We start from the raw sequence: 57671 nt of genomic DNA, 5'->3' as shown, positions 1-57671 counted from the left end.
ATCCTGATGACCGCGATCCTCGCCCTCGTGATCCGCTGGCAATTCGCGCAGCGCCGCTACGTGCCTGCGGTCTACTGGTCGGCTGTGGTGCTGATCTCGATCGTGGGGACGCTGATCACCGACAACATGACCGACAATCTCGGGATTCCGCTGATCGACTCGACGATCGGGTTCACGATCCTGCTGGGCGCGACTTTCGCGGCGTGGTTCGCCTCCGAGCGCACGCTTTCGATCCACGAGGTCTACACGGCCCGGCGCGAAGGGTTCTACTGGCTCGCGATCCTGTTCACCTTCGCGCTCGGTACAGCGGTCGGTGATCTGATATCGGAGCAATTCGGCATCGGCTATCTCGCGACCGGCATCCTCTTCGGGCTGATCATCGCGTCGCTCGCTTCGGGATATGCCGCGCTCAAGCTCGATGGGCTCTGGGCGTTCTGGCTGTGCTATATCTTCACCCGCCCGCTGGGCGCGTCCTTCGGCGATCTTCTCTCGCAGCCCACCGAGTATGGCGGGCTGGGCTTCGGCACCATTCCCACCAGCCTCGGCTTCCTTGCCGTCATCGCGATCACCGTCGCCGCGATGACTGTGAAACGCAGGCGCGTCTGACTCCCTTTCCAGATCGTGTGCCGCGTGGCCCTCCGTCCCGACCGTCCGGGGCGGAGGGTTTTTCGTTCCGGCCAAGCCAGAAACCCGGCTTCTCACGGATTTGTAAGAAACGGGCGAATTCGATCCGGATCGCGGCAGGCAAGCTCCTCTCAACATCAAAAGGAGGTGCCCAGAGATGCAAACAGACACACCAGCCGTCAGCACGCGGGGGCTTACCCTGAGCTACGGCGATTTCACCGCGCTCCAGCCGCTCGACCTCGACATTGGCCGTGGCGAGATCTTCGGATTTCTCGGCCATAACGGTGCGGGCAAGACGACGACGATCCGGCTTCTGACGACGCTGATGGAGCCCAGCGGCGGCACGGCGAGCGTTGCCGGCTGCGACCTCGCGCATAACCGCATCGCGCTGCGCCGCGCCATCGGCTACCTGCCCGAGAACGTCCGCCTCTACGATACGCTCACCACGCGCGAGAACCTGCGCTTCTTCGCGGCGCTCTCGCGGATCGAGGACGCCCGCGACCGCGTCGAGGAGGTGATGGAGTTCCTCGGCATCACGGACCTCGCCGACCGCCGGATCGCGACCTTCTCCAAGGGGATGCGCCAGCGGGTCGGGCTCGCGCAGGCCATCGTCCACCGTCCGCAGGTCCTGTTCCTCGACGAGCCGACCTCGGGGCTCGATCCGATGGGGGTGCGCCAACTGCGCGAGGTGCTCGAGCGGTTGAACGGGCAGGGCATGACGATCTTCATGAACACCCACCTGCTGAGCGAGGTGGCGCGGTCCTGTTCCTCCATCGGCGTGCTGTCGCATGGCCAGCTGGTCTTCCACGACACGATCGAGACGGTAAACGCGCGCTACGGCTCGGAAGAGGCCCTCGAGGAGCTTTACCTCTCGGTGGTGCCGGATCGCGAGGTCGCGGCATGACACCCTCCACGATCCTACGCCGCCACGCGCTCGCCGCACTTGCGCGCGAGCGGACGATCGCGCTGGTGGCCGCTTTGTTCGCCGCGCTGGTGCTGGTTTCGGCCTATCTGGGCTGGTCCGCGACCTCGACGGTCGACGCGATCTACGCGAGCGCCACGCATTGGTTCGAAGCCAATGGCAAGCCGGTGCCGTCGAACCCGGTCACGCAAGGCTCGCCGCTGGCGCTGCTGCGCAATCTCACGATCTATATCAGCCTGATCGGCGCCTTCTCGGCCATCGTGATCGGCTACCGGATGGTCGAGACCGACCGTCGGGCCGGGGTGCTGCCGCTGATCGGCGCGCGCCCGCTGGAGCGGCTCGATTACGCGCGGGGCAAGGTCTCGGCGCTGGCGCTGGCCGTCGGCGGTCTCGCGGCGCTTGCGGGTGTGGTGGGGGCTGCAACCCTCGCCATCCTGCCTTCGGTGCATCTCGGCCCCGGGGATTGGGCGCGGCTCGCTGCGTTCTTCTCTCTGGGTTGGCTCTACATGATGACCTTCGGGCTGATCGCGATCGGCGCTTCGGCGCGGGCGCGCAGCGAAACCGTGGGGCTGATGGTGCCGACGGTCGTGTGGCTGGTGCTGACCTTCGTCTGGCCCGCGCTGACCGGGAACATCCTGCCCACCGCTGCGATCAACCCGATCTCGGCGCTCGCACCCGCGCCGCAATCCACGATCTTCGACCTCTCCGCGATGCTGCTCGGGCCGTTCTCTCTGGCCGAAGCCTACAAGTATCTCGGCGCGGAGCTGATGGGCTATCTGCCCGACGGGCTGCCGCCGCGCGGCGCGGTGCCCCCGCTGGTCGTGATGATGCTCTTCGCTGCGGGTTCCGGCCTCTATGCGCTGCGCGGATGCCTCAAGCTCGACATGACGAAGGGAGGCCCAGATGCCTGATCTCTCCGCTATTCCCACCATTGCGCTCAAGGACGCACGGATCGCGCTGCGCGACCGTTTCCTGCTGGCCGCGACCCTGGCGCTCGTCGCAGCCGCGCTGATCTCGCTGATCACCGGGACGGTCGCGATGCGCACCGATGTCGCCACCTACATGGCCGCGAAACAGCAGCTTCTGGCGCTCGGCAAAAGCCTCGGGTCGATCGCGGCGCCCGAATTCTACCCGCTCAAGCTGATGCGCGGCACGATCGAGCAGATCGAGATCATGGGCGCAGTGATCGCGCTGATCGCGGGCTACCGCGCCGCCGTCGAAGAGCGCGGGCGCCAGACGCTGGCGTTGATCCTGACGCGGCCTCTTTCGAACTGGCAGTTCCTCGCCGCGAAGCTGCTAGGCGGGGCCGGGTTGATGGCGACCGCGCTGGCCTTCGTCTTCGCGCTTTGCGCCGTAGTGCTCGCGCTTGGTTCGGGCATCGGCATCGGGGCGAATGACCTGTTGCGGCTCGCGATCACCTGGGGGGCTTCGACGCTCTATCTCAGCGCGATCTTCGCGGTGGGCTTCGGCCTCAGTCTCTGGCTCAAAAGCCCCGCTAGCGGGCTGCTCTACGCCTTCGCGCTGTGGCTTCTGGTGGTGCTGGTGGCGCCGCAGATCGGCGACACGATGGACCCCGACAATCAGGTCGCGGGCGGCGTCTTCGCGCAGCTTTCGATCCCGAAGGCTGAGCAGACCAGGATCAAGCAGGGCTTCGCCACCTACGAGACCATCCGCAACGGGATCGAGGTCTCGTCCGTGACCAAGCATTACGAGCGCTTCACCTTCGCGGTGCTCGGAATCAAGGACATCTACACCGGCAAAGCTCTCGGGCCGATCTGGGCCGACAAGAAGGGCGATGCCTGGTTCCTCATTCTCTTCACCCTCGGCCTCGGCGGGCTCGTCCTGCTGCGTCCGATCCGTGCCGATCGTCTGACCAAGGAGACCTGACGATGAACAAGACTCTTTCCACCCTCACCGTGCTGCTGATGCTCGCCGCTGGCGGCGCCCAAGCCGCGCAGACCGATACCGACAAGGATGGTGTGCCCGATATGGCCGAGCCGCTGCTGCACACCGATCCGCGGAACCCCGACACCGACGGCGACGGGCAGAACGATCTGGCCGACAAGGACCCGGTTGTGGCGCAAAGCCCGATCCAGCCCGGGGGCACCGCCGCGCCGTTCCATATCGGAGAACTGCTGGTCGAGAACAATGTCGACCCCGCGACCCATACGGATGCGCCCGATCACCTCGAAATCCAGCTGGTCAACGACAGCGCCAAACCGCTGAGCGGCTTCACCCTTTTCTACACGATCACCGATGCCGATAGCGGCGCGAAGGAGGCCTATATCCTGCATCCCGACGTGACGGTTCCCGCCAATGGCTCGGCCCGTATCCATGTCGATGACAGCGGCAAGCCGGGGCATCTGCGCGCGAACCCGAACTCGATCTACACTACCGCGCAATCGGCGAAACAGGTCGAGGTGAGCCTGCAGCTTCCGGGCTCTGCCGCGGTGACGCAGGGCGTCAAGAAAGACGCCGGTGGCGCCGAACAGGCGGATTGATCCCGAAACGATCGGATCGCGGCCCCGCTTCGCGGGGTCGCAGAGGGAGGCAGAGGCAATGAAACTCCGTAAAATCGCGCAGATCGTAGGCACCGTATTGCTCGGCACGCTCGCGGCGCTGGTGCTCTATTTCGGATATCTTCAGGTGACTGGAAATTTCCACACCGTGGTGGCTGGCGAATTCTATCGGTCGAACCAGCCGACGGCCGAGCGGCTGAAATCCTACAAGGAAAAGGACGGCATCCGGTCGGTTCTCAACCTGCGCGGAGCTCATCCGGGACAGGCGTGGTATGACGAAGAGAAAGCCGCAGCGCAGCGGCTGGGGCTGACGCTGATCGACTTTAAAATGTCCGATCACGAGGTCCTGAGCCCCGCGCGCATCGCCGCGTTAGAAGCCGCCATGGCCGACGCGCCGAAACCCTTGCTGGTCCACTGTAAAGCCGGTGCAGATCGCACAGGATTGGCCGCGGCCCTTTATCTCACGCATCAGAAAAAGCGCTCGCCGTCCGAGGCAGGCTGGCAGTTGTCTCTGCTCTACGGTCATGTCGGCGTGCCCCGGCTTTCCAGAGCTTGGCCGATGGACCAGACATGGATAGCGGCCAACAGTTGACGAATGTTCAACCTCTTGGTCGCAGGTCTTATGATGGTGGGAAAGTCTCGTTTTTCTCGTGAGCGGACTTTCGAGAGACGCGCAGCGAAGGTCGGCTCTCCGCCCAGGCCACCGAGCGGGTAGCGGTCGGCCCTAAGCTGACATCTGTTTTTGTGAGAACGCTGCGTGAGAACGGCGGAGCAATAGTCGGCCACGGTAGCGGCGGGATGCTCCGGCCGCGGGCGGCGTAGAAGCCGTCCACTTTTGCCACTTTCTGGCGACAGGGAGGGTTCGAAGGTTTTTCACCGTGGACTTGTATCGCAAGGTTCGACTTGCCTGCGCCGAGGAGATCGTCAAGCTTGCCACTGCAAGACTGCCGGTTCGGTAATCGAGGAGGAGCCGATGTCGGAGACAATGGAAGAGGAGCGTGCCAAGCCCCGGCCCGCCGATGACGTGGCGCGCGAGGTCGATCTGCCGTGGTGCCAGCCCAAGCCCGGCCACGAAGATGTCCGCGCCCCCGATCTGATCCGCGAGATCATGGCGCATCCGAACTACCTGCAGGCCGATGAGGATGTCGATTTCCTCAACCGCGACGAGATGCGCGGCCCGCGCCTGCAGCTCGATTACCAGAAGGCCGAGACGCTGCTGCGCGAACAGGGCATCGCCCATTCCATCGTGGTCTTCGGCGGCACCCGCATCCCCGAACCGCAGGCCGCGCGCGAGAAGCTGGCCGATATGGAGGCCCGCAGCGCGGCCGATCCGAGCAATGACGATCTGACCCGCCGCGTCGAGATCGCCAGGCGCATCGTCGCGAAAAGCCGCTATTACGACGTCGCCCGGGCTTTCGGACAGATCGTCGGCGCACGCGAGGGCACGCATGGCAACCGGCTGGTGATCGTCACCGGCGGCGGGCCGGGGATGATGGAGGCCGCCAATCGCGGCGCGCATGATGCGGGCGCGCGCACGGTGGGGCTCAATATCACGCTCCCGCACGAGCAATTCCCCAACCCCTATATCACGCCGGGCCTGTGTTTCCGCTTCCGCTATTTCGCCCTGCGCAAGCTGCATTTCCTGATGCGCGCGCGGGCGCTGGTGGTGTTTCCGGGCGGCTATGGCACGCTCGACGAGTTGTTCGAGACGCTCACGCTGATCCAGACCCGCAAGATCCGCCCGTTGCCGGTGATCCTTGTCGGGCGCGACTATTGGAGCCGGGTCTTCGATCCGGATTTTCTTGTGGAGGAGGGGGTGATCGACCCCGAGGATCGCGACCTGTTCTGGTATGCCGAAACTGCCGATGAGATCTGGGAGGATATCGGGCGTTGGTATGCGCAGTTCGGTCGCAATATCGACGAACCAATGGGAGGAGATGATGAAGATTTTATTTCACGGTGCCGCGCATGAGGTGACGGGGTCCTGCCATCTCGTCGAATGCGCGGGGCGCAAGATCCTGATCGATTGCGGCATGTTCCAGGGGCGCTCGGAACTGACTGAGGACAATGCCGCGAAATTCGGTTTCGAGCCCTCGGAGATCGACATGGTGCTGCTGACCCATGCCCATCTCGATCACTGCGGGCGGCTGCCGCTTCTGGTCAAGCGTGGCTTCAAGGGCGAGATCATCGCGACCTCGGCCACACGCGATCTGGCGCGGCTGGTGATGCTCGACGCGGCGCATCTGCAAGAGGAAGAGGCGCGCCGTCATCACCGCCACGGGCGGCGCGGCGGGTCGCGTGAGGCGCTTTACGACACAATGGACGCGCTCGACGCGGTTGATCGGTTCGGGCGCAATGCCACCTATCGCAAGACGCTCTCGCTGTTTGACGGGATCGAGGCGACCTTTTTCGACGCGGGCCATATCCTCGGCTCGGCCTCGATCCGGCTTGACCTGACCGAGCATGGACGCACCCGAAAGGTTCTGTTCTCGGGCGATCTGGGCCCCGACAATCGCCCGCTTCTCAACGATGCCGACCCGCCAGAGGATGCAGATGTCGTGGTTATGGAAACCACCTATGGCGAGCGCGACCATCGCGGGCTCGAAGCCTCGATCGCGGAATTCCTCGCCGCGATCCGCGCGACTACGGGACGGGGTGGCAATGTCATCATTCCGACCTTCGCGCTGGAGCGCGCGCAGGAGCTGCTGTGGTTCCTGCGCGAGGGGATGGCCTCGGACGAGATCGAGAAATCGCTGCGGGTGTTCCTCGACTCCCCGATGGCGATTTCCGCGACCCGGATCTTCGCGCGCCATGACGAGGCGCTGCGCCCGGAACTGGCCAAGATCATTCGCAAGGGGCGCGATCCGTTCCAGCTGCCCGAACTGCATTTCACCCGTGAGACGCAGGACTCGATCGCGCTCAACGAGATCCGCTCGGGCGCGGTGATCATGGCGGGCTCGGGGATGTGCACGGGCGGGCGGGTGCGCCATCACCTGCGCCACAACCTCGCGCGGCAAGAAAGTGCAGTGATCTTCGTGGGCTATGCCGCCGAAGGGACGCTGGCGCGGATCATCGTGGACGGGGCGAAACATGTGAAGCTCTTCGGCGAGGAGATCCCGGTGCGCGCGCAGATCCACACGATCAACGGCTTCTCCGCCCATGCCGACCAGAGCGATCTGAAGCGCTGGCTGGCTCGCACCCGCCACCCGGAAAAGATCTTCCTCGTGCATGGTGAGAAAAAGTCGATGGAGGCTTTCGCGAAAGGGCTCGACCCGGCGAAAGTCGTGATGCCCGAGCTGCACCAGAGCTGCGAGCTCTAGCCGCGCATCACAGCCCCGGCAGGTCGATCGCAACGGCCGCGTGATCGCTTGCATGGGGGCGGTGGCGGCCGATGCCGGGCAGGTGCTCACCTTGATAGCGGGCGGCCTCGGTGCCCAGCCCTTTGCGCAGGATGCGCGGCACCGCATCGGGGTAGCGCGCGGCCAGCGCAGGCGAGGCGAGCAGCACATCGGGGCAATGGTAGCGCCCCGAATGCGGGTCGTAATAGGTCCAGCGCTCGGGGCGCGACATCCGCGCCATCAGATCCACGCTGAACCCGTGTTCAAGCGGCGCGGTCGCGCGGGGCAGGGGGCGCTCGGGGTCGTCGGGTTCGTTGAGATCGCCAAGGATCAGCCAGAGCGCTTTGGCCGGATCGTCGAAGTGCCGCTCGATCAGCGCCCGCGTCGCCAGCGCCTCAAGGTGCCGGGTGCGCCAGGCGGCGGCCTCGTCGGGGTAGGGCGATTTGAAATGCGTCACGAACAGCGTCAGTGCGCCCGCTTCGACCATCAGGCAATCGCGCCGGAAGACCGGCATTTCGGGATCGACGCCCTCGGGCAACTCCAGCCCCAGATCGCCCGGCGTCAGAGCGGCATGGCTGCGCACCGCTCCCAGCGCGCGGCGCGACAGCACCGCCAAATCGAGCCCGCGCCCGTCATTGCCCGGAAGGCAGACCCGCTCGGGGTAAGGCCGCGTGCCGGTGGGCAGCAGGTAGCGCGCGTGGAAGTGCTCCAGCGTCGCGAGGTCGAACACCTCCTGCAGCGCGACCAGATCGGCGTCGATCCCGGCGAGCAGTTCCGCCGTCAGCCGCCGGTCGATCGGATCGAGGCGCGGGTCTTCGGGGTCGTCGCTGTCCCAAGCCCCATGCAGCCGCCCCAGCTCCCGGTTCGGCAGCAGGCGCATGTTTTGGGTATTGAGGCTCGCGATCCGCATCTCGGCGTCAGCATCGCATGGGCGGGGCGGTTTGGAACAGCGCGAATGCGTCCTTCGATCCTCCCCCAACCAAGGGATCCGCCGTTATGTTCAGGAAAACGGAGGATCAGAATGGCTGCGAAACGACACAAGTCGGAAGAGAGTGTCACGGTGTGAGGGGACCGTGGCCCCAGTGGGGCCGCGCACGCCCCGATCACGCGGCAAGTTGAGGTGCTTGACCGCGTCGCAGCCAGAAGAACGAGATGTCGCTGAACAGCAGAAAACCGACATTCGGCAGAAGCGCAGCGAATGTCAGCTTTCCGTCCTTCCCTTCAGGTGCTGCGAACGGCCCAAAGTGGCCGTTAATAATTCCTGCGGCAGAAGACCGATTGCTGCACGGTGAAAATGTTACCCTGAAATTTTCGATCTGCCGCGAAGACTCTGTCTGGTCGTCGGTGCGGTCTCGTGCGACTGTCGCTCGCGACCGCCTGAGCTTCAGAAGCGGGTGCCCCAATACGGGTGAAGATCGTCGATCACCAGCGGATGGCGATGCGTGCGTTGGCCCTGAAGATGCGGATGATCCGGCGAGAGATTGTCGTGACGATGCTCCAGCGTGACCGGATCGCCGGAGGGCCAGACCCGCAGCGCCACGATCAGCCCAAGCGCTGCCAGCCCCGCCAGCCCGAGCAGTGCCGGGACCGCGCCGAATTCGGTCATCAGCCAGCCCGACAGCGGGTAGGCCACCAGCCAGCAGGCATGGCTCAACGCGAACTGCGCGGCGAAGAGCGCGGGACGGTCCTCGGAATGGGACGAGCGTTTCAGCAAGCGGCCTGACGGTGTCAGCACCGCTGAATATCCGACGCCCGTCGCCAGCCATGCAGCGAGAAGCAAGGGCCAGCTCAGCCCGACCGCCGAGATCGCCACGGCAAGGCCGAGCAGGGCGGCGATCATCACGCCGGCGCCGGACAGCATCACCGGGCGATCCGGCACGCTTTCGAGCAGGCGCGGGAGCCCGAGAGCCGCCAGCATCGAGCCTGCCCCAAAGGCGAACATCGTCCAGGCCAGATCGCTGTCCGAGAGGTTGAGCCCGCCGCGCACCAGCACGACCGAGTTCACCAGCACCATCGCGCCTGCAGCCGCCGCGGCGAGGTTCACTGCCAGAAGCCCTCGCAGCCGGGGAGTCGCAAGGTAGATCCGGATGCCGCGTGTGGTCCGGTCGTAAATGCCGCGACGGGTTGCCGCCTGCGGGTTCGGCAGTACCACCGACACCACCAGCAGGGCCGAGCCCGCAAACCCCGCGACCGTGCCGAGAAACAGGCTGTTATAGCTCATCACCGCGAGCAGCAGCGCCGCGAGCGTGGGACTGACGATATTCTCAAGGTCATAGGCCAGTCGGGACAGGGAAAGCGCTCGAGTGTAGCGCTCTTCTTCCGGCAGCACATCCGGCAGCGTCGCCTGAAATGTCGGGGTGAAGGCGGCGGAGGCCGATTGCAGGAGGAAGATCAGCACATAGACTTGCCAGACCTCGGTCACGAAGGGCAGTGCCAGCGCCGCGCAGGCGCGGACAAGGTCGAGCGTGACCAGAAGCGCCCGTCGGTTCACCCTGTCGGCGAAGGCGCCTGCCACCGGCGCGATGCCGACATAGGCGACCATCTTGATCGTGAAGACCGTGCCCAGAACCATCCCCGCTTTGTCCCCGGCCAGATCATAGGCCAGCAGCCCCAGCGCCACCGTGGCGAGCCCGGTGCCGAGAAGCGCTACGATCTGCGCGGCGAAGAGATGGCGATAGGTTCTGTCTGCGAGGATAGCGAGCATGGGCTCATGAATAGCTTGAAATGGCCTTGCGGTCCAAGCGACCCATCTCGGTCTTCGGGTCGCGGCCCTCACCCAAGCGGTCATGGGAAGGGGCCAGCTTGGCGCCCGGTAGATCGCGCCCGACGACTCGCAACTGTTCGCCGAGGCTGATCTCCGAGCGCAGCCCGGTCATTCTTCGAGCGCTTTTCGGCGGGCCTGATATTCCTCGGGATCAATCTCTCCCTTTGCAAGGCGTTCCTTGAGAATGTCGAGGGCGGTGCTCTGGCTCCGGCCCGGTCCACGCTCCATCAACCAGCGCAAGGCAAGCACGGCGAGGACGATGAGCACGCCCCAGAAAACGACCATCATCCCGACGCCGAAGAAGCCGTAGCCTTCGCCCCACATCATCGGATGCCCGTAATAGCCCTCTGCGTAGCCGCCCGGCGCATCGGCGAAAGCGACTGCCGGAGCAAGGGGTGCGAGACATGCAGTGAAAAGAGAAAGTTTGATCATAGTCGCCTCCACACGTTTGTTTTGGCGTCGATACACCTTTGATGAGTGCCGGACATTGAGCCAGATCAACGGCGCGCTCCGAAGGACGCCACAGCGCAGAAAAATCATTGGCTGAAGGCGAGTTGCCGGTAGGCCGCCTCGGCCATCGGCCAGAGCGCGGTGCCGCTCAAAGGTGCGGACAAGGCGAAGCCGTAGCCCCGATCCACCCAGATCAGACTCGCCACACCATCCGCCCCTTCGGTCAGGCGAAACGCGGTCTCTCCGGTGGACAGCGCCGTGACATAGAGCGTCAGCCGCGCCCCCGCTTGGGTTTCATACATCAGCTGCGCGGCGGGGCCTTGATCGGCGGGCAGCAGGCGCCCGCCCACGAGGCTGTAGCCCTGCGCCGAGAGGTCCGGGGCGACGAGCTTGCGGTCGAGCCGCTTCGTCAGCCAGGCCATCAGGTGATCGCGCTCCCGTGCGGCGACTTCGACCGGATGGACGACCTCCACCGTGTAGACCGCATGGGCGACCTGTGCCTCGCGGGCGAGCTCTCTCAGTGGGGCGGTCGGTGGGGCGCTCCCATCCTGACGAGCCAGCCCCCAACCGGCGCCAAGCCCTGCGGCAAAGAGCGCAAAAGCGGCCGCCATCCGTGTCCAGCCCGGTCGGGTCGGCGGGGCGACACGCAGCCGCGCCGGGACAGGCGCAGCGTGGATCGGGGAGAGGGCCGCGCGCAGGGCGTCGCGATCGGCGCGCATCGCGGAGAGCCGCTGCGCCAGCGCGGGGTCCGCCGCGAGCTTCGTATGCACCCGGGCGCGGGCCTCGGGCGGGAGCCGATTGTCGAGATAGGCGTGCAGCTCCGCCTCGTTCAGCATGTTGGCGTCCACATGGGGATCTGTCATTTGAGCCTCCGCAGATGGGGACGGCGCGGGCGGTCGGGGCGGTCATGGCCGGTCATCTCGCGCAGTGCCTCTCGTCCGCGGGCAAGACGTGACATGACCGTGCCCTTGGGCAGGTCGAGGATCTGGGCGACTGCCTCATAGCTGAAATCCTCGACACCGACCAAGAGTAATACCTCCTGCTGCTCGATCGGCAGGCGTGCCAGAGCCCCCAGCACATCGCCGAGAAACACGACCGTCTCGGCATCGACGGTCGTCCCGGCGAGATCGTCGGGATCGACGGCACCCGCCTCGGGGCGCCGCGCGCGGTGTCGGTGCCCGTCGTGGTAGAGGTTGCGCAAAATGCGAAAAAGCCAGGCCCGCAGCTTGTCCTCCGAGCGCAGCAGGTGCCAGCGCGTCAGCGCCCGCGCGAGGCAGTCCTGCACCAGATCATCCGCCGCATCGCGCTCGCGGGTCAGCGCGAAGGCGAAGCGGCGCAGCGCGGGGATCTGCGCCTCGATCAGATGGCGGGTGCGAAGGGTCACACGGGCGGGCCTTGTTCGACCGGGCGGCCTCGATGGGACGCCGCCCGGAGATTGCGTCAGGGCTGGGCGACCTTCCAGGCGCCGTTGGCGACGCCATCGCCGGTCACGTCGCCCGGCTTCATGTCGTTCTTCCAAGTATACAGCGGTTGGCCCTTATACGCCCATTGCTTCGTGCCGTCGTCGCGGGTGATCACGCTCCAGTCGCCCATCGCCTGATCTTCGGCGGTGGCCATCAGCGGCGGCCAGTTGGTGGCGCAAGGACCGTTGCAAGCGGACATGCCCTCGCTGTCCTTCGCGAAAGTGTAGAGCGTCATGCCCGCGGAATCGACCAGCGTGGGCCCCTTGGCGGTGTCGGTGACACTGGCGGGATCGGCTTGCGCAATGCTCGCGGCCAGCAAAACGGCAGTGGTCAGCAGAAATCGTTTCATCTTCCTCTCCTCTCGGAATTGGGTCCTGTAGGGAAGAAGACGACCCCGGCGCGGGAATAATCCCGGCCGGGGCAAAAAAATTTGAATTGTAAGGAGGGGCCTCAGGCCAGACGGGCCTGCAGGGTGCGGCTCTGCCAGCGCAGGATACCTGCGACCGTGGCCCAGTAGACGATCCAGCCGCCCAGCGTCGCGGCGTCCGGCGCGGCGCGATAGCCGGTCAGCGCCGAGATCAGCCCGCCAACACGACCGCCGTCGTCGAGCACCGCGCTCATATCCCAGAGCGGCGCGCCGAAGGGCAGGATGCCTGCCGAGACGAGATCATCGACACCGGTGGTGAAAAGCGCCGCGCCCAGAAGCAGCAGCATGACCTCGGACACACGGAAGAAACCGCGCCACGGCATGAAACGCGCCCCGGCCCGCAGCGCCGCATAGCTTGCCCCGGCGGCAGTCACGCCCACGGCGATCGAGGCGAGAACCCCCGCCATCTCGCTCTGCTTCGCCGCCGCGAGCGAGCCATAGAGGAAGACCACCGTTTCCGAGCCTTCGCGCGCCACTGCCGCCATCGCGAGGACGAAGACCGCCCACCAGCTTTGGCGTATCGCGGCGGCTTTCAGCCCGGCCTCGAGGTCGCGTTTCAGCGTGCGGCCATGGCCGCGCATCCAGACCACCATCTGCACGATCAGCCCGGCTGCGACGAAGACCATAACCGTCATCAGGTCCTGCCGGACATCCGCCGACAGAAGCTTCGAGAAACCCAACAGCGTCAGCGCAAAGGTCAGCGCCAGCGCGAGCCCCGTCAGCACGCCACCCCAAAGGAAGCGTGCCGCTCGACGTCCGGCGCCTTCATGCGCGAGCCAGCCCGCGAGAATGCCGATGACGAGAAGCGCCTCGACGCTCTCGCGCCACAGGATGAAGATGATCTGTCCGTCCATGACATTCTCCTGCGGGTGGAAGATGGATTATTTGACGACGATCGTGCCCTTGGCGGTGTCGAGATCCTCGTGGAATTCCTCGACGAAGGGGTAGTTGCCAGCAGGTAGCGCCGGAAGGTCGATCGTCTCGGTCTGGCCCGGCGCGATGATCTTCTCGATACGCAGGCGCTTGCTTTCGAACTCGGCGGCTGTCTTGCCAGTATTGGAAACGGTGAGCGTCACGGCGGCATCGGCGGCCAGGTCGATCATTTGCGGAGCGATGACCCCGTCTGTCAGGGTGATCGTGGGAACGGCCTCATCTGCCACGGCAAGGGCTGGCGCACAGGCCAGCACGATGAACGCGGGAATGATGCGTGAAATACGGGTCATGATGTTCCTGCTTGTCTGTTCGCCCGTCGAATAACCGACAAAAACACTTGGGTCAATAATACCCGATAAAAAGGCTAAGCTGTTTCGCCCGCAAATAGGCGCTCGACGCTGAACTGGCCGAGTCTGACCTTCCTGACTTCCAAAGAGCCATGGCAAATCGCGGGTCGATGACCGGCGGGGCTTGAGCGGAATAATCTTCATCGATCGTGATGGCTTGCGTTGGACCGATGCGCCGCCAGAGTATGGTCCACTTAAGACCCTCTGCAACCGATGGAAGCGCTGGAGGTGAGTGGCTGAACGCCACTGGTCCGAGAGAAGCCACGAACGGGGTATTTTCGCCCGGATGATGGAGGGGCTTGCTTCCGAGGCCGCTGACCGGAAGACAGTGATGATCGACACCACCTATCTCAAGGCGCACCGCACGGCTTCGAGCCTGCGGTTGAAAAAGGGGGGGCGTGGCAGGCTGATTGGGCGGAGTTCGAAGATCAGAAAACGATCCGGGGGATCGTTTTCCTGAGAACGGGTGGCATGAACACCAAGTTGCATGCCGTCACGGACGCGAACGGCCGCCCGATCAAGATCTTCATGACAGCCGGCCAGGTCAGCGACTACACCGGTGCGGCGGCCCTGTTGAGCAGCCTGCCGGAGGCCGAATGGCCTTTGGCCGATCGGGGCTATGACGCCGACTGGTATCGTGAAGCCTTGCAGGACAAGGGCATCAAGCCCTTGATCCCGGGCCGGAAGTCCCGAGGCAAGCCCATCAAATACGACAGGCGCCGCGTTGCGACCCGCTACGACAGGTGCCCGAAGGTCTTTCGGTCCGCCCTAGCCCTCGCCGCATCTGTCATCTTCTGGCTTTGAAAATTAACGAGTCTGGAGCCTACGGAGCAGTCGTTCATCTATGGCGCAGCGAATGACCGTTCACCGCCCATGCCCGTCGTCAAATCTGTCGGCTGGAAAGCCCTTCGACGATGGGCATTTGAACCACGGGCACCCAGCCGAACGTTTCCCATGACCAGTGAGTGTCGCCCACTGGTCTGAAGCAACCTTTCCGAACGCGGCAGGTTTCCGCTACGCGCGGCAATGACCGAAGTTGACGCCCGTCCTCTGGCTGCACGATAGCAGAAGCATAGGCAGTTAGCGCTTCCTGTCTTGTGCCTTTGCGACGCTGTCGCGCACGACCAGTTCCCCCGTCATCAGAACCTTGACGGGAGATTGGTCGCGGTCGTCCGCCGCTATGAGGTCGTCGAGCAGGCGGATCGCCATTGCGCCGATGCGCGCTTTCGGCACGTCGACCGAGGTCAGGGGCGGGTCGAAGACGCTCGAGGTCGGAAGGTTGTCGAAGCCGACCACGGAGACATCCTCTGGCACGCGATGGCCCAATTCGCGCAAGGCCCGGACGAAGCCGAAGGCGATGATGTCATTCGCGCAGAAGTAAGCATCCGCGACGGGCTGGTCGCGCAACTGAGTCAGGGTCTCTTTATAGGCCCCCTCCAGCGTCGACATCACCGAAAGTTCCTGCGCATCCTCGCCCTGCAATCCGAGTGCCGCGGCCGCAGTCTGGAATGCCCTTTGACGCAGTCGGAAGTTCATCACCTCGCTGTAGCTCCCGACATAGCCGATCTTGCGGAAGCCTCGCGCTATCAGATGTGAGAGCGCGTCGTGGACGAGTTGATCGTTATCCATGTCGACGAAATTCGCCTTCAGGAACGGGTGGTAGGTGTCGATGAGCACCGTGGGGAGCGGCGCGTATTCAATGATCGTCTCGATATCCTCGCGCGACAGTTCGGTGCCGAGCACGACGATTCCGCGCGGCTCCGTCCCCTCCAAGTCGGACAGCATCTGCTGAAGAGATTCCTGCTCGTAGCTTACGACCTGCAAGGCGTAGTCGCGCCGCAGCGCCTCGAAGGACATGCCGTCGATATAATCCGAGATGAAGTGGTTGTGGTCGCGGTTCACCGTCTGGCCGTGCCGCGCGATTTTCAGGAAGCGGATCGTGTTGGTGGCTTCCTGCCGTGGCCGATTCGAACGCGGCGTGTAGTTCAGCGCTTCCACTGCCTGCAGGACGCGGGCGCGGGTGGCCTCTGAGATGTCGCCCTTATCGTTCAGAACCAACGACACGGTGGCAGCGGAGACCCCCGCATGCCCGGCAACTTCGCGTAAAGTGACCGGTTTTTTCGGCTGAACTTCCATGGTCTCGCTCATCCCACCTTCATTTCATCGCGATTTGTCTATGCCGCACATGGGCGGAACGCACGGTCCTTTTAATCTCACGCGCCGAGAGGGGCTAGTGAACAAACGGGGTTGACTTTAGTAAACATAATAGTAGCAATTTAGTAAATAAGATAATTATTCAGTAAACGACACGGGGGAGGAGATGTCGAAACTGGACGGAAATCTGTTTGTGTTGTCCGTGCTCATCGTGCTGCTTCTCGCAGTCGGCGGCGCGGCATCCGGCGGCAATTACCTTTCGATCTACAATTTGCAGTCGATGGCGAACCAAGTGCCCGAGATCGGGTTGCTCGCCATCGGCGTGATGCTCGCGATGTGCTCGGGCAATGGCGGGATCGACCTGTCGGGGATCGCGCTGGCGAACCTTTCGGGGGTGGCCTCGGGGCTTGTGGCTCTTTCGATTTTCCCGGTGGACGAAGCGCCGGTGCTGTTCACCATCACTTTCGCTGGGGGCTGCCTGCTGATCGGCATGCTGGGGGGCGCGCTGAACGGATTTCTGATCTCGCGCTTCGAGATCACGCCGATCTTGTGCACCTTGGGCACCCAGATGGCCTTTACCGGTGCGGCGGTCGTGTTCTCGGAAGGGCGCTCGGTCATGATCGGGTCGCCGCCCGCACTCTATGATCTGGGCAATGGCCTGATCTTCGGAGTTCCGGCGAGCTTCCTGATCTTCCTCGGCGCGGCTTTGATCTTGGGGGGCGTCCTGCGGTTTACGCCCTACGGGATGAAGCTGATGCTCACCGGGGCAAACCCGAAAGCGGCGCTCTTCAGCGGGTTCAACCGCGACCGCATCCTGATCACGACCTACGCGCTGTCGGGGCTGATGGCCGGGCTTGCCGGGGTGATCATCGCGGCACGCAACATCAACGTGAAATGGGACTACGGCACCTCGTATCTTCTGATCGCGATCCTCGTCGCGGTGATGGCGGGGGTGCGTCCTGATGGCGGGTATGGCCGCGTCGTCAACGTGGTGCTTTCGGCGATCACTCTGCAGCTCCTGTCGAGTCTGCTGAACTTCGTCGGGTTCTCGAATTTCGTGCGGGATTTCGCCTGGGGCGCGCTGCTGCTGTGCTTCCTCGCGGTGAACCGCTTCGAGCTGGTCGACCAGTTCATCACACGCTTTTCGCTGGGGCGCGCGGCGCGCGCTCCGAAAAACTGAGCCGAAGAATGTAATCCAGGGAGGAGATCATCATGGCATTCAAAGGACTTAAAATCGGCCTGTTGGCCGCGACAACAGCAGCGATGCTGGCCGGTGCGCAAGGGGTCGCGGCGCAAGAGGGCAAGTCGATCACCACGGTCGTCAAGATCAGCGGCATTCCGTGGTTCGACCGGATGAAGACCGGCGTCGAGAAATACGCGCAGGAACATTCCGACATGAAGATCGAGCAAGTCGGCCCTGCCACGGCGGATTCCGCGCAGCAGCTGCAGATCGTTCAGGATCTCGTGGCACGCGGCGTCGATGCGCTGGCCGTCGTGCCGATGGATCCGGCGATCCTCGAAGGCGTGCTCAAGCGCGCGATGGATCGCGGCATCGTCGTCGTGACCCATGAGGCCGATAACCAGAAGAACACCATGGCCGATGTCGAAGCCTTCGATAACGCCGAATACGGTGCGGCCCTGAACGAGCGTCTGGCCAAGTGCATGGACGGCAAGGGCAAGTGGACGACCTTCGTCGGCTCGCTGGGCAGCCGCACCCATATGCAATGGGTCGGCGCGGGCGAGGAGAACGCGAAGAAATATCCCGACATGGAACTCGTCGATCCGAATAACGAAAGCTTCGACGACGCCCAGGGCACCTATGAGAAAGCCAAGGAAATCCTGCGCAAGCATCCGGATATCAAGGGCTTCCAGACCTCGGCGGGCAATGACGTTCTCGGCGTCGGCCGCGCGATCGAAGAAGCGGGTCTGGCCGGTAAGGTCTGCCTCGTGGGCACCGGTCTGCCGAACCCTTCGGCGGCCTATCTCGACAGCGGCGCAATCACCGCGATCGGGTTCTGGGATCCCCAGAAGGCCGGCATGGCGATGAACTCGCTGGCCACCAAGATTCTCGCGGGTGAGGAGATCACCGACGGCATGGATCTGGGAGTCGACGGCTACCACAGTGTCAGCGTGCGCCCCGGCGCAGGTGACGGCGTGCTGGTCGTGGGCAACGGCATGGTTCTCGTCGACAAGGACACCTACAAAGAGACCCTTTTCTAAGGCGTGAAAAAACTGGTCGGTCGGGGGCAGCCCCGGCCGACTGTCAGACCGCCCGTGCCCAGGCTGGAGGAGCTTTGGCGCATGGGATGGAAGCGACCGGTGTTCAGGGGGGAGCAATCAGATGTCAGACGGACATTTTCTGGAGCTGCGCGGCATTCATAAACGCTTTGGCGGTGTTCACGCGCTGCGTGGCGTCGATGTGACGATCGATACCGGCGTCGCCTATCACCTGCTGGGCGAGAATGGCTGCGGCAAGAGCACCTTCATCAAGATTATTTCAGGTGCCCACGCGCCCAGCGAAGGCGAGATCATACTGGACGGGCAGGCGCATAACGAGTTGTCGCCGATCCAGTCGCTCGAAGCGGGGATCGAGACGGTCTATCAGGACCTCTCCTTGCTGCCGAACCTCTCCGTCGTGGAAAACGTCGCTCTTGGCGACCAGCTGGTAAGCGGCAACGGGCGCTTGATGCGTCTGTTGAACCGCCGCCGGCTGCGCGAAACCGCCCGCGAGGCGATCCGCAATGTCGGGCTGGAGCCGACGGCGAAACTCCTCGGCACGATGGTCGGAGACCTGCCGCTTGCGATCCGTCAGCGCGTCGCCATCGCGCGCGCTATCGCCGCCGATGCGCGGCTGGTGATCATGGACGAGCCGACCACATCGCTCACCCGGCACGAGGTCGACGCGCTGATCGAACTGGTCGGCAAGTTGCTCGAACGCGACGTGGCGGTGCTGTTCGTCACCCACAAGCTGGAGGAGTGCTACCGCATCGGCGGGCAGGCGATCATCTTCCGCGACGGCGAATGTATCTCGCAGGGCCCGATCGCGGACTATTCGCGGGCCGAGCTGTCGCATCTGATGACCGGGCGCGAGCTGGACACGATGCGCTATCGCAAGGGCATCCCGCAGGCCGAGGAAGTGCTTCGCGTCGAGGGCGCGAGCTCCGGTGCGGCCTTTGAAGATGTCGCCTTTTCGCTGAAAGCGGGCGAGGTGCTGGGGATCACGGGGCTCTCGGATTCCGGGCGCAACGAGGTCGCCCTCGCGCTGGCTGGCCACCAGCCGTTGAGTGCCGGTCATTTCGAGATTTCGGGCGCGCAGGTGCATCTCGACTCTCCCGCGGACGCGATTGCGCGCGGTATCGGCTATGTCCCCGAGGACCGCCTCTCCGAGGGTCTGTTCCTGCAGAAATCGATCTACCAGAACGAGGTGACGCTGATCCTCGACCGGCTGCGCGGTCGCGGCGGCATCGTCGACAAGCGCAAGGGCCGCGAGGCGGCGAGCAAGATTTCCGAGGCGATGAACCTCAATACCGGCAATATCGATCTGCCGGTATCGGCATTGTCTGGCGGCAACCAGCAACGTGTGCTGATCGGCCGGTGGCTCAGCATCGAGCCGAAACTGCTGGTGCTGCACGGCCCGACGGTCGGCGTCGATGTCGGCTCCAAGGACACGATCTACCGCGCGATCCAGGCGATGGCCGAGCGCGGGATCGGGCTGATCATCGTCTCCGACGACCTGCCGGAACTGCTGCAGAACTGCAACCGGATCCTCGTGATGAACCGCGGTCGCCTCGTCGATGAACTCGACGCCGCGACCACCGACGAGAACCGTATTTACCAATCGATGCTCGGCTCGGCGAACGAGGCTGCCTGATGACCATGGTGCAAGAGATGAATGACCGATCAACGCCCAAACGTCCCGAGGACAAACTGACGATTTGGGAGACCCTGCGACGCCGACCAGAGATGGTGACGTTGACCATCTTGGTCGTGATCTGCGTGGCGGTGTCGATCATCAACCCCAACTTCCTTCAGCCGGGCTCGCTCATCGACATGGGCCGCGCAAGCGTGGTGACCGGCCTCTTCGCGCTCGGCGTCTTTGCCATTCTTGCGGCAGGGGGGATCGACGTCTCCTTCACCGCGATCGCGGCACTGACGATGTATTCGCTGACGAAATTCGTGATCACCGTGGCACCCGATCTGCCGATGGCCGCGATCATCGCGATTGCCGTCGTGGCCGGGGCGCTTCTGGGGGCGGTGAACGGCCTTCTGGTTCACGGTCTGCGCGTGCCCTCGCTGATCGTGACGATCGGGACGCAATATCTGTTCCGCGGGATCCTGCTGGCTTTCGTCGGCACGGTGTGGCTGATGGAGCTTCCGCCGCAGATGACCGCCTTCGGCAAGGCCGCGCTCTATCAGTTTCAGGGCGCAAATGGCGTGACGGTCGATCTGCCCGCCTATTTCCTGATCTTCCCCGTGGTCGTCGGGCTGGCGTGGTTCCTGTTCGACCGCACGCTGATGGGCCGGGCGATCTTCGCCACTGGCGGCAACCCGGAGGTCGCGGCGCGGCTCGGCTATGGCCAGCGCGTGGTGCATGTCTTCGTCTTCGCCTTCGCGGGCGCGCTCGCAGGTCTGGCTGGCATCATCCATGTCAGCGCGACCCGCATGGCCAACCCGTTCGATCTGGTCGGCACCGAGATCGAAGTGATCGCCGCCGTCGTTCTGGGCGGGGCGCGAATCACCGGCGGCACGGGTTCGGTGCTGGGCACCGTGGCCGGTGTTCTCCTGATCACCGTCGTCAGCAACACCCTGGTTCTGGTGGGAATCCCCAGCACCTGGCAGCGCCTCGTCGTGGGCGCGTTCATCCTTCTCGCAGCGGCCTTCTTCGTGCGCCGCAAGCAAAAACCCAAGCAACGCAAAGCAGAGTGATCCGATGAAGAAATTTCTCAACAAACCCGAAGATTTCGTCGAAGAGATGCTGGAGGGGATTTACGCCGCCCATCCGGAAGTGACCCATGTCGCGGACGATCTGCATTGCTTCGTGACGGCCAACCCGGTCCCCGGCAAGGTCGGGATCGTGACGGGGGGCGGCTCCGGCCACCTACCGCTGTTCCTTGGCTATGTCGGCGACGGGATGCTCGATGGTGCGGGCGTTGGCGGGGTGTTCCAGTCACCCAGCTCGGACCAGATCCTCGAAGTGACCAAGCATGTCGATCAGGGGGCGGGCGTCCTCTATCTCTACGGCAACTACAGCGGCGACATCATGAATTTCGACCTCGCCGGGGAATTGGCCGAGGTCGACGATATCGAGACCGCCACCGTGGTCGGCAATGATGATGTCGCCTCCTCCAAGCCGGGCGAAGAGCACAAGCGCCGCGGCGTGGCGGGGATCGTCTTCCTCTACAAGGTCGCGGGTGCCGCCGCCGCCGAGATGAAGCCGCTCGCCGAAGTCGTCCGCCTGACCGAGAAGGCGAAGGCGCGCACGCGCACCATGGGTGTCGCGCTGACGCCCTGTATCGTTCCCGAGGTCGGCAAGCCCAGCTTCACGCTTGGCGAGGACGAGATGGAAATCGGCATGGGCATCCATGGCGAGCCGGGGATCACCCGCAAGACGCTCGAGCCCGCAGATGCCGTCGTGGACGAAATGTTGGAGCGCATCTTCGCCGAGCAGGACTACGCGGCAGGCGACGAGGTGGCGATCATCGTCAACGGGTTGGGCGCGACGCCGATGGAAGAGCTCTACATCTTCTACCGTCGCATCTCGCAGCTGTTCGCAGAGCGCAACGTGAGCGTCGCGCAGGTCTGGATCGGCGAATTCGCGACCTCGATGGAGATGGCGGGCGCCTCGATCTCGGTGCTGCATCTCGATGACGAGTTGAAACCGCTGATCGCTCGCGGCGCGACGACGCCGTTCTTCAAACATATCGCGAAGTGAGGGTTGCCATGACGATGGATGCGAAGGCACTGCCGGACCTGTTCAACCGTTACCGGGACCGGTTCGCCGCCGAGAAGCAGGCGCTGATCGAGCTCGACGGCAAGGTCGGGGACAGCGATCTGGGACTGACCATGGCGAAGGGCTTCACCGCTGCGGCCGCTGCGCTTGAGGAGAAGGCGCCCGAGACGCTGGCGGACGGAATGAAAACCGCAGGCGCTGCGATCGCGAAAGCTGCCCCCTCGACCATGGGCACACTGATGGCGACGGGCTTCCTGCGCGGCGCGAAGGCGCTCGACGGTGTGGACGTGATGGATACCGCGGCGCTTGCAGATTTCTGGGCGGCCTTCCGCGACGGTATCGCGCAGCGCGGCAAGGCGCAGCTCGGCGACAAGACCGTGCTCGACGTACTGCACCCGATGGCCGAGACCATCGCCGCGCAGGCGCAGGCAGGCGCATCGCCCGCCGAGGCATCACGCGCGGCGGCCCAAGCCGCGAAAGAGGCGTTGGAGGCGACCAAGGATATGGAAGCCCAGCACGGCAAGGCTGCCGCGTTTGGCGAGAAATCCAAAGGCATTCAGGACGCGGGCGGCACCGTCGCCTGCATCCTCATCGAAGAGACAAGCGCCGCTTTCGGCGCGTAGGAGAGGGTATGTACTACAATACGCTGGGACGGAGCGGGCTGAAGGTTTCAGCCCTCGCGATGGGGACTTTTACCTTCGGTGGCGAGGGCCCCTTCGCGATGGTCGGCAGTCAGGGCGTGGCCGAGGCGCGCGACCTGTTTGATTGCGTGATCGACCACGGGGTGAACCTGATCGACACGGCGAACATGTATTCCACCGGCACCGCCGAAGAGATCGTGGGCGAGGCGCTGGAAGGCCGCCGCGACAAGGTGCTGATCTCGTCAAAAGCCCGGATGCCGATCGATGATGGCCCCAATGGCGAGGGCGCGAGCCGCTGGCACCTGATCCGCGAATGCGAGCGTAGCCTGAAGCGCCTGCGCACCGATCACATCGACATCTACCACATCCACGAATGGGACGGCCAAACCCCGGTCGAGGAAACGCTCGAAGCCCTGCAAATGCTGATCGATCAGGGCAAGATCCGCTATGCGGGCTGCTCGAACTATACCGGCTGGCAGGTGATGAAATCGCTCATGGCCTCGGACAAGCCGGGTCGGGCGCGCTTCGTCACCCAGCAGATCCACTACACGCTCGAGGCGCGCGAGGCGGAATACGAGCTTTTGCCGATCGCGGTCGATCAGGGCGTCGGCGCGACCGTCTGGAGCCCGCTTGCCGCAGGGCTGCTGTCGGGCAAACACACCCGCGACAACCCGGTGGCCGAGGGCAGCCGTCAGGCGAAAGGCTGGACCGAGCCGCCGATCCGCGATCAGGAGCGGCTGTGGAAGATCGTCGATGTCCTCAACGAATTGGGCGAGGCGCATGGCGTCGAGGCCGCTCAGATCGCGCTGGCATGGCTGCTTACGCGTCCGGGCGTCGCTGCGCTGGTGGTGGGCGGCAGCACGGTGGAGCAGTTCGAGTGCAATTTCCGCGCGCTCGAAGTAGCGCTCTCGGCTGACGAGCTAGCCTGCCTGGACCAGGTGAGCCGCCCGCCGCTGATCTACCCGCTATGGCATCAAGAGCAATTCGCCAAACCGCGCTTCAGCCCGGCGGACGGGATCGTGACGCGCTGAAATGACCGGTTGAAGCTGGTGCACGAGGTCGGTCGCAGTAAGTCGCTCCGGTCGATGAAGCCTAAGACGACTACTGACGCTTTTGTGTGGTTTCGCAGTTGCCGCTAAGGTCGGTAGCAAGCGAATACTTGGGCGCATAGCAGGAATAGGGACCGAACGAAGCGAACGGCCGCGCACCGCCCAGACCTACGGACCCGTCGCGAACGGCCCAGAGCCGATGAACGCTGACGGCAGCGAATGTCAGCGTTCGTCTATCGGGCCGTCAGCGATTTTGTAACGTCCAACTCCACCTCAGAGCCGCTGCAGCGGGATGCGCAGACTAATCGAGAGCACATGTGCGTCGTTTTCGAAGCTCAGCGGAGCAACCGGCTCATCGCCACCGGTCACCGGCGTGCTGCCACCCTTCGCAGTCCCGAAGCTGTAATAGCGATAGGACATCTCGAGGATCGCCGGGTGCTTGCCGGGAGGCGTCAGCTGGTAGGCCATGCCGATGCCGAGCGAATAGGCGAAATCGCCATGGGTATCGCCCGAGAAGGTCCGGTCTACGGAGGCCTTTGCGGTGTTCGTCCGCGTCCAGTCGCTGACCTTGTTGTTCGCGTAACCAAGCCCCGCCACGACGAAGGGATGAAGGCGGGAATTGACGCCCATCTGCTCGAACGGGGAATAGTAGAGGTTCCCCATCACCGCGCTGGTCGAAACCGAAGCCGCGGTGATGTCGGCATGGTCGCCGCTGGTCGTGTGCGGACCGGTGGTATGGGCGGCGCCAGTCGTGAGGAAACTGACATCGCCGCGGAAGCCGTTCATCCAGTCATAGCCGAAGGCGATCTCGCCGAAGCCAGTCGTGTCGTTGCTCAGGTTGAAATCGATTCGCGGATCGGACGGGTAGCCGGGCGGCAGCCAGTGCTCGTCGGACGGGCGGGTGTTTGCTGCCCCGAGCCCGAAGCGCACGTAAGGTCCATAAGTGACGCTCGCCGTGCCGACCTTGAAGAAACTGGCCGAGTCCTGCGCCGCGGCTACCGCCGGAACTGCAAGACTGAAGACAAGGGCGCAAGCTGCGGCCCGCTTGATTGAAAAAACCATTTCGATGACTCTCCGTCCGTCTCATCCATCCGCCTGACCGGATGGTCCTGTTCAGCGACATAATGGATCTCTGGCTGCGCGCGTTGAAGAAGAAACTTCTGCCCCCGCTTCACGCGAGGGCAGAGTGTTGCTTCGGTTCCATAGGGTCTCAGCCGTCGTGACCTGCGAGAACCGCGATACGCACTGCTTCGGCTTGCGCGGCGAGGCTGGTCGCTGCCGCGCCCGTCACCGGCTGGCCAAGAATGGTCGTCACCGCCGTTACCGTGGCCGCCGTGATCGGCACCGTCTTGTCCGAGGCCGTGCCGAGGAAAATCGCCTCCAGCGTTGCGGTGTTGTTCGTCACTCCGAGACTGGAGAGCGCCGAGCTGCCATCCAGCGTGTCCTTGAGAAGGGCGAGGTTCTGCAGCGGCGAGTCTATGAAGGAGACGTTGTCCCAGTTCAGCGAGAGCTGGTCGATCGCCTGATCGAGCGGCAGGTTGTAGAACGAGACCATGGTCGGCGAAATCGTCGCCAGCGCTTCCTCATAGGCGCGCTGCAGCACGTGATCGGGCGAACGGGCCACGTTCAACCGCCCAAGCTCGACCTCCGGGATACCCTCTTTGGACCAGACCGGCTTGGTGCCGCGGGTGCCGGACGGGGTGCCGGCTTGCGGGCCCTTGCCCTCGGAATCCGCGCCCGGGCCGCCCTGACCCTGCCCGGAAGAACCGCTGGCGCCGCCATGGCTGCCACCTTCCTCATGCGAGCCGTCGTCCTCATGGCCGCCGCTGCCATGCCCGGCCTCTCCGGTCTTGCCCTTCTGCTGGCCGCCATCCGTGTGGTCCCCATCGGTATGCGAGCCGCTGTCTTGCGCAAAAGCGCGCGGCACGGACAGATGGAACGTCCCAGATTTCGGGCCAAGCTGCACGGTGAGACCCAGCCCCGCGATCAGCGCAATTCCTGCCACGGCAGTTGCGCTCTTTGCAGTCTTGCGTGTCATGACTGCCTCCTTGTTATGAGATGTTGGTCGTCTTGACCCGGACCCTGCGCCAGAGGCGGGTCCGGGTCGATGTTCGTCAGATGCGATCAGCCATGTCCGGCGAGGATCGCGATGCGCACTGCCTCGGCATCGGCTGCAAGAGACGCGGCCGCAGCCCCCGTGACCGGCACCCCGAGGATCTGCGTCACCGCAATCACCGTATCGGTCGTGATCGGAACGGTCTTGTCCGAAGCCGCGCCGAGGAAGATCGCCGCGAGCGTGTCGGCATCATTCGAGACGCCGAGGCTAGACAGCGGGGTCGACCCCTCGAGCGTCGCCTGCAGAAGGCCGAGGTTCTGCAACGGGGAGTCTATGAAGCTCACGTTGTCCCAGTTCAGGGAGAGCTCCTCGATCGCCTGGTCGAGCGAAAGGTTGTAGAACGAAACCATCTCGGGCGAAATCGATGCGAGCGCTTCTTCATAGGCCTGATCGAGCACATGTCCCGGCGAGCGCGCGACGTTCAGGCGCCCCAGTTCGACTTCAGGAATCCCTTCCTGCGACCAGGTCGGCTTGCCGCCGCCGGAGGAGGAGGGCGCGCCTGCTTGCGGCCCCTTGCCGTCGGAATCTTCGCCCGGCCCGCCTTGGCCCTGACCCTGAGATTGTCCGGTCTGGGCGCCTTTACTGCCCTGACCCTGACCGCCTTGATTCCCCTTGCCGGTCCCTTGGCCGCCGGACTCCTGTGCATTGGCCGCGAAGCTGAACGGACCGGTGACCGGTGCCTGCCATGCGATAGCGAGTCCCAATGCCGCTGCGAGAGCGACAAGCGATACGCGAGACTTGTTCGTGAACATTGAATTACGCATTTCCATATCCTCCTCCGTGTTGACGCCTTCGCGTCGAAGCAAGAAGAACATAGGAGGAGGGATTCCTCTTTGATCGTAGTCAATGAGATGTATGTTTCCGGATGCCTCTCACACCACCTGAGAAGTCGCGTCATCACCATCATGACGCATTGGCCGAGAGCACGGGACCGGTGATCCGGGCGCGCGCCGCGACCGGCAGCGAGTCTGCGTCGCTGCCGGTCGTGTCTGGCGAAGCGGACGTCCGTTTCCTGCCGATTTCCATCAGAGCGTCGCGGTCAGCCCTTAGCGGTCGTAGGCCCTAGCCCCAACCAATGTCTGCTATTTCCAATCAAAAAGGACGTTCGGTCCCCAATCACTATCGCTCGGAAGCTGCCCTCCCGCGAAAGCTTCACGTGATAGGATTTATGAGTTCGGGGCTGCACGATGTGCAGCCCCGCATCTGTCTTTCAGGAACACACAGTTCAAAACCGGCACCGAGGCAGTTCTGCAAAAAGCGGCGTAGCGCGAATGCAGACTTCTCATGAGCCTACTGATCGGAAACCGTAGCGTCCGTCAGCAATCCTCAGCCGGCAGCATGGTCACGTCGGAGTAACGACCGTCCGAGGTCGTGATGCGTGCGCAGGCGCCAGTGGAGCGATTGAAATACCACGAGGTTAGCCCTTCGGAGCGAATGCGCTCATAGCCGAGCGCCATGATCCCGCCTTCGGCTTGACCCGCGCGAGCGCCCTCGAAGGAGGAGAGGTCGTATTCGCTGCCGACCGCTGGGCGACCTTGCTCGGGCATGCTCGTGTCGCCGGTCTCCACGCAGGCGGCAAGCGGAAGGGCCGCGGCAAAGGTCCAGATCAGTTTCGTCTTCATGGTCGTCTCCTTCGAAAGTTTGTGCGCCAGTTCAGAGCTATGCGCGGTTGGAAAATCTTGGCTGCGGCCCCGCTATGAGGGAGGCGAGGCCGCAGGCGGCGCGTCAGTTCGCGTATTCGCTGAAGACTGTGACGCTGCCGTTCGCTTCAAGGCGGCAGGTGTATTTGCTCCCGCCCGCCATGAGCGTGAGGATCGGGCCGCCGCCGGTCTGGATGCGATCGAGGATGGAAACCGAGCTGGCGCTGGTGCCGGTCAGGGTCGCAGCCTGCGCGATACAGGGGCCGGTCATGGTGTCGAACTGGGCATCGGTGCCGCTGAGCGCCGGGTCCGAGCCTCCGGTCTCGACGCAGCCTGCGAGCAGGGCCGAGGCCGCGAACAGGCCTGCGATGGTCTGAGTGGTCTTCATGGGTCTTCTCCCTCCAGGTTGGTCGTCGGTGAGTGCGGGCGACATCCGCAGGGCTCAAGCCTTTCGGATCATCTTCACGATCAACAGCAGAAGCACCGCTCCGAGGAACATCACGATCAGCGAGCCGAGCGCGCTCGCGATCTGAATTCCGAACAGCCGCAGCAGGACGCTCGCGAGGATCGAGCCGCCGATCCCGATCAGGATGTCGAGCCCGATACCGGAGCCCGTCCCCTTCACGAGCAGACTCGCAAGCCAGCCGACGAGCCCGCCGACGACGACGGCAATCAGGATGCCGATGATCAGCCCCATCCCGGCGCCGACCGCGTTCGCGGGGCCTTGTTGCGCAAAGGCGGGCGCTGCGAAAGCGGTGGCCACGACCGCCATGAGTAGTCTCTGTTTCATCACTGGATTCCCAAGATTGCTGTGAAATCTCTCGCGCCAGACGAGCGGCTCTCGACCCCGATCAGGATTTCCCCCGCCTCTCCCGGAGCATTCCGCCGATGTAGCCGCCCACGGCCCCGGCAAGAGCGGTATTCCCACCAAGACGTGCCTCCGAAGCCCAAGGTGCGTGACATGAACGACCCGATGATCAGGGCGACGCAGCCAATGAGTCCGTATTTGACGGGCGTGCCGAGAGTATCGAGCAAGGCTGTCTCCACGTGTTGAGGCTTTCGGGGCAGGGGCCATACGCCGCTCCCGAAGGTCGGTGCCGATCAGAGGTAGCCTTCGCTGCCCATGAACATGGTTTGCGGGTTGCTTCCATCCGCGCCGACGAGACAGCGCCACGGAGCGCCGTTTGCGCCGACCCGCATGTAGATGGCGGTTGCGGCCTGCGACGTCTCTCCACCGACCACGGTCACGCCGCCCGTTGTCTGGGCCGCCAAGGCCGACCGGCAGGAGTCGATCGCGGCCTGGCTGACATCCGGAGACATGCTGGTGATGAAGGGCGGGCTGCCGGGCGCGACAGGCATTTGGGCTGCCGATCCGCCTGTGCTCTCGACACAGGCCGAGAGTGCAGTGAGCGCACAGAAACCGGCCATGATTCCGATCAGTCTGGGCATGTCTTCTTCCTTTCTGTTGAGGTCGAGAGGGCAGTTCGGATGTCAGTCGATCCCGAAGATGACCGTGTAGGATTGTGCGCCGTTGGCCGTGTTGTAGACGTCGATGATGTGGTCGCCCGATTGAAAGAGCTGGCCACGGTATTCCTGCGTTGCCGGCATTTCGTCGAGCAGGACGGACCCGTCCGGGTTGTAGATCACGTAAGTCATCCCGGGGCCGTTGGCGGCGAGGCGGAAATACAGATCCTGCCCGTTGCCCGCGCCGAGGATATATCGCTGCGATTTCTGCGGCATCAGCTGACCGGAGAGCTCCGCGCCGCTCGAACCGGGCGCGAACTGCACACGGATGTCTGCCGACCCGCTGCCCGCCATCGCCCCGCCGCCGTCATCGGCGGTTGCGGTGTTTTCTCCGCCACCCGGTCCGGGAAGGCGCAGGAAGCGAGCCGCGACCCAACCCTGCACACCACCTTGCGAGTCCTGAACCTTGCACCATTGCCGACCGTCCGACATCGTGCAGCCGCCGACATTGCGAACGACTGTGCCGTTGGGCAGCTTGCCCAGCAGGCGACCGCTGGGGCGCGGTGCGTTGCGAATATTGAGCGTGTCGCCCGGCGTTCGCAGCGTCACGACGAAGAAATCCTCTTCGGGAAGCATCCCGCCACTCTGACTGCCGCCCGAGGCCGAGCCGCCGCTTCCTTGCCCGGTGATCGAGACATTGATGGTGAACCCGACCGTCTTGCCGGTATCCCGGTCATTGCCCATCAGGTAGACGCGTATCGCCCAGTCGCGGGTTTCGGGCAAGATCACGCTCGCCGAACTGCCTTCATTCGAGCCAACGAACAGACCATTATAGTCCATTCCTGCGGGCAGGATGTTGAAATATGCGATCCCGTTGCTATTCGTGCCCGTGACCGTCAGATCGACATTCATCCGCTGGCCGACAGTTCCGCGCAGCACGTAGTCGATATAGTCCCGACCGGTCACTGCGCCGTTGATGGCCACGCCCGACTGCCCGCGCGGGAAGCTGATCGGCACGCTTTCCTGCGCAGCCGCTTGGGACGTGCCGAACGCGAGGGAAAACGCACAGAGCGCGGCGGTCGAGGCGGCGCGTAACGCATGCAGGAACGGGGCCGCTTGGAACATGACGTGTCTCCTCTCGGTTCGGACAGGCCGCGCGGCCTGGGAATGGACCATGCGCGCGCGCACAATTCCGCTCGTTCCCGATCGGGGGCGAGCGACGTCCGGGCTAAAAATTTCTTTTCAGACCATGCTTTAGTAAATCAGATCACGCGGGCGTGAGTTTGGGGAGGGCGAAAATATGCGTTTTGGGAGAATCTGTTGACCTAAGGGAAAGGTGGTGCCCTTTTCCGGGACGCGCCGACGCATATACGCAGTGAAGACGTGGTGGTTCGGACCGCTTAGTGGCGACGGCGTAGCGCTCTGCAAACGATAACAAGCAGGACGAGATTCACGCCGGGCGCGGCAACTGCCCAAAGAGCGGCCGCACTTTCCGGCACCGGAACGATCATGTTCCACGGCAGGCCAAGCGGCATCAGAAAGACGCCAGAAAGGGGATCGCGCTCCTGTCCGAACCAGCCAAACGTGCCGATTGCGAGTAGCAATAGCGCCGCGATCCAGAGGAGCACGAAGAGGCCAATGAGGATCCGACAGAGCTTCATCGCGTTGGTTCTACCCCTTACACCTTCAGCAATCTTCCGCAGGAAGCATCGTGATGTCAGCGAATTTCCCGTCGGAGGTCGTGATCTTCGCGCAGGCACCGGTCGCCCGGTTGAACCAGAAGGTCGTCAGGCCTTCCGATCGAATAGACTCGAAGCCAAGGGCCTGAAGTCCGCCCTCTGCCTGACCTGCAGGCGCGCCGACGAAATCGGTCACATCGGTCGGGCTGCCGACGGACGGCATGCCGCTTTCCTGCGGCGCGCCATCCATGGCACCGCCACCGTCATCCGCCGTCGCCGGATCATCCGCAGGGGCACCGTCCATCGCACCGCCACCGTCGTCGGCCGTGGCACTGTCTTCCGTGGACGCCGGAGCGCCGACCTGTTCCACGCTCGGGTTGCTGCCGTCATTCGAGACGAGACAACGCCATTCGGCATCATCGGCGCTTTTTAGCATGACAAGCGAGTTCGCCTCGGAGAACTCGGTGCTCAAAACCGTGCCGCCCATCGCGCCATGCGCCGCGCGCACCGCGTCGATGCAGGCATCGATTGCCTCCTGGCTGACTTCGGACGAGGTCGCCGCTTGCGTCGCGGCAGGCTCCTGAGCTGCGGCTTTCGGGGCCTCATCCATTGCGCCGCCGCCATCATCGGCCGTCGCGGTATCTTCCTTTGCGGGCTCCGCGCTCTGCGTCGTTGAGGTGGTCGCCGAGCCGGTCTCCTCCGCCTTTTCTTCCTCTTCCTGACATGCCGAAAGCGCGAAGACGAGCATGGCGCTGAGAACGAGCTTGTTCATTTTGAGGACCTCTCTGAATGCGTTGCGCAAGGGGTGACGGGAGCGGCGTGCCGCCAAATGCAGGAAGGTGGCCGCTCCCGCTAAGGTCGTGCGCCGTCGTCATTCTTGGCATTTGATCACGAAGCGGTGATCGGTGGGAGGGCGGAAATATGCGTTTTGGCGGGCCCGATGAGTTGCGCGGCGAGGGGGCCGATCATCCAAGCGCTGCGGCCGCCCCGGTCCCCGTCAGTAGAAGGACGCGCCGTCGATCAGATGGGCGCGCTGACCCGCATGGGTGACATGAAAGGTTCCGGGATTGTCGGTCGCAACGAAGCCGATCTTCTCGATCGTGAATTCGTCATTGGCCGGGAACTCGAAGAAAGAGGTGATGTAGTTAAGCGCCCCGATAAACTGCCCGTCCTCCGTCAGAGGCTCCCAGATCGTGACATTTCCGTTTCCGCGTGCATTCACCGTAAAGCTGAACAGAAGCGCCGCCCCGTCGAGAAAACCCGATTCCAGCAGGTGATCCCGAAGATGCGGCGCGCCGATGCGATTGGAGTAGGTCTCGAAGGACGTTCCCATGAGCTTGAAGGGATCCTGTCCGCGATCGGTGAAGGCCTTCTTGCCGGAGGCCGAAATTTCGACGAGCCGAAGATTCTGATCGAGGAGTGACGCAGGGCGCAGGTCACACCGCACGATCGCGAGGCTTCTGTTGAAGGCTCGCCGCTCCTCATCGCGCTCCAGAAGTGATCGCAGGCGCGCGAGCGTTGCGGGGCGCGGATTTTCCACTTGGCGCTCCCAGCGGCTCACCGTGCCCTGATCGACCCCGAGCCTTTCGCCCAGTTCGATCTGGGTGATGCCCAAGCGGCGCCGAATGTCCCGGATCGCAGAACCTTCCAACTCAGCCTCTCCCGAAATCAAAGCTTACCTAACGTTACCCGGGGGCGTTGTATCTGGGAAGACAGGAACTTGCGTGATCGGCGCAGGGCGAGGTGCGCCGTGCGGCTCAGATGTCACGCACAACCTTAGCGAGAACTGTTCAGGCTAGACAAGCGACTGACCTTGGGTAAACTATTTGTGATCGAACGGTTTTTCAGGATGTTTCCGTGGGTATTTTTCGAGTGAAACCAATCGCGCTGAGCCTCGCTCTGGCGCTGGCCGCGGCTCCTGTTTCGGCGCAAGGCACCCAATTCAACCTCACCGGCGTAACCGTTTACGATACGGCGGAAATCCTCGGATATGCCGCGCAGGTCGTCGTGCAACGCACCGGGACCGTCACCGCCGAAGACCTCGCTCAGACGCTCGAGGTCATGTATCGCGAGGACGGGTATTTCCTCGCCGAGGTGTTCGTCGCTGAAGATGGGCAAACGCTCGTGGTAGACGAGGGGCAGATCGGCGACGTGTCTATCGAAGGGGTGGACGAGCCGACCTATCGCCTGATCCGAAGCTATGTGGAGCCGATTGTCGGGCGCCGCGCCGTCACCCAGAAGGAATTCGAGCGCGCGATCATGCTCGTGGAGGATATCGAAGCGATCTCGGCCACGGCAGAGGTCGACTATCCGGAAGGCGCCTCCGCAGCACGGGTCCGCGTCATCGCAACGCCGGAGGATCGGGCCTCGGGATATGTGAGCCTCGATCACCCCTCGCGCGATTTCGGCGAAAGCGCGATCCTGAGCGTCCATCAGGAATTCCTGAGCGCGCTGACCCCGGGCGACCGGTTGCGGTTCGAGCTGTCCGGCTCGTCCGAGTTCGATGGTGGCGGCGACAGCGTCTGGGGCGCGTTTGCCTATCGCATGCCCCTTGGCGGGGGCGGCGGGTTCGGTGAGGTCTATCTGGGCTCTGTGACCGCACGCCGGGATGCGCGTGGCACGCTTCTGTCCACGGATATCGAGGGCAACACGGCCATGCTCGCCTTCGGCTATCCGGTCCTGCGCGATGTGGATACCTATGGCTATGCGCTTCTCGAGGCGAAGCGGGTCGAATCCAACGTGGATGTCTCTGGCACGAAATTCGACAGCGCGGTCGATGTCGTCGGCGCCTCCTGGATCTTCGGCAAGGCGCTTCCGGGCGGCGGGGCCTATGAATATGCGCTGAACCTCTCTGTCGGCGAGCGCACGTCGGATGCCGCGGGCTTCGATGACGGTGACAAGCATTTCTCGCATTTGCGTGTCGGATTGGGCTACCAGCACCCGGTCTCATGGTTCGGCCCAGAAAGCGCCGTGCGCGCCGAGCTGTGGGGGCAATACTCCCCCGATCGCCTGCCGAGCATCGAGGAATTCTATATCGGCGGACGTGAGGATGAACGCGGTTACCGGTTTGCAGAGGCGCAAGGAGACAGCGGCGTGTCCGCGACCCTCGAAGTCGGTCGCGATCTCTTCCCGAGTGCGGGGCAGGTCCGGCGCGTTCGGCCTTTCGGCTTCCTCGATCTTGGCTATGTGAAAAACAATAGTCCCTCGGTGGACGAGCTGGGGGAGGAAACCTTCGCGTCCCTCGGTCTAGGGGTCGATGCCGAATTCCCGGCGGGCGTCTTCGTGCGAAGCTACGTGGCGGCGCCCTTGACTGACGGGCCGTCCACCGGTGCGGGCGATCCTGCCTTCTACCTTGGTCTGACGAAAAGCTGGTGATCTCATGCGTAAACCGTCTCTTGCTCTGACTGTCGTCCTGTTCACGCTTCCAGCGGTGTCTGCCTTCGGCGAAGGCAATCACTTCGGGTTCTGCAATGGTGTGGGAAACAAGCACGGGGCGGCAGATTGTGGGCCGAGCGGGACCGGCACGGGCACGGGAACACCGGGGACAATCCCGACGACCACCCAGCTTCCGACGACGGGCACTCAACCAACCCTTCCCACCGTTCCCGCGATCATCAATGTCGTGCCCACGAAGCCGACAGTGACGACGGGGTATGGTCCTGTGCCAACAATTCAGGGACAGCCGGGCACGCCGATCGTCGGCACCGGTCAGTTGCCGATTGTGATCAAGCCAGTGCCGCAACCCGTCCTGACCGGTGTCGGCCCGGTGAACCCGGCTCAACCGTTGCAGACCCCGTCCTTCACCGGCACGGGGCAGTTGCCGACTGTGATCAAGCCTGTGCCGCAAACTGTGCTGACGGGCGTCGGCCCGGTCAAACCGCCTCAGGCTTTGCAGACCCCGTCCTTCACCGGAACGGGTCAGTTGCCCTACGTTATCCAGCCGCTGCCGCCTACGACCGTCACCGGGGTCTCGCCGGTGCCGACCATTCAGCCGATTGCGACGCCGTCCTTCACCGGGCAGGGGCTGCCCATTATCATCGTGGTGCCGAACCCTCCGACGACCTTTGGCGGCTATGGCCGAGTGCCCGCCTCGATCATCGTGCAGGCAAACCCGGGACAAACTTTCGGAGGCTACGGCCGGGTTCCGCAGCCCACGCCGCAGGCGATCCCCCAACAGGCGCCCTATGCCGTGCCGACGCCGATGCGACAATCCACGCCGGTGCTGGCGCCGAGCAAGGTCGCAACGCCGGTCGCCTCGCCGCAGTTGGTGCCCGGCCAAGTGCCCACAGCCACGCCGCAGGCCGTGCCGGTGATGGTGCCGCGCCCGAAGCCGCGCCCGGTTGGCGTGATGATGACCAGTTCGACGGCCGGAAAGGTCACGCATGCCCCGTCGGTGCAGCAGCCCGCCCTTGGCAAGCAGCACGTCACACACACGGCCGGTCGCCAGGCGCCGCACGATCCGCCGCGCTTTGCGTCCGCTGACGGAGGCGGTTCGTGGAATTGCATCGCGAGCGGCCACGGCAAGCGCAAACGCTTTATCGACGGCGAGGTCGCGGTCAGCGGAGCGCTCCGCCATGTCGGCGCGGTCGATGTGCTCGGGCGCGATTTGCCCGCCTTGCACCCCGATCATTCCGACTGCATCGTGTCCGTCAGGCGTCGCAAAGAGCGGTGATCACAATCGGGCCCCGTGATCTCACGGTGCACGCCGCATTCCAGAGGCTTGCGCTGCGTTTCTCTGCTACCCTCTTTCGCTGCATGGCCGGAGCTATCGGGGCGCGAATGTAATGCCCAAAGAGTGAAGGGCGGCCGCGCCTCTGCGCTCCGTCGCGTGCTTTGCGGAGCTTTCTTACAGCCCATTAATGCTTTCTTGGTTGATGTCGTGACGATCGTCCCGGTGCTTCCGGCGATTTGCGCACCACGCAGCGAATGACCGCGTCGCAGCCAGAAGAACGAGATGTCGCTGAACAGCAGAAAGCCGACATTCGGCAGAAGCGCAGCGAATGTCTGCTTTCCGCCCAAAAAACGCCTGACACTTCCCCGTCATACCCAAAGTGGCAGAGCATCGATCGCCGGGCGCATCAGGTTGGGTGGGGTCGGCTTGTGGTAAGTCTTCTCGTGAATATCGCGCCCTTCATGGCCCACGATGTCGCGAATGATCTTGTCGTCGATCGCCGCGTGTTCGAGCGCGTTCTGAACGTAATGGCGGAAGCTGTGGAAAGAGAGCGCCGCGCCGTCGGTCCCCAGCGTATCATCGATGATCTGTCTTATCCGGCGTCCGAGTTTCTTGCCGTGCTTCCCGCTCTTGGGCTCCCGAAGGTCCGGAAACAGATCAGGGTGCCCGGCACGCTTCATCTTCGTCACATGGTCGAGAAACCCGAGCTCGATCAGGCGCGCATGGATCGGCACGATACGACAAGAGGAGAGCGTTTTGACGCGGCGCACATCATCAAGCGGATCGAGGGAGTCGAACCGGCGCAGCAATTTCAGCTTTTCGATCTTCGCCCGCTCGCGCTTGATGACATCCGCCAGCCAGACGCGCGCCTCTTGAGGGGAAATCTCGGTCCTGATGATGCCATCCATAAATGTGTCGCTCTCCGCACTAATCTTGCGGGCTAAGATAATCGCAACACGGCGATCCATCGTCCCCAAGGAGAGCTTCAGGTCAACGAGTCTTGTGGAAAACACCCGGATCCGACGGCGCCATTGATAGGCGGCGCCCCGACGGGAGAGATGAGGTTGGCCGTGAATGGTCTTGCGTCGCCCTTGTCTCGAACGGACCCACGCAAAACTAGGGTGATGGAACACCCGTATGCCACACCTACGAAGCCATGAAAGTCTTTTGGCAGCTAAATCAACACCCTAGAGGGGAAGATGGCTCCGGCGGTAGGGGTCTGCCCCACCGTGCCACACACCCTTGTTTTATTGGCCGATCTCAGCGCGATTTCGCTTCGGTCACAACCGGACTCCAGAATGTGTACGGGGTCGTGGCGTACTTTGAGCATCAATTCAAGTACTCGATGAAAATAGCTGCACTCAGACGGGCAGGAGGCTCGGTAGGGCGGCCGAGCTTGGAAAGACGATGCCTGCAAGCCGATGGAGTTTGCTGTCGGGCTCCGAGTGGGGTTTTGTTCTTGAAACCTGATCGATCTGTGATCACTAATTCGTTAGGGCGTCCTTGGTGCTTGGCATGAAGGGGTCTCATTCCTTTTGCGCATCGAGGCCATTTTGCTCGACAAGACGACCATTACGCAGATCCATTCATTTGAGGGAGTAGATCGGATCCTTGCCGATCCCGATCTCTTCCGTCGCAGGCTGGGAGCCGAAGGTGCGAGTCCCGCGGCTGCGAAGGAAAATTTTGTCGACGACATCTGGCACGTAGGGGCCGCCTCGACTGTTGGCGGCTCGATCGCATCTTCCTCGTTGGTCGCCTCGACCTTTTTCGGCAGTTCCGGGTTGATGGCGCTGTTGCCCTGGGCACCGGCTGCGGTGACACCGGTCGGTTGGGTGGCTGCGGCGGCGGTCGTGACGGGAGCGTCGTTTTACGGCGTGACCCGGCTGTTTCGCAGCTGGGATACGAACCGGTCCGGTGCGACGCCAAGCTTTGTCGGATCCGAACTCGATCTTCTGGCCATGTCTCTGCTCGATGTGATCGGAGCGTTAGCCGTCCGCGTCGCCGCGGCTGCAGGGCCGCTCGACGCCGCGGAACGTGCTCATTTGAGAGGGCATTTCGTTGCATGCTGGGGCTTCGATCCGGCTTATGTCGACTGCGCCCTCGAAGTGATTGAGACGAATTCAGCAGCCCAACCAGTCGAGGGCATGGCAGCGTCGATGTCAGCCTTTGCGGCGGCGGTGCCGGACTGTGATCGCGTCGTCTTGAATTCAGTACTTTTCGATTTGCTTGAGGCCATAGCCGCCGCTGACGGAACGGTCGATCCGCGCGAAGTCGCAGAGATCGCCACAATCCGCGAAGCTTTCGCGCGGCGGGCCGACTGGGAGGCGAAAGACCGCGAAATCCAACGTGGTTTCCTCGGCCGTATGACTGACCGGGCGGCAGGTTTGTTCGGCCGCAAGCCTCCTCAACCGACTGTTCTCGACCCGACGTTGCATGTGCCGACACTTTGGCTTTTGGGTAAGACAGGTGCGGGAAAAAGCTCGCTGGTCCAGGCTATCACAAGATCCTCGGCGGCTGCGATCGGTAACGGCTTCGTGTCGTGCACGCGGACCGCCGAGTCTTATGACTTCCCATCCGCCGACCCGATGATGCGGTTTCTCGATACGCGCGGTCTTGGCGAAGTTGGCTATGACGCGGCTGACGACATTGCCGCCTGCACGCAGGGCTCGCATTTGCTCGTACTTGTGGCGCGGATCGACGACCCGGTGCAGGGGCAGGTTGTCGATGTCCTGTCGCGCATCCACAAGCAACGCAAGGAAATGCCGGCGATCCTCGTTTTGACCGGAGCCGATCTGGTGCCTGATGACGCGACGCTGCGCCGTGCCCGTGCGCAGATCGAGCAGGTCTATGAGACGGCCTGGGGCAGGCCCCTGAAATCTGTCTGTTTGTCGCTTGGCGATCCGCTGGCCGCCGATTTGAACGGGCTGCACGCGCTGCTGGCCGAAAGCCTTCCAACCGTTGCGATGTATTTGTCTCGACAACCGGGCACGGATCCCGAAGCCCGCGAGTTTGACCGGCATATGGCGCTGGTGTTGAGCTATGCCGCGACTGCGGGTGCCAGCGACATCCTGCCCGTGGTCGGCCTGGCCTCGGTTCCTGCGGTTCAGGTGGCCATGCTGAGTGCGTTGGCGCGCCGCTATGAAGTGGCGTGGGACCGGGAGATCATGATGAAATTCATCGGTTCTTTCGGGCTGGGGTCGATAACCAGATACGCGGTCTCCACTGTCGGTCGACAGGCGCTGAAGGTGGTGCCTTTTGCCGGATCTGCGGTGGCAGCGACCTACAGCTTGGCTGCGACCTACGCGCTGGGACGTGCCGCCGCATATTGGATGTACCAGACGCGGAGCGGGGCGCAGGTGGACGACGCAGACCTGCGCGCGCGCTACGCTGCTGCCTTCGAACGGGTGCCTGATGATCACAAATGACGCTCTGCGGCGCATGTTTCTGCGGGGGCGTGGGCCGGTTCTGCTGACTGGGCTGGCCGTGCTACTGATCGGGCCCTCAGTTTTCGGCTATCGCTGGCTTTACGAGAAGGGCTGGTTGCTCTGGTTCTTTGCCGGGCTGGCCGCGATCATCGTCCTGCTCCAACTGATTTCTTGGGGTCTTGCCGTGCGGGAACGGAGGGCAGCGCGCGGTAGGGGTGGTCCGTTGGATGGACCGCTCGTCGAGGCCAACCCGGATTGGACGACGGCTGAACTCGGGGTCTTCGAGACCTTGCGTTCGGAGATTGCGGCCTCGGTCGAGATCCCAGTGGATTGGGGCCGGATGCAGGCCATAGCGTTGCAGGTTGTGGACCGGGCTGCGGAGCTCGCGCCAGCGGGCAAGCGCGAACGACTGGCTTTCTCGGTTCCCGAGGCGCTGTTGTTGGCGGGCCGGGTGATTAACCGTCTGCGCCTGGCACTGCGCCAATACGTGCCCTTCTCAGACAGTATCGCCGTAAGCCAGATCGCCTTTGTCCTGCGTCACATGACACGGGTTCGCAAGGCCATCGACGGCGGCTCGAACGTCTATGAACTCTCCAAGCTCTTTTTCAATATCAAGACTTTGCCGGCGTCGGCCCTCTCTAAGTTCGTGATGGCGGGCGTGAAGAAATTCTCTTTGGTGCAGGTCCAGCGCTATATTCTCGAAGAGGTCGCCCGCGCTGCAGTCGATCTTTATTCTGGCCATCTGAAATTCTCGGATTCCGAGCTGCTGGCAATCGAACTTGAATCGGAGCGTAACGATCGCGCTGCTATCGCGCAGCCGGATGCGGCCCTGCGGGTGCTCGTGGTCGGACAGGTCAGCGCCGGGAAGTCCTCACTGATCAATGCGCTCGCAGGGGAGAGCATGGCCGAAACCGATGTGGCCCCCAGTACCGACCGACTGACTGCGCATGAGGTGGAGCTGGGTGATCTGCCGTTTACCTTGGTCGATACCCGTGGAAACGACGGATCCGAGGCGGTCGAGAGCGAACTGTTGGCACAGATGCTGCAGGCCGATCTCGTGCTCTGGGTGGTGCGTGCAAACCGACCGGGCCGGGCAGCAGATGCGGCGCTGCGGGCGCGCTACCGTACCGCGCGTGACGCGTCGCCGACGCGTCGCTATGCGCCGATCATCCCGGTGGTGAATGGCATTGACCTGCTATTCCCCAACTGGCCCTATCCAGAGAATGTCGTTCCGGCGGCCGACCTGGAACGGGTTTCCGCGATCGTGGCGGCGATCTCTGAGGAGCTTGGTTGGTCCCGTGCGCTGCCGGTGCAAGCTGAGGCGCCAGGCTGGAACATCGAACCATTGCGGTCGGAAATTGCGTCGCACGCGGTCGAGGCATTGATGGTGCAACGCAACCGCCGCCGTATTGAGGGGGCGCGCCATGCAAGTGGGGCACTGGAACAGCTCGGCCGCACCGGCAGCGCAGGCAAGGGCATCATCCGCTTCGCGTGGGATCGATTTACCGGCGGTTGACGCCATCCTGCACAGGCGCTTTTCAAGTGCTGAACCAAGCTTACGGCATTGAGGTGAAATCGTCGCGTTGATGCCCTTCGACCATCGCTCTCAGTTCGTCGGGTGCCAACACCGTAACCTTGTCACCCCACTGGTACAGGTGCCATGCCATCTCTTGCCAACCGGCAGCTTCGAAGCGAACGATCAGGCTTCCGTCGGATTGGGGCTCGAGCTGTTGGTTGGGGTGAAAGCAAAACTCAGCGGCGCGTCCAGCGGCTTCAGGTGTAAATTGCCAGACGACCTCGCCAAACTGCTTCGGGTCCTGCCAGACGCCGAAAGACTGCGCCGCGTAGGCGGGCATTGAGAATCCCTCTGCCAGCGCGAAGCTTTGGTCCAGCACCGCGGCCTCGGTGATCAGATCCATCCGGTAATTGCGGATCAGGTCGCCCTTCGCGGGGTCGCGCGCCACGAGATAGCTTCTATGGCCCATCAGAACGCCATGGGGTTCGAGCGTTCGTTCGCGCGCATCCTTGCCATAGATGACACGGAGCTGGAACGGTCCGCGCAGGGCTTCAACAACGGCCTCGGTGACAGGGGCGGGCAGCACAACACGCGGACCCGGGCGTGAAACCAGGGCGAGTGCGCTCAAGATCGCCTCTGCATCTGCTTCAGCACGCAGGGCGCTGTGCCGGGGCAGGCGGGCCACCAAGCCGTTGCGCAGGTCTTCGAGCGCCTTGGCGTGGCGCCGTCGCCCGTCATGGGACGCGGCGCGCATCGCTATTTCGAGTGCTTCGAGCGCCGTGTCTGTATCGACCTGTAGGCGGTCCAACTGGGGGTCCACAAGTTTCCAACGCTTTTTGCGATCTTCGCCGATGATCACTTCCGCATTGTCGAAGGTTATCTCGAACTGACCCATCATCCGTTGCGCAGTGCGATGAGATCGCTCGAATTTCGCTGCAACCTGCTCCAGCGTGACACCCGTCCGCTCTGACGCGACGAAGAGTGCCAACTGCATCATATCGCGGGCTTTCGCAAAAGACATTACATCTCCATGACGGCAATTGACACCCTGCGAGATTAAGAAGAAAGGTGCGAGTTGTCGAGCCGGTTCCGTCAGGCGTCGGATCAGCAAGTCTTTGTAGAATAAATGTGTTTTCTCGGCACTCGCGGCTTTCTACCCGCCTTCTCTTGGCGGAATATTTCGAGACGGCCGGACAGACGCGGCTGATGAATACGCTGAGCGCGTTAAAGGAATTAGATCAAGAATGACTTGGGATATGATCGCTGCCCGCATCGCCGAAAATGACGCGGAAAAACCGAATCCATTGAGGGCTGGTTTGTTCGACAGTCTCCGGGGAACTTCGCTTCAACCGAACGGGAATGCGACTAAATACATGGTCGGATTTAAGTCCGAAGCCGGTGAGAAAATCGTTTGGGAGCTGAAAGGCGCCGCGCGAAACTTCTTTGTTGCGCCCAAATGGGAGGTGCAAGCTAAAGCCGTGGGGCTTGGCTGCGAGCGACGCCCCTATGTTATGGGCGAAAAGGACGGCAAACGTCATTCCGCGCTCAATCGCCCATGGTCATTTCCTGAAAGAGACTGTTTGCGGGTTCTGGTCAATACTACGGATGACCTGCAAAAACTGATCGCAGTGATTGACCAGCAGGTTGCGGAACCTGTTCTTTTCTCGGCCGCTATCACTCGCTGGATTGCGCGTTTGCGCCAATTCTTCCCCGATCTCGTACGGTTTGATCGCCCCGATCCGGATTTCGACGCCAGTGAGCGGGAGTACAAGATTGACGGCGCAGCGCGTCTGACTGCGGCCTTGGCTTCCGCCCCGGACGACACTGCGGTGTTGGAAGCGGTTCATGACGCTTTGGCAAAAAGCAACCTGCTTTCGTGGCGCGTCTATTGGCCGATGTCTCCGAAGGGCAACGGCGATGTGGCGAAGATCGCCGCCGCTCTGCGCGCACTTGTTGCAGCAGCTCAGGGGCCTGCTGATGATCATCCCCGGGCTCTCGCCGACTTCGTCGCAGCGTGGTTAGGCGCGGTGCCAGATGCGCAACGCGATCCAGCCCGCCAGATCGGCGAGTTCCTCCTGATGCACCTCTCCCCTGATACTGGCATCTACATCCGCCATTCGGTCCGCGAGGACTTCTGGCGCGAAGCCTACGGCGCGAAGTTTCCCGCGAGCGACGACCTGGCTGAGATCTACCGGCAGGAGCACGCCTTCATGACAGCGATCCGCGACGCATTCATTGATCGCGGGCTTGCTCCGCGTGACATGATTGATGTCCAGAGCGCTCTCTGGGTCGCACACAGCTACACCGAAGAACAAGTGGCCCAAGAGGTCGAAACGGAGGCCGAGATGTCGGATCTCACATCCCCTACCAACCTGATCCTTTATGGCCCCCCCGGAACCGGCAAGACCTATGCCACAGCTTGGGAAGCGGTGCGGCTCTGTCTGGGCGAGGCTGCGGATCCTCTCCAATACGACCGGCCCGCGCTGATGAGCGAATACCAGCGCCTCTGCGATGAAGGGCGAATTGAGTTCACCACCTTCCATCAATCGATGTCTTATGAAGATTTCGTTGAGGGGCTGAGACCGGAGACAGAGGCGGCGGTCGAAAGCGAATTGCCCGAGGCCGCGCCCCGGAGCGGGGGCTTCAGCCTGCGTCCGCACAACGGAATTTTTCGTCGGATTAGTGAGAACGCGCGTCTTGACGTAGGTGAAAACGGCGCGATGCACCGGCTCGATCGCAATCGGCGCATTGTCCGGCTTGGCCTGACGGGAGGCGATTGGCGCAAATCCTTCGAGCAAATACTGAGCGCCGGACAAATCGACTGGCCGCTGGGCGGGGACATCGACTGGTCCGGCCCGGAATATGAGGAGTGGGAGGCGATCAAGGTGCGTCGACAGCGCGATGATCCTAAGCTTGTGGGTAATCAAGCGCCGATCTACGGCACGTGGGTCGTGCGGGCCGCAGCCGAAGTTGGGGATTACATCATCCTGACCGTTGGCAAGGGACAGATCGTGGCGCTCGGTCGCTTTTCCGGGCCTTACGAGTACACTCCGGCGAGCGAGCGAGGGGCGACGCAGCATACCCGTTCGGTCGAGTGGATTTGGCACGATCCTGAGGGTGTTCCGCGCCAGGAAATCTATGCTTCGCCTTTTACCTCGTTCCACCCGATCTATTTCCTCTCTGATGATCAGATCGACTGGGATGGCTTGGAGTCTGCAGTCTTCGGCCCAGTTGCAGAGCAGTCTGCTGTGGATGCTCGCCCATATGTCCTGATCATCGACGAGATCAACCGTGCCAATATCTCGAAGGTTTTTGGCGAACTTATTACGCTGCTTGAACCGGACAAACGGTTGGGGGCGGCGAACGAGATCCGCTTACGGCTTCCATATTCGGGGCGCCTGTTCGGTGTACCTTCGAACCTGCACGTCGTCGGTACGATGAATACGGCCGACCGCTCGATTGCGCTCCTGGATACAGCGTTGCGCCGTCGCTTCTCGTTCCGCGAATTGATGCCTGAACCAGAGGTCCTCCCAAAAGACTGCGACGGTATCGACCTGCGCAAGCTGTTGGCGACGATCAACGCCCGGATCGAATATCTCTTTGATCGCGAGCATCAGGTAGGCCACGCCTATTTCACCACTTGCCGCAGCCGCGCCGACATCGGGGCGGTCATGCGTGACAAGGTGATCCCGCTGCTTGCCGAGTATTTCCACGAGGATTTGGCAAAGGTCGCTCTCGTACTGGGTGACGCTCCGGGCCGGCCGGTGCGCTTCTTACAGGCCGATCGCTTGCAGCCTCCGCAAGGCATGGCCGAGAACGAGTTTGTCGAGGAAAAATGGCGCTGGCTCGTGGCCGATAGCTTCGATTTCGCCGAATTTGAGGCCGACGGGGCCGACACCTGATGCGCCACTACTGTTTGCGCGAGTTCGAACGCTTGCCACATGGCAGTGGCGAGGGTCAGATTCCGGAAAACGATGCCGAGAGTCTGGCGGCGGTCGCGCGTAGCTCAGCCTTTGCCGGAGCGGGAGAAGTCGGCGTGCTGGAACATCATCGCGCCTTCCTCCGTGCGCGCAATGTCGTCGGCATGATTGTCGCACCTCGAGCCAGCCTCGAGATCTTGCCCAAGATCGACCTTCCACCCGGTGAAGCTGGCGATACCGCGACCGAGGCCGGGGCGCTGCGTCGCCGGCTCGTGCACATGTTGGCCGTAGCACTGGATCTACGGATCGAGACCGGGACGGTAACGGCGCTGTCTTGGCAGCGAGAGACTCTTCTGGAAATCCTGATCCGGATTTTCTGCGTCAAGCTCTCGGCCCAGCTGCGGCGAGGAATGCCGCGCCGTTACATCTCGCAGGAAGACGATCTCCCTGCACTCCGCGGGCGCATCGACGTGGCGCGACAGTTCACGCGACACGCTGCGAATCCGTCCCGGCTGGCCTGTCGTTTCGATGCCTTGTCTGAGGATATCGCCTTGAACCGAATTATCCGGGCGACCATTAACCATCTGGCGGGGATCAGTTTCTCGAGTGCTAATCAGCAGCGCCTTCGCGAGCTGGGCTTTGCCTATGCTGACGTGACGGAGGTGCCAGTCAGCGCGCTGCGCTGGGATCTGGTTGTGTTGGACCGCACCAATCGTGGCTGGGCCGAGCTGGTGGCGCTGGCCAAGCTGTTCTTGCGCGGGCGCTACCAAAATACCTCGGCAGGGCGCGCCGATGGCACATCACTGCTATTTGAGATGGACGCGCTTTTCGAGGCGTATGTGGCGCGGCTGGTGCGCCGCGCCCTGACTGGTACGGATCTGGTGCCAGATGTGCAGGGCGGAGGGCTGTGCTGCTTGATTGAGGCTGACACCAATCGTGGCCTGTTTCGGACACGCCCCGACATCCTGATACGGCGGGGCGGTTCAGTGGTGCAGGTAGTCGATACGAAATGGAAGCGTATCGCGGCCCGGATCGATGACCGGAAGCAGGGGGTTTCGCAGGCTGATGTCTATCAGATGATGGCTTATGCGCAGCTCTATCATGCCCCGAAGGTCACGCTGCTCTACCCTCATCACCATGGACTGCCAGGGAAAGAGGGGGTTCAGGCTACCCATCGGTTCACTGGAGGAGATCAGGCCTTGGAATTGACCAGCCTGGACATTTCGCGGGGGGAGATCATTCTTGCGCGGATAAAGGAAATGCTTTTGGGGCACGCCGTTGACGTTTGACCTGCCACGGGTCCTACATGGGTTTTACCGGCTTCAATTTCTTCCCTCGGGAATAGGCCATCGAATTTTTGGGAAAGAAAACGCATTTTTTACGAGGAACGCGATTGGTCGCGTTGATGCGCTCCAAAATGTAGCCAGATAGGTTCTGAAAATGCACTCCTATCGGTACTTTTACAGCGCATCAGTTTCATCATCAGCAAATTTTCTGGTTCTAAATGGATTGATACGAGCCTCTATCATTGCCCAGATCTTCGCGGCCCGTTTTGCAAGGAAGAGTTCATAATTATCGCTATCGATGCCCATGCCCTCACGATCAATCAGGTGAGTCCGCAACGTGTCTCTCATCGCTTGGTTCGATTCTTCGAACTTAGGGATATATGTTTTCGGCGGCTTTTTGTTAATCTGGCGCTTGTTTAGATCCGCGCCAATGAGAGTAATGTTCACAATCGAATTTTCGTTTGCAGTGCCATTTGTGCGAAGATGATCCTTCGGAAAGAAGTGGTGGAAGTTTTTGGATGAGGCGATCTTCAGGTAACTATTATCGAGAAGAACTACACTGTCATTGTTGAAGTTGCGCGGGTGTTCGTGCGCGAATAAGCAAAGGATCGCTTTGCAAAGAGAGTTTCCGGTTGCAAAGTTCGTATTGATCAGAGCCTCTGCATCGGTAATAGCTACAGGAATGTTCCAACTTGGAAACTGCCCCGAAATGATCTCATCGATCACTCGCTTGTCCGCTGCGAGCTTAGATTCCACCGCTGATGAGTAACGAAAACTAAGAGCAACTCTCCAGAAGAACTCTCGCATTAACAAGTGAGCGTCTCCGTCAGGCTCATGCCGCTTGCAGAAAAACCAGTAAGCGAAAGGTACGAGGAGGGAATCGTAAGGTAGCAGCGCTGAAACCGGTATGCGATAGGTCGAGCGGAAATGATCGACTGCGCTTTTGAGAGCCTCTACTGCTTTGGGCCAGATGTCGATAATCTCGTCTTTCTCGAGACGCAGGATTGTGTTTCGTTTTGCCTCGCCTGCCAATACGAGGGCGATGAGCTGAAGGATCGTGGAAGGTGAGATCCCGTTGTAGCCTACTTCTTCAAAATCTGCGTCGAGTTGCTTCCATTCGGCCTGCATGTCGAAGCCGCGTATTTCATCATAGGTCTTAGCGACCATGATCTCAAAAAGTGTAAGGACTGATCCTCCTGTGTTGATACGAGTGAAGACTTCGATAGCGCTGTTGATGTCTTCGCGCGTCAGAGTGACGAGACTAAAATCGTAGGTGGTAAGAGCCTCTTTGAGCTCACCGGCATGCGACAGTTCCTCGTCAGTGAAGCCTGCCTCTGCCAGTTGAACTCCAGTCTTGTAGCTAAAACTTAGAATATCACTGAGAGGAACGCATTTCTGCGGATAGTCGGGTTTCTCGCTAACGACGATTTGATCATCATCTGTCAATGACAAATCTAAGTTCACATAGATGTCGCGGAACGCAGTTACCTTTTTTTGCCCCGGCCTCGCAATCTCGGCCCCACAGTATGCGGCGAAGAGTGAAGTCATTCGCTGCTGCCCATCGAGGACGTATTCGACCTGTCGATCCGGAGGTGTCGGAGGCAAAGTTATGTTGCCGATATCCTTGATGTTTCCCATACGATAATCGGTTTTCCATAGAATGAAGGTGCCGATTGGATAGCCTTTTGCGATGGAGTCCAGCAATGCCGCGGTCTTCTCTATCGGCCACACAAATTCACGCTGGAACTTCGGAATCTTTATTATTCCCTTCTCAATGTCGTTGATAAGGTCATGATACTTTCGGCTATCCGGTTTTGGTTGGGGGCGCGGACTCGTCATTCTTAATTTCCACAAAGTTCAAAATCTCTAACTTCAGACCGTATCGATAGGCGTCAGTCTCGTCCACAGTCTGTATGGGCGCCTGCGGCTCGCTTACCCGACTATCCTCTCGTCTGGGCAAGTCGGCTTTGCTGAGAACTCACTCAGGCGGACACTTCCATCGGAGCGTTCGCAAAGCTCAATGTACCCTCGCTCATCCAGTGGATGGCAATTCCGTTCAGAGGCTTGTTGGGCCATTTTGCTTGGACCATGGCGGCATAGGCGGCCAATTGCGGTCGGTAGACGGAAAAGCGTTCCTCGGGGTCAGGACACGGACCGGATTTGTGATCAAGGATCAGCAATCCCGCCTGTCCTTCGGCGAGAAAATCAAGGACGGCATTTGTCTCAGATCCGTCGGCCGAGATTTCCTGCAGGGGCAGTTCGAAGTGGAACGTGTCGTAGCCATGCTCACCGAGCCAGCTGAGAAGTGCCATTGCCTGCTTGCGGATTTGAGAAATAGCGCTGTCGGACAAACCTGTCGCAGAGGCAATCCGATCTATCTGCTCCGGACGCTCGGCAAGAACGCGGAAAGCCAGGTGCCATGCGGTGCCGCGTTCGGTCGCGTTGCCGGTGTCGACTTCAGCGATGCCGTCTGCCAGTTGGATCGTATCAAGCCGCATGGCAGGCATCGGGGTGTGTTCGGCGACCGTCGACGGACTGCGGCGCCAAGGCGTACGGGGAGCGTCCGGCAATTCACGTGGAATGCCGAAACGCCGGTGTGCGGGCGCAGTTGATTGCGCCGGCTCCGTCGGATCATCCGAAATTCCTTCCATCACCCGGGCAGGAAAGTTCTCGCCCGCGACGGAAAGCGTACCTACTGATGTGTCGAACCTGGCGCAGTCACGTAGCAAGTCTACCATGCGTTCAGCTTGGTCCCGTGGCTTCGATCGCTCCCGAGGCATAACGAGGACTAACCGGTCTCGGGCCCGGGTCAGCGCGACATAGAGCTTGCGGCTGGCGTCGCGTTCATCTTCTTGGCGGCGCGCTTCTGCGAAGGAGGCTTGGGACTCCGGGGCAGCAAAGTCAGGCAAGTAGCCCAGTCCCGCGTGGTCGAGCACGTTGCCCAAGTCATCAAAACCGTTGAACTCGGCGCGCAACGTGCCGGGGCGCTCGGCTATCGTCTTGTCCAGCCCGGCAACAACCGTGATTGGCCACTCTCGCCCTTTCGCGGCGTGCCACGTGCAGATCTCGATGCCCGAAGCAGACCAGCCGTCGGGATCGGGGTGGCGGTCCCACTCCTTGGAGGACTGGCCCGCAATCCAGCCGAGAAAAACTTGCGTCCCTGCGCCATGAAATCCGGCAGCGGCCCGTAAGTCGTGGGCCATGGAGTCGAATTCTTGAGCCTCGGCCTCAAGTCGCGCGAGGTCCGCCAGCGCTTGCGCTGGATGCGCCAGCCCCGCCGCCCAATCGTGAAGCTTACCCACGTGTAAAGCGGCGGCCAGCGTTTCGGCCACGGGGCGCGTGGCGATCCCGTCGTTCAAAGCGTTCAACGGCGCGAGTGAGGCTTGGGTGTTCAACACGCCTTCGATGACCAAGCGCAGAGCGTTCTCTAACGGTACCCCGGGCGGGCCGAGCGTAAGCCAGGTGAGCGCGGCGTTCACGTCGTTTGGATCAGACGCAATGGCCAAGGCAGCGCGAGCCGCTCGCATCGCAGGCGATGCGAGCCATCCGTCTTGCTGGATGCGCACCGGTAAGCCCCGGGTCTCCAGTTCGGCCGCGACGGCGCTTGCCTTGGCATGTGTGTAGGTCAGCACTGCGATATCGCTTGCGCGCGCAGGGCGCATCGCGTTGCGCATCTTGTCGTGGACAAGTGTCCCTGCCTCGAGTATTTCGACGACGCGGTTGGCAATGCATGCGGCCGTCGTATCTTTACGACCTTTGGGTAAATCGACAACTTCGAGGGCGGTTTCGCCAGTCTCATCCCGCTGCGGCGTCAGCGGGGTATAGTCATCGAAAAGTGTTGGCCCGAGGGCATTGACCATCGCCATAATCCGCGGCTCAGATCGCCAGTTGCGATACAACGGTGTGGCATCCTCCGCGTGCGCGGCCTGCAGGGCCTGAGACAGGCGCGGGTCTGCGCCTTGGAAACCCATGATTGACTGTTTCGTGTCCCCCACGATCAGTGCCCGTTTCGCAGCTTGGGCAAGGCGCCAGAGAAGGGCGAATTGAACAGGGTTGGTGTCTTGGAACTCGTCGATCACGACGCAATCGATTTCGCCAACTACCGCTTGAAGGATGTCGGCCCGGGTACGTAGCAGCGCTTCGGCGTCGGCGATCATGTCTGCATAGTCTATCAGTCCCGCACGGCGCTTAGCGTCTTCATATGCGGCCAGAACTTCCTGCGCCCCAGTGACAAGTGCGCTCAGATGCGCGCGCGCATCCGCCAGGGGACCGGGATGACGGGGTAGGGCATTCGCGGCCTCCATGACAGCCCCGACCAAGTCATCATAGCCTTCGGGCGTCGGTGCGCCGCGCTTGCTCGATCGCAGATTGCGCAGCTTCTGCCAGAGTGCCCAGTCCCTCTCCAATACACCATCCATCGCGGCGCGACGCAGATCGCGATGATTGCCGGAGAAGTCCTTGACCGCCGAGGCGTTGCCGTCGAACTGCGGAGCAAGGTTGTCCGGGAACGCGTGGAGCAAGTCGCAAACCGCGCGGTGGAGCGCTGCTGTCAGGGCATCGCCATCCGGGGCGGTTAGACCGTACCCATCGCTCAGCGCCTCGAGTGCAGGCGTCAGGATGTCTGGCGAATGCCCTCGCGCGCCGAGACTTCGGATCAGGTCGACGGTCTTCAGCACATTGGCGCGAAAGCTATCCTCGGCGCTGGACTGAGTGGCGAAATTCCAAGCGTAACCAAACCGCCCGAGGTCTTCCATCACCGGCGCAAGAGCTCCGCAACGGGTCATCTCCAGTCGGATAAGCAGGTCGCGCTCCGGCTCGCTCAACAGACGGCTTTCAGGAGAGCGCCCGGCGGCAAATGCGTGTTCGGTCAGCAGGCGCTGCCCAAGCGCGTGGATCGTGCCCATGTAGGCATGGTCGATGTCCAATGCGTCTTGCAGCCGTCCGCGCGACATCAGTTCTGCACGTACACGGTCGCGCATCTCGGCGGCCGCAGCTTCGGTAAAGGTTACGGCGAGGATGCGGCCGGGATCCACTTCGCCAGACTCGACCCATTCCCCGAGAGACTTTTGGATGTGGTAGGTCTTGCCTGCACCGGCGCCGGCAGGAACGAGGGACAGCTGTGTCATTTGATGCTCTCCTCCTCTGTCTCGGCCTCGGGCAAACTGAAGGCGGCTACCAGAGGGTTGTCGAGCGCATGGGCTCTCATGCCACGCTCCTTCTCGAAAGTCCTGGCATCTCCGGCCCGGTTCAGTCGGATTTTGCCAGTGCTAACTTCGGCCAGTACTTGCGATAGGTGGTTCATGGCATTGATTGATGCGTCGTCTCCCGTCGTTTCTACTCTCGGCACATTGCCGCCGTGAGAGTCCGCAAGCACGGTGCCGTCGCGCAGCATGTGATAAGCGGTGACGACCCGCGCGCCATTGGCGACAAGCTGCGTCAAGGCGGTCTCTTTCGTTGGCCGTTCAAGCATGGCGCGATAGAGTGCAACTTGGAGGTCCCAGCCTTTGGACATTCGCTCGCGCCGTCCGGCAGAGCCGGATCGTTTGTGGTCGACCACGAGGATACGCCCGTCGGGCAGTTTCAGAAGACAATCTGCTCTGCCGTGCAATAGTAGACCGCGGTACTCCCCATTCAGTGCGATCTCGTTGTGAAGAACCTCCGCGCCGGTCTCGCCCAAAAACACCGACCACGCGGCGCAGATATCGCGTGCTTCGCGGAGCAAGCTGCGGCGTTCGGTGGCCCAGGCGGGATCGGTCAACCAAGCGGCGTGACGGCGTATCGCAGCATCGAGATGGCCCGGAATCGCAGAGTCGAGGTCGGTTGCGTCCGGCGCCGGGATGCCCTCCGCAAAGGTATCTTCAAGCACTTGATGCATCAGGGTGCCGAGTGTCATCACGTCCAGCGTCTCGGGTGCCCAGGTCAAATCCTTCGCGCCCAACTCGTCCAGCACCCAAGCCAGCGGACTGACCAGCAGGGTTTCCAGTCGTGACGGCGAATGCGGCAGTGGCTCGCCCTCAGTTTCGCGCAAGCTTAGGAGGTCGACGCCGGACCTGTCGGGGGTACAGATACCACGCTGGATACGGATCAGGCCGTCTTCTGGCAGCTCGGGTGCGCCGCCTTTCGGGACAGGGGCGGCGCTTGTGAAGGCGATAGGCCAGTCCTCTTGCGGCTCCGAACGCAGGTCGACAACGAGATCGGCTGGCTCTTCTGCGCCCAGCATGTGCGCTATCAGTGCGAGGCCGGTCGACGGCGTCAAACGGTCGCCCCTCAGATCCAGTGCCGGAACAAGCAGGGTCACCCTCTCAGTGGCGACGCCGAGTTGCCGGCGGAACAGTTCCAGTCCTCTGGCAAATTTCTGCTGCCGCCCTTGTAGCATCACTCCGGCATCGCGCATCATCGCGATCTCGCCCTCGGTGAAGAACGGGCCGGATGTGGGCAGGCGCGGCCAATGCCGTCCGGCCATGCCGAGCACGATCAACTGCCGGACCGAGCGCCATGGCAGGGCAGTCTCTGTGAATAGCGACACACCTTCGACAAATCTGTCGTGGCCTTCCGCCGCGAGAGGAACGGGAGCGGCGAGGCGATGTAGCAGCGGCCAGTCGAGGGCGTCGCCGGATGCGGCCTTAAGTGAGTTGATGCGCGGATGCAAACCTGCGTCGGGCGCGGCTCGGGCGACGGCCCCAAGTCGGCCGAAGAGCTGTTCCGGCGTGTCGCATGGACGCAGGGCATCCAGCAGCTCGCGGGCTGTGCCGGTTAGGCCAGACGCCGTGGGCGACCAGCCTCGGTCGATCATCTCGCGCGCCATCCTGCGACCGATTTCGGGCTTCCATGGCATTCCAGGTGTGATAAAGAGCGAGGCCATGGCGGTGCGCGGCGGCGGCCCGCCGAGCGTGACGAGCAGAAGCGATAGCAACTCACCGGGAACATCGCGCCTTACCGTTTGCGCGGGCAGGCCCGAAATCGGCAGCCCGACGCGATCGAAGGCCTCTTGCAATGCTGTCGTATAGACTGCGCCGTCTGGGACCAGCAGGCCGATCTCGCTCGGGTGATTCACACTCCCCTTGTCGAGCGAGGACTGTGCCATCGCGGCGGCAAACTCTGCCTCTTCGCGGGGGTCGCGCAGGCCATAACAGGCTACGGACCCGTCTGGCGCGACCGGTTGCGTGCGGGCCCCAAAATGATTCTGAATATGCCGGAGCGCGCTACCATCCGAGGCCATTCCAATGCACGGAGGGACGTGGGCATGACCATGATGGGCGCGCAGCGTATTTGCGAGCGAGGTCTCTGCCGGTGTGGCGAACGGGCAGTCCGGACCGGTAAGAGGCAGGGGCTCCAATGCGTCCGCGGCCTGACTTACGAGGACATGGCGCCATGTGTTTAGCGGACCGGGCAGGGAGCCGAGGTCACGCCACAGATCGCGGAGTGCGGTCAGATGAGACTGGGCACGCCCCTTGGGTATTGCGTCAAGCATAACGTCAGAGGGATCGAGACACGACGTTGCATGCGCGAGGGCCAGAAGGCCAGCCTCGACGGCCCGCGCGGTCACCTCCGGGGCGGCAGCGAAGCTGTCGGACCAAGGTGCGCCGCGGCCGAGTTGATCAATCAGGTTGAGTGCTGGTAACCGTGGAGCCAAATATACGTCAGCCAGTAGGTCGTCAGTCACATGGCGTAGCGCACCGGTTACTGGAGAGCGGGTCATTAATGGATCAATGCGCATGACAGAACCTGTTCGAATCACTGAATATTCCTTTTTACAGTAGCGGCGAGAGGTGACAAAAGCTGACGCCGTCGAAGCCAGGCGGGAAAGGCGGCACGTTGTCCGCTGTTTGATGTGCACCACTATCTCAAGGCTAAAGCAGGTCGACGGCGAGGTCTGTCGTTCCCGGCCCGACTGGCGCGCGCAGAGCTGCCTTGAAAATTCCAAGAAGCCTGTGCTCCGCACGCGACACGTGGACAAGGACGAGAGGCAAAGTTTTGGGCTTTTCAGAAATGCCACGGGGAAGGCTTTGTTCTGCGCCTCCTTTCGAAGACGGTGGTGAGCAAAAGCCGGTCTCGCATTGCATGCGGCCGGTTTGCATCATCTGCCGTGCTGTCGGAGGGGCGCCACCATGTTCATCGCAGTGAGTCGCTAAAGGGACGCGCGCCGGTGGCCTCGCTATCCGGTATTCGGGGCCGCGGCTGGGTGACGATTTTTGACATCCTCCTGCTGCTAAATGGTGCTGTCGACGAAGCTTAGGCGATGGAAGGTATAGGACGTAGATGCTGAATGTGAAGTCAATCTGCAAAAGGGCACTCGCTTGGCAGCACGCGGGCACTGCGTCCTGCTGCAACCCGTTCTAATGCTGGTGGGGAGACGGTCGAAGCATTTCCTGCTCGGCTTCAATGTCGGTCGCTGTGCGGCAATTTTCAAAAAGTACCGCAGACTCAGATCCCCGGCTTCGACACGCCAGCGCTGATTTGGTCAAGTCCAAAATGTCAATATTGATAATTCCGGAAGAAATCCATTCGAATGAGTATTTTTTAGCATGATGCATTTGCATTTCGGGAAGACCTGTAGCCGTTCCGCAGTACAGCCTGTCAGTTTTGCAAATTGGCTTTGAGTTTTCGTCATGTCTGTTTTCTTTGAAAAGATATCTTGCTTCTTTTCGGTGGCGCCGACAGGGTTGAGTGCCGGGTAAGGAAATTAGGATGAATATTATTAACGACTTGGCCGACCTTTGCGGGGTGGATCCTGATGGTCGTCCTCTTCACGCATATCGCCTTGATGAAAATTGTTATACTCGTCTTGAGGATTTGGTTGAGCGAGGCCTGAAGCTTCGCAGTTTCCGAACTACTGCTGCACTGTTTGTACTTTGGGCGGCGGAAAGATATCGGAAGGAATATGACGGCGGCGGCCTTTCATGGGAGTTCCTTACCGATCCGTTGGGTATTACGCTCGACCAGCAACAGTTGCGTGAAGTGACAGGCACGGGCATGGCGCGCATGGGGCGCTCGGTTCGGCGATTGGGGAGCGGTGTCCAGTATCTCCGCGCTATCGCTGCGGAAGGCGGTATCCCGGTAAGGCTTTTGAGCGATCAGAGGGGCGGCTATCGCGCCGCGCTTGTCGGATTGGTGGCTGATCTTTCTCGCATCGGGCTGAGTTGCCCGCGCGATGTGGCATTGGGCTTCGCGGCACGGCGCACGCGGCGCCTTCCCTTGGGTTACCGCACGAGCGAATACCAAGCTCTCTTCGTGGATTTCGCATTCGAGGTCCTCGAGTTACGCGAACTTGCACCAGATGGTATATCAGCGCACGAGGTTGAGCCGTTTCTGGACCGGGTCAAGCCGGGTTGGAGGGAGGACCTTTCTCTGCGGCTCGATGGCAGCGCCGCGCGTAGTCTGCTATCGGACGCGGTCATTGTTTCAGCCCGTCATGGATTGGTAACAGATCCGATGACGCGGGTGCTGCGCCGCAGCGACACTTGCGACTGGTCTGCGTGGATCGAAGTTGAGGAAGCAGCAGAAATCGCGCCACAACTTGTTCAGGGTGTCGAGCCGGAACGACGGCGGCTGCGTCTGGCACCGGTTGGCGCGCTTGCCTCGGCCGTTCCGGATCTTCTCTTCTCACTGGATCGCGAAACTCAAGAGAGACCCTGGGACAGCCGCCGGATCAGTGGACGTCGCACCGCGCGCTTTCGATTTCCCCTGGATACTGGGGCCGAACTGATGGCCATGGCCGATGGTGTGTTCTTTGGTCGAGTGCGGCTCGCCGGTGGCGAAGCTATCGAGATCGATGCCGGTCCAACTTTCTGGAAGCTGGCGGAGATGGGAGAGGAAAGGGCCGAGGCACTTGCATATGCGGGTAACGCTGCCGTGCGGACGCGTGACCCGCACCTATGGATGCTCGCCCAGGAGAGCAAAGTTCCTCACTGTACTGAGACTCTCGTTGCAGAACTTGACGGGTCGGTGCCCGGCGGGACGATCTGGCGACTGTCGGGCAGTGGTCGCATCCTGATCGCGGGTGGCAACGCGCGGATCGAAACCGCGGCCAACGAGGATGCCCGCGAAGAGATTCAAGCAAATGGCCCATTGGAGTATCGCTTGCTCGACGCGCGCGGCACGCCAATAAATCGCGGCGTTCCGGTAATACTTCATCGGCAACCTGGACGCGGTTTCCGGCAACTGGTGGGAGCGGAACTGCGTCATCAAATGGCAGGGAGTCTTCTATGGCACGGCGGCCTCCCGTCGGAAACGATGATGGGGCGGGTTTCTTTCGCCGTTCGCGAAGGCGCCGGAGTTGGTGCCCGTATTACGGTGAACTTGGTCCCTCACAATTTCTCGGTCCGGGAGGTAACGCTTGGGGACGACCGACAAAGGCGGGTCCGTTTTGATGGCGTGCCACAAAAGTGGCTGCTTCGGTTAGCAGGTGGCAAGCCGCTGCATCCCGACGCCGACGGAGTCGTTGAAGTGAAGCTTGATGCTCCCACCGAAGACCAAGCGCGATTGCCCCTCACTTTGGCCGGCCCCGATGGGGCGCCACCCTTGACCTGGATCCTGAGCCTGCCGCGTCCCCGGGGCGAGTTCCAGACCGTGTCAGGCGAGACACTGGCTTCAAACCGGGATATTTCCATGCAGACTCTGAAGGACTGGCGTGTGGTGCCGGCAGAAGGAGGGCGGACAGATCTCCGCGTCCGTCTGCACAGCCCATCGGCAGGAGGTGCGCCGATCGTTAGCAGGAGGGTAGCGGTTGATCAGCCACTTTCGGCCTTTCGGCCGCTCCTCGAAGAAATGCTCGTGACGGGAGGCGCCGATGCCGAACTCAGGTTGAGGGTGATCACCGGCGCAGACCAATCGGCGCGGCTTCTCGTACGTCATGCGCTGGGGGAAACGCAGCTTTTGGGTGAGGACGTGTTGGTGCTCCGAGACCAGACGCCAGTGGATGATCCCGCACTCACGATCACTGCGGTCGACTTGGAGGACCCGACCCGCGTCGTTCAGACTGGTGCACGTGGCCTTTCGCATCTGGGCACCGGTCGCTGGTTCTTGTTGCCGCGCAAGGGTGGAGCCCCGATGCGGCCGCCTCGGCCCTTCGTCCAACCTAAGCCTGCCGAAGCCACGGAAAAAGACGCGCCCCGTCGTGTTGACCGGATAGCCTACTATGCTTCCCGTTTTTCAGGAGCCAACGTCGAAAATGACCTCTCTCGTTTGGCTGTGCTGTCCGAGACGTTGCTTGCTAACGGCGTTTCACCGTCAGCATTGGATGAGGTGCAAGCCTTGGCCCAAGTGCCTTCGGTTGCAGTGCGACTGCTGTTTCGGGTAGCTCCGTCCGACCTTGAGGATGTGCTGTCTTTGGACCTGCATGGGGGCGCGCGATGGTCTTTCATCAGCCCGACGGATTGGGCGAGAGGCTTCGCGGACGAAGCGGCGGCAATGCGCAAGACTCTGGTCGCGCTGCCCGCCCTTGCAGATAGGGCGGAAGAACATGCCCGCGACGCCGTTAGCGCACGTGCGGCGGATATCCTGCGCCTGCGCCCGGCATTGGAAGGACATGTCGCACTCGCAATTCAGAAGTTCGATCCAAGGGCAATTGCTTCTCTTGCTCAGCGCCTTGGCGGTCTTTCGCCAGGGCTGCAGGACCCCGAGGCGACGCTGCTGGAAAGCGCACGTGCGATCGTCAGCCGCCAAGCTGAGAACCCGCCTTCTTTGTATGCCCTGGCGGCTCGGCATCGTCCCTCTCGTTTCGATACTTTTCACCCAGACTTACGTGGCCTAATCGAAGCACCGCTTGTTGTGGCCGAGATCGCCTTCGGCCTGCGACCGCCGCCGACCACCAGGGAGCGGGTGGAGTTGCTGCTTGCCGCGCTGGCAGACCCGGCCGGTTACGAGGCCGCACAGCCGGCAGCAATCGCTTGGCTGGCGCATCAGTTAATCTGAGAGGACCGACAATGACCAATAACAGCACATTGCCAAGTTCTGGATATGACGCGATTCTCGCGCGCGTGAATGGCCGCGCGGCTGACGCCGTCTTGGGTAAAGGACGCGTGCGGTCGCGGAGCCTGCGCGAGGATCTATCAGAACGACTGCGCGGTCAGCCGGGGGGAGCTGATGCTTTTGTGGCCGACCCGGTCTTCGAAGCTTCGCGTGTTTGGGAACGGGCAAACAAGTGTCTCGACGACTTAGCCGGTAGTATGTTGCTGGAAGATCTTGTCGCAGCACTGGACCGCAAAACCTTGTTGGACGGCACCCCGAACGACCGACGCTGGCCGCGGCTCGGCGACGATGTAGCGCCGTATCTGCACCAGCTTCGAGCTTGGGAGGCTGCGGAGGCAGGCCGCAGTTTTATGGTCACCAGTGGCACCGGTTCGGGCAAGACTGAGTGTTTCATGATTCCGA

49 protein-coding genes and 1 pseudogene (2 of these 50 cut by a window edge) are annotated in these 57671 nt (G+C 62.4%); 24 read left to right on the top strand and 26 right to left on the bottom strand.

Annotated features, from left to right (window positions below):
- The 8 genes from BMI91_RS00385 to BMI91_RS00350 form a co-directional block, all read left to right on the top strand.
- Positions 1 to 606, top strand: the 3' portion of a protein-coding gene (locus BMI91_RS00385) for a COG4705 family protein (protein ID WP_078570485.1). It extends 174 nt beyond the left edge of the window; the window shows 606 of its 780 coding nt (coding positions 175-780); its start codon lies beyond the left edge, outside the window; its stop codon occupies positions 604 to 606.
- A gap of 175 nt (positions 607 to 781) precedes the next feature.
- The gene (locus BMI91_RS00380) at positions 782 to 1528 is read left to right on the top strand and encodes an ABC transporter ATP-binding protein (RefSeq protein ID WP_078603595.1); all 747 of its coding nucleotides are present in this window, start codon (positions 782 to 784) and stop codon (positions 1526 to 1528) included.
- The gene (locus tag BMI91_RS00375) at positions 1525 to 2457 is read left to right on the top strand and encodes an ABC transporter permease (RefSeq protein ID WP_078603594.1); all 933 of its coding nucleotides are present in this window, start codon (positions 1525 to 1527) and stop codon (positions 2455 to 2457) included. The genes BMI91_RS00380 and BMI91_RS00375 overlap by 4 nt, the downstream gene beginning before the upstream one ends.
- Positions 2450 to 3433 (top strand): ABC transporter permease, encoded by a 984-nt coding sequence (locus BMI91_RS00370; protein WP_078603593.1) that lies wholly within the window; start codon positions 2450 to 2452, stop codon positions 3431 to 3433. The genes BMI91_RS00375 and BMI91_RS00370 overlap by 8 nt, the downstream gene beginning before the upstream one ends.
- Positions 3434 to 3435: 2 nt before the next feature.
- The gene (locus BMI91_RS00365) at positions 3436 to 4047 is read left to right on the top strand and encodes a hypothetical protein (protein WP_078603592.1); all 612 of its coding nucleotides are present in this window, start codon (positions 3436 to 3438) and stop codon (positions 4045 to 4047) included.
- A 58-nt stretch (positions 4048 to 4105) separates the two neighbouring features.
- Positions 4106 to 4657 carry a fused DSP-PTPase phosphatase/NAD kinase-like protein gene (locus tag BMI91_RS00360; protein ID WP_078603591.1) on the top strand — a complete coding sequence of 184 codons (552 nt, stop codon included), beginning with the start codon at positions 4106 to 4108 and terminating at the stop codon, positions 4655 to 4657.
- 381 nt (positions 4658 to 5038) lie between these two features.
- Entirely contained in the window at positions 5039 to 6037 is a 999-nt protein-coding gene (locus BMI91_RS00355) for an LOG family protein (protein ID WP_078603590.1), read from the top strand.
- On the top strand, positions 6006 to 7385 hold the full coding sequence (locus BMI91_RS00350; RefSeq protein ID WP_078603589.1) for an MBL fold metallo-hydrolase RNA specificity domain-containing protein: 1380 nt from the start codon (positions 6006 to 6008) through the stop codon (positions 7383 to 7385). The genes BMI91_RS00355 and BMI91_RS00350 overlap by 32 nt, the downstream gene beginning before the upstream one ends.
- Before the next feature lie 7 nt (positions 7386 to 7392).
- On the opposite strand, the gene BMI91_RS00345 is transcribed toward BMI91_RS00350, so the two are convergent.
- The 9 genes from BMI91_RS00345 to BMI91_RS19965 all read right to left on the bottom strand — a co-directional run bounded on the left by BMI91_RS00345 (position 7393) and on the right by BMI91_RS19965 (position 13730).
- A complete protein-coding gene (locus tag BMI91_RS00345; RefSeq protein ID WP_244176521.1) occupies positions 7393 to 8283 on the bottom strand; it encodes an endonuclease/exonuclease/phosphatase family protein in 891 nt (296 codons plus the stop codon).
- A gap of 504 nt (positions 8284 to 8787) precedes the next feature.
- Complete coding sequence (locus BMI91_RS00340; protein WP_078603587.1) at positions 8788 to 10107, bottom strand: MFS transporter; 1320 nt, start codon at positions 10105 to 10107, stop codon at positions 8788 to 8790.
- A gap of 4 nt (positions 10108 to 10111) precedes the next feature.
- On the bottom strand, positions 10112 to 10279 hold the full coding sequence (locus BMI91_RS19970) for a hypothetical protein (RefSeq protein ID WP_158522055.1): 168 nt from the start codon (positions 10277 to 10279) through the stop codon (positions 10112 to 10114).
- Entirely contained in the window at positions 10276 to 10599 is a 324-nt protein-coding gene (locus BMI91_RS00335; protein WP_078603586.1) for an SHOCT domain-containing protein, read from the bottom strand. The genes BMI91_RS19970 and BMI91_RS00335 overlap by 4 nt, the downstream gene beginning before the upstream one ends.
- A gap of 104 nt (positions 10600 to 10703) precedes the next feature.
- Positions 10704 to 11480, bottom strand: coding sequence for an anti-sigma factor family protein (locus BMI91_RS00330; RefSeq protein WP_078603585.1), 777 nt, complete (start codon positions 11478 to 11480; stop codon positions 10704 to 10706).
- Positions 11477 to 12001: an RNA polymerase sigma factor gene (locus BMI91_RS00325; RefSeq protein ID WP_244176520.1), complete on the bottom strand. Its 525-nt coding sequence runs from the start codon at positions 11999 to 12001 to the stop codon at positions 11477 to 11479. Before BMI91_RS00325 ends, BMI91_RS00330 begins: the two co-directional genes overlap by 4 nt.
- A 56-nt stretch (positions 12002 to 12057) precedes the next feature.
- On the bottom strand, positions 12058 to 12429 hold the full coding sequence (locus BMI91_RS00320) for a COG4315 family predicted lipoprotein (protein WP_078547140.1): 372 nt from the start codon (positions 12427 to 12429) through the stop codon (positions 12058 to 12060).
- A gap of 101 nt (positions 12430 to 12530) precedes the next feature.
- Positions 12531 to 13361 (bottom strand): FTR1 family iron permease, encoded by an 831-nt coding sequence (locus BMI91_RS00315; RefSeq protein WP_078603584.1) that lies wholly within the window; start codon positions 13359 to 13361, stop codon positions 12531 to 12533.
- 27 nt (positions 13362 to 13388) lie between these two features.
- Complete coding sequence (locus tag BMI91_RS19965; protein WP_158522054.1) at positions 13389 to 13730, bottom strand: cupredoxin domain-containing protein; 342 nt, start codon at positions 13728 to 13730, stop codon at positions 13389 to 13391.
- Between the two features lie 139 nt (positions 13731 to 13869).
- On the opposite strand from BMI91_RS19965, the pseudogene BMI91_RS00305 reads away from it, so the two are divergent.
- Positions 13870 to 14591: pseudogene (locus BMI91_RS00305) on the top strand (IS5 family transposase); the annotation flags it as partial.
- A 276-nt stretch (positions 14592 to 14867) separates the two neighbouring features.
- Here BMI91_RS00305 and BMI91_RS00300 read toward each other — a convergent pair.
- Positions 14868 to 15935: a LacI family DNA-binding transcriptional regulator gene (locus tag BMI91_RS00300; protein ID WP_208607933.1), complete on the bottom strand. Its 1068-nt coding sequence runs from the start codon at positions 15933 to 15935 to the stop codon at positions 14868 to 14870.
- A gap of 208 nt (positions 15936 to 16143) precedes the next feature.
- Between BMI91_RS00300 and BMI91_RS00295 the strand changes: the two genes are divergently transcribed.
- From BMI91_RS00295 to BMI91_RS00265, 7 genes are all read left to right on the top strand, one after another.
- A complete protein-coding gene (locus tag BMI91_RS00295) occupies positions 16144 to 17121 on the top strand; it encodes an ABC transporter permease (protein ID WP_244176571.1) in 978 nt (325 codons plus the stop codon).
- Between the two features lie 32 nt (positions 17122 to 17153).
- Complete coding sequence (locus tag BMI91_RS00290) at positions 17154 to 18161, top strand: substrate-binding domain-containing protein (RefSeq protein ID WP_078539248.1); 1008 nt, start codon at positions 17154 to 17156, stop codon at positions 18159 to 18161.
- Positions 18162 to 18282: 121 nt separating this feature from the next.
- On the top strand, positions 18283 to 19812 hold the full coding sequence (locus BMI91_RS00285; protein WP_078603582.1) for a sugar ABC transporter ATP-binding protein: 1530 nt from the start codon (positions 18283 to 18285) through the stop codon (positions 19810 to 19812).
- Positions 19812 to 20867, top strand: a complete 1056-nt coding sequence (locus BMI91_RS00280) for an ABC transporter permease (RefSeq protein WP_166504566.1) — start codon at positions 19812 to 19814, stop codon at positions 20865 to 20867. The genes BMI91_RS00285 and BMI91_RS00280 overlap by 1 nt, the downstream gene beginning before the upstream one ends.
- Positions 20868 to 20871: 4 nt before the next feature.
- Positions 20872 to 21873: a dihydroxyacetone kinase subunit DhaK gene (locus BMI91_RS00275; RefSeq protein ID WP_078603581.1), complete on the top strand. Its 1002-nt coding sequence runs from the start codon at positions 20872 to 20874 to the stop codon at positions 21871 to 21873.
- An 8-nt stretch (positions 21874 to 21881) separates the two neighbouring features.
- A complete protein-coding gene (locus BMI91_RS00270) occupies positions 21882 to 22514 on the top strand; it encodes a dihydroxyacetone kinase subunit L (RefSeq protein ID WP_093476824.1) in 633 nt (210 codons plus the stop codon).
- A gap of 8 nt (positions 22515 to 22522) precedes the next feature.
- On the top strand, positions 22523 to 23563 hold the full coding sequence (locus BMI91_RS00265; RefSeq protein ID WP_078603580.1) for an aldo/keto reductase: 1041 nt from the start codon (positions 22523 to 22525) through the stop codon (positions 23561 to 23563).
- 291 nt (positions 23564 to 23854) lie between these two features.
- On the opposite strand, the gene BMI91_RS00260 is transcribed toward BMI91_RS00265, so the two are convergent.
- From BMI91_RS00260 to BMI91_RS00205, 11 genes are all read right to left on the bottom strand, one after another.
- Positions 23855 to 24643: an outer membrane protein gene (locus BMI91_RS00260; protein WP_078603579.1), complete on the bottom strand. Its 789-nt coding sequence runs from the start codon at positions 24641 to 24643 to the stop codon at positions 23855 to 23857.
- Positions 24644 to 24791: 148 nt separating this feature from the next.
- Positions 24792 to 25619, bottom strand: a complete 828-nt coding sequence (locus BMI91_RS00255; RefSeq protein ID WP_078603578.1) for a hypothetical protein — start codon at positions 25617 to 25619, stop codon at positions 24792 to 24794.
- An 86-nt stretch (positions 25620 to 25705) separates the two neighbouring features.
- Complete coding sequence (locus BMI91_RS00250; RefSeq protein WP_146683966.1) at positions 25706 to 26461, bottom strand: hypothetical protein; 756 nt, start codon at positions 26459 to 26461, stop codon at positions 25706 to 25708.
- Between the two features lie 552 nt (positions 26462 to 27013).
- Complete coding sequence (locus BMI91_RS00245; RefSeq protein ID WP_078539255.1) at positions 27014 to 27319, bottom strand: hypothetical protein; 306 nt, start codon at positions 27317 to 27319, stop codon at positions 27014 to 27016.
- 103 nt (positions 27320 to 27422) lie between these two features.
- Positions 27423 to 27725 (bottom strand): hypothetical protein, encoded by a 303-nt coding sequence (locus BMI91_RS00240; RefSeq protein ID WP_078603576.1) that lies wholly within the window; start codon positions 27723 to 27725, stop codon positions 27423 to 27425.
- 54 nt (positions 27726 to 27779) lie between these two features.
- On the bottom strand, positions 27780 to 28127 hold the full coding sequence (locus BMI91_RS00235; protein WP_208607931.1) for a GlsB/YeaQ/YmgE family stress response membrane protein: 348 nt from the start codon (positions 28125 to 28127) through the stop codon (positions 27780 to 27782).
- 311 nt (positions 28128 to 28438) lie between these two features.
- Complete coding sequence (locus BMI91_RS00225) at positions 28439 to 28786, bottom strand: hypothetical protein (RefSeq protein WP_078599083.1); 348 nt, start codon at positions 28784 to 28786, stop codon at positions 28439 to 28441.
- Between the two features lie 42 nt (positions 28787 to 28828).
- Entirely contained in the window at positions 28829 to 29926 is a 1098-nt protein-coding gene (locus BMI91_RS00220) for an SH3 domain-containing protein (RefSeq protein WP_078603575.1), read from the bottom strand.
- 275 nt (positions 29927 to 30201) lie between these two features.
- Positions 30202 to 30462 (bottom strand): hypothetical protein, encoded by a 261-nt coding sequence (locus BMI91_RS00215; RefSeq protein WP_078603574.1) that lies wholly within the window; start codon positions 30460 to 30462, stop codon positions 30202 to 30204.
- A gap of 25 nt (positions 30463 to 30487) precedes the next feature.
- A complete protein-coding gene (locus tag BMI91_RS20160; protein ID WP_208607930.1) occupies positions 30488 to 31252 on the bottom strand; it encodes a hypothetical protein in 765 nt (254 codons plus the stop codon).
- 225 nt (positions 31253 to 31477) lie between these two features.
- Positions 31478 to 32131 carry a helix-turn-helix domain-containing protein gene (locus BMI91_RS00205; RefSeq protein ID WP_208607929.1) on the bottom strand — a complete coding sequence of 218 codons (654 nt, stop codon included), beginning with the start codon at positions 32129 to 32131 and terminating at the stop codon, positions 31478 to 31480.
- Positions 32132 to 32337: 206 nt separating this feature from the next.
- Here BMI91_RS00205 and BMI91_RS00200 point away from each other — a divergent pair, with 206 nt between their 5' ends.
- Positions 32338 to 33855, top strand: coding sequence for a ShlB/FhaC/HecB family hemolysin secretion/activation protein (locus BMI91_RS00200; RefSeq protein ID WP_146683964.1), 1518 nt, complete (start codon positions 32338 to 32340; stop codon positions 33853 to 33855).
- Between the two features lie 286 nt (positions 33856 to 34141).
- The gene (locus BMI91_RS00195) at positions 34142 to 35152 is read left to right on the top strand and encodes a hypothetical protein (RefSeq protein WP_078603571.1); all 1011 of its coding nucleotides are present in this window, start codon (positions 34142 to 34144) and stop codon (positions 35150 to 35152) included.
- Positions 35153 to 35520: 368 nt separating this feature from the next.
- Here the strand turns inward: BMI91_RS00195 and BMI91_RS00190 are convergent, their stop codons facing one another.
- Positions 35521 to 36120 (bottom strand): site-specific integrase, encoded by a 600-nt coding sequence (locus BMI91_RS00190; RefSeq protein ID WP_244176519.1) that lies wholly within the window; start codon positions 36118 to 36120, stop codon positions 35521 to 35523.
- Between the two features lie 585 nt (positions 36121 to 36705).
- On the opposite strand from BMI91_RS00190, the gene BMI91_RS00185 reads away from it, so the two are divergent.
- Positions 36706 to 38577 (top strand): YcjF family protein, encoded by a 1872-nt coding sequence (locus BMI91_RS00185; protein WP_146683963.1) that lies wholly within the window; start codon positions 36706 to 36708, stop codon positions 38575 to 38577.
- Positions 38564 to 40093: a GTPase family protein gene (locus tag BMI91_RS00180; RefSeq protein WP_078603569.1), complete on the top strand. Its 1530-nt coding sequence runs from the start codon at positions 38564 to 38566 to the stop codon at positions 40091 to 40093. Before BMI91_RS00185 ends, BMI91_RS00180 begins: the two co-directional genes overlap by 14 nt.
- Positions 40094 to 40133: 40 nt before the next feature.
- On the opposite strand, the gene BMI91_RS00175 is transcribed toward BMI91_RS00180, so the two are convergent.
- On the bottom strand, positions 40134 to 41114 hold the full coding sequence (locus tag BMI91_RS00175; protein WP_078603568.1) for a helix-turn-helix transcriptional regulator: 981 nt from the start codon (positions 41112 to 41114) through the stop codon (positions 40134 to 40136).
- Positions 41115 to 41337: 223 nt separating this feature from the next.
- Between BMI91_RS00175 and BMI91_RS00170 the strand changes: the two genes are divergently transcribed.
- Positions 41338 to 43995, top strand: coding sequence for an AAA family ATPase (locus BMI91_RS00170; protein ID WP_093476819.1), 2658 nt, complete (start codon positions 41338 to 41340; stop codon positions 43993 to 43995).
- Between the two features lie 14 nt (positions 43996 to 44009).
- Positions 44010 to 45302, top strand: a complete 1293-nt coding sequence (locus BMI91_RS00165) for an McrC family protein (RefSeq protein WP_244176518.1) — start codon at positions 44010 to 44012, stop codon at positions 45300 to 45302.
- 171 nt (positions 45303 to 45473) lie between these two features.
- Here the strand turns inward: BMI91_RS00165 and BMI91_RS00160 are convergent, their stop codons facing one another.
- The 3 genes from BMI91_RS00160 to BMI91_RS00150 form a co-directional block, all read right to left on the bottom strand.
- Complete coding sequence (locus BMI91_RS00160; RefSeq protein WP_078603566.1) at positions 45474 to 47138, bottom strand: DUF262 domain-containing protein; 1665 nt, start codon at positions 47136 to 47138, stop codon at positions 45474 to 45476.
- Positions 47139 to 47281: 143 nt separating this feature from the next.
- Positions 47282 to 50425 carry a UvrD-helicase domain-containing protein gene (locus BMI91_RS00155; RefSeq protein WP_078603565.1) on the bottom strand — a complete coding sequence of 1048 codons (3144 nt, stop codon included), beginning with the start codon at positions 50423 to 50425 and terminating at the stop codon, positions 47282 to 47284.
- A complete protein-coding gene (locus BMI91_RS00150; protein ID WP_158522053.1) occupies positions 50422 to 52383 on the bottom strand; it encodes a RecB family exonuclease in 1962 nt (653 codons plus the stop codon). Before BMI91_RS00150 ends, BMI91_RS00155 begins: the two co-directional genes overlap by 4 nt.
- A gap of 1604 nt (positions 52384 to 53987) precedes the next feature.
- Between BMI91_RS00150 and BMI91_RS00145 the strand changes: the two genes are divergently transcribed.
- Both BMI91_RS00145 and BMI91_RS00140 read left to right on the top strand, forming a co-directional pair.
- Positions 53988 to 57212: an STY4851/ECs_5259 family protein gene (locus tag BMI91_RS00145; protein WP_078603563.1), complete on the top strand. Its 3225-nt coding sequence runs from the start codon at positions 53988 to 53990 to the stop codon at positions 57210 to 57212.
- A gap of 11 nt (positions 57213 to 57223) precedes the next feature.
- Positions 57224 to 57671, top strand: the 5' end (the start) of a protein-coding gene (locus BMI91_RS00140) for a DEAD/DEAH box helicase (protein WP_078603562.1). 5612 nt of this gene lie beyond the right edge of the window; 448 of the gene's 6060 nt are visible here — the first part of the coding sequence; it begins with the start codon at positions 57224 to 57226; its stop codon lies beyond the right edge, outside the window.

It is taken from the genome of Thioclava sediminum (assembly GCF_002020355.1).
Lineage (GTDB): Bacteria > Pseudomonadota > Alphaproteobacteria > Rhodobacterales > Rhodobacteraceae > Thioclava > Thioclava sediminum.
Note: the sequence above shows the minus strand (reverse complement) of the source record. Positions and strands in the feature narration are given on the sequence as shown.

Excerpts from the sequence above, each read along its gene's own strand:
- BMI91_RS00260 (WP_078603579.1), bottom strand. The coding sequence starts at position 24,643 with ATGGTTTTTTCAATCAAGCGGGCCGCAGCTTGCGCCCTTGTCTTCAGT.
- BMI91_RS00285 (WP_078603582.1), top strand. The coding sequence starts at position 18,283 with ATGTCAGACGGACATTTTCTGGAGCTGCGCGGCATTCATAAACGCTTT.
- BMI91_RS00255 (WP_078603578.1), bottom strand. The coding sequence starts at position 25,619 with ATGACACGCAAGACTGCAAAGAGCGCAACTGCCGTGGCAGGAATTGCG.
- BMI91_RS00220 (WP_078603575.1), bottom strand. The coding sequence starts at position 29,926 with ATGTTCCAAGCGGCCCCGTTCCTGCATGCGTTACGCGCCGCCTCGACC.
- BMI91_RS00270 (WP_093476824.1), top strand. The coding sequence starts at position 21,882 with ATGACGATGGATGCGAAGGCACTGCCGGACCTGTTCAACCGTTACCGG.
- BMI91_RS00180 (WP_078603569.1), top strand. The coding sequence starts at position 38,564 with ATGATCACAAATGACGCTCTGCGGCGCATGTTTCTGCGGGGGCGTGGG.
- BMI91_RS00190 (WP_244176519.1), bottom strand. The coding sequence starts at position 36,120 with ATGGATCGCCGTGTTGCGATTATCTTAGCCCGCAAGATTAGTGCGGAG.
- BMI91_RS00355 (WP_078603590.1), top strand. The coding sequence starts at position 5,039 with ATGTCGGAGACAATGGAAGAGGAGCGTGCCAAGCCCCGGCCCGCCGAT.
- BMI91_RS19970 (WP_158522055.1), bottom strand. The coding sequence starts at position 10,279 with ATGACCGGGCTGCGCTCGGAGATCAGCCTCGGCGAACAGTTGCGAGTC.
- BMI91_RS00150 (WP_158522053.1), bottom strand. The coding sequence starts at position 52,383 with ATGGCACAGTCCTCGCTCGACAAGGGGAGTGTGAATCACCCGAGCGAG.
- BMI91_RS00145 (WP_078603563.1), top strand. The coding sequence starts at position 53,988 with ATGAATATTATTAACGACTTGGCCGACCTTTGCGGGGTGGATCCTGAT.
- BMI91_RS00345 (WP_244176521.1), bottom strand. The coding sequence starts at position 8,283 with ATGCGCCTGCTGCCGAACCGGGAGCTGGGGCGGCTGCATGGGGCTTGG.
- BMI91_RS00280 (WP_166504566.1), top strand. The coding sequence starts at position 19,812 with ATGACCATGGTGCAAGAGATGAATGACCGATCAACGCCCAAACGTCCC.
- BMI91_RS00170 (WP_093476819.1), top strand. The coding sequence starts at position 41,338 with ATGACTTGGGATATGATCGCTGCCCGCATCGCCGAAAATGACGCGGAA.
- BMI91_RS00265 (WP_078603580.1), top strand. The coding sequence starts at position 22,523 with ATGTACTACAATACGCTGGGACGGAGCGGGCTGAAGGTTTCAGCCCTC.
- BMI91_RS00365 (WP_078603592.1), top strand. The coding sequence starts at position 3,436 with ATGAACAAGACTCTTTCCACCCTCACCGTGCTGCTGATGCTCGCCGCT.
- BMI91_RS00240 (WP_078603576.1), bottom strand. The coding sequence starts at position 27,725 with ATGAAGACCACTCAGACCATCGCAGGCCTGTTCGCGGCCTCGGCCCTG.
- BMI91_RS00225 (WP_078599083.1), bottom strand. The coding sequence starts at position 28,786 with ATGCCCAGACTGATCGGAATCATGGCCGGTTTCTGTGCGCTCACTGCA.
- BMI91_RS00175 (WP_078603568.1), bottom strand. The coding sequence starts at position 41,114 with ATGTCTTTTGCGAAAGCCCGCGATATGATGCAGTTGGCACTCTTCGTC.
- BMI91_RS00235 (WP_208607931.1), bottom strand. The coding sequence starts at position 28,127 with ATGAAACAGAGACTACTCATGGCGGTCGTGGCCACCGCTTTCGCAGCG.
- BMI91_RS00160 (WP_078603566.1), bottom strand. The coding sequence starts at position 47,138 with ATGACGAGTCCGCGCCCCCAACCAAAACCGGATAGCCGAAAGTATCAT.
- BMI91_RS00360 (WP_078603591.1), top strand. The coding sequence starts at position 4,106 with ATGAAACTCCGTAAAATCGCGCAGATCGTAGGCACCGTATTGCTCGGC.
- BMI91_RS00290 (WP_078539248.1), top strand. The coding sequence starts at position 17,154 with ATGGCATTCAAAGGACTTAAAATCGGCCTGTTGGCCGCGACAACAGCA.
- BMI91_RS00320 (WP_078547140.1), bottom strand. The coding sequence starts at position 12,429 with ATGAAACGATTTCTGCTGACCACTGCCGTTTTGCTGGCCGCGAGCATT.
- BMI91_RS00315 (WP_078603584.1), bottom strand. The coding sequence starts at position 13,361 with ATGGACGGACAGATCATCTTCATCCTGTGGCGCGAGAGCGTCGAGGCG.
- BMI91_RS00275 (WP_078603581.1), top strand. The coding sequence starts at position 20,872 with ATGAAGAAATTTCTCAACAAACCCGAAGATTTCGTCGAAGAGATGCTG.
- BMI91_RS00350 (WP_078603589.1), top strand. The coding sequence starts at position 6,006 with ATGAAGATTTTATTTCACGGTGCCGCGCATGAGGTGACGGGGTCCTGC.
- BMI91_RS00250 (WP_146683966.1), bottom strand. The coding sequence starts at position 26,461 with ATGCGTAATTCAATGTTCACGAACAAGTCTCGCGTATCGCTTGTCGCT.
- BMI91_RS00155 (WP_078603565.1), bottom strand. The coding sequence starts at position 50,425 with ATGACACAGCTGTCCCTCGTTCCTGCCGGCGCCGGTGCAGGCAAGACC.
- BMI91_RS00335 (WP_078603586.1), bottom strand. The coding sequence starts at position 10,599 with ATGATCAAACTTTCTCTTTTCACTGCATGTCTCGCACCCCTTGCTCCG.
- BMI91_RS00245 (WP_078539255.1), bottom strand. The coding sequence starts at position 27,319 with ATGAAGACGAAACTGATCTGGACCTTTGCCGCGGCCCTTCCGCTTGCC.
- BMI91_RS00380 (WP_078603595.1), top strand. The coding sequence starts at position 782 with ATGCAAACAGACACACCAGCCGTCAGCACGCGGGGGCTTACCCTGAGC.
- BMI91_RS00330 (WP_078603585.1), bottom strand. The coding sequence starts at position 11,480 with ATGACAGATCCCCATGTGGACGCCAACATGCTGAACGAGGCGGAGCTG.
- BMI91_RS00375 (WP_078603594.1), top strand. The coding sequence starts at position 1,525 with ATGACACCCTCCACGATCCTACGCCGCCACGCGCTCGCCGCACTTGCG.
- BMI91_RS00370 (WP_078603593.1), top strand. The coding sequence starts at position 2,450 with ATGCCTGATCTCTCCGCTATTCCCACCATTGCGCTCAAGGACGCACGG.
- BMI91_RS00215 (WP_078603574.1), bottom strand. The coding sequence starts at position 30,462 with ATGAAGCTCTGTCGGATCCTCATTGGCCTCTTCGTGCTCCTCTGGATC.
- BMI91_RS00340 (WP_078603587.1), bottom strand. The coding sequence starts at position 10,107 with ATGCTCGCTATCCTCGCAGACAGAACCTATCGCCATCTCTTCGCCGCG.
- BMI91_RS19965 (WP_158522054.1), bottom strand. The coding sequence starts at position 13,730 with ATGACCCGTATTTCACGCATCATTCCCGCGTTCATCGTGCTGGCCTGT.
- BMI91_RS00300 (WP_208607933.1), bottom strand. The coding sequence starts at position 15,935 with ATGAGCGAGACCATGGAAGTTCAGCCGAAAAAACCGGTCACTTTACGC.
- BMI91_RS20160 (WP_208607930.1), bottom strand. The coding sequence starts at position 31,252 with ATGAACAAGCTCGTTCTCAGCGCCATGCTCGTCTTCGCGCTTTCGGCA.